A 43423-nucleotide genomic window follows, 5' to 3' on the forward strand; every position below is an offset into this window, starting at 1 on the left:
CGGCCGACCGGGCGGGGGCCGGGATGCCGGATGCCGGATGCCGGATGCCGGATGCCGGGGGCCGGGGGCCGGGCTCAGCCGACCACCCGGGCCACCCAGGCCGCCGGGTCGTGGATCTCATCCTTGGTCGGGAGGGTGTTCGGCGAGGTCCAGACCCGGTTGAAGCCGTCCATCCCGGCCCGGTCCACCACGCCGCGGACGAACACCGCGCCGTCCTGGTACTGGCGCAGCTTGGCGTCCATCCCGAGCAGCCGGCGCAGCACCAGGTCGAGCCGCCCGGCGCCGCGGTCCCGGCGCTGCTGGAACTTCTCCCGGATCTCGGCCACCGACGGCACCACGGCCGGGCCGACCCCGTCCATCACCACATCGGCGTGGCCCTCCAGCAGCGACATCACCGCGGTGAGCCGGGAGAGGATCTCGCGCTGTGCGGGGGACTGGACGGCCTCCAGCAGGGTGCCGGGCCCGGAGCCGTCACCACGGCCTCCGAGGCCCGGTACGGCACCGCCGAACGCCTCCCTGGCCCGCTCCAGCAGCGCGCCCGGGTCGACGTCGGCCTGTGCCAGGAAGGCCTGCACCTCGGACTGGATGTGGTCGCGCAGCCAGGGCACCGCGGTGAACTGGGTGCGGTGGGTCTCCTCGTGCAGGCAGACCCAGAGCCGGAAGTCGTGCGGGTCGACGTCCAGCTCGCGCTCGACGTGCACGATGTTCGGCGCGACCAGCAGCAGCCGCCCGGGCCCCGGCAGGTCCGGCCCACGGCGCGGCTTGTCGAACAGGCCGGCCGGGCTGTCCGGCGGCGCCGGCAGCTCGGCCGGGGCGAAGGTCTCGTACTGGCCGAGCACCTTGGTGGACAGGAACGCCAGCACCGCGCCGACCTCGACGCCGGTGGCCTTCTCCCCCAGCGAGCCGATCACCGCGGTGCCGGCGCCGTCGCCCCGGCGGGCCTGCAGCTTGTCCACCAGCGGCTGGACGATGGTGCGGAAGCCCGCCACGTTGGCCCGCACCCAGCCCGGCCGGTCGACCACCAGCACGGGGGTGGCCGGGGCGTCCGCCAGCACGCTGGAGTTCATCCGGGTGAACGCCCGGACGTGCTCCTCGGCCTCCAGCGCATGCCGGCGCAGCTCGGCGACGACGGTCCTGGCCTCCTCGCGGGAGACCGCCGGGCCCGGACGGACCAGCCGGGTCGCCGTCGCGACCGCGAGATCCCAGTCGACCATGTCTGCCCTGCCGCTCGCGCTCGTCATGCCCTCACGGTACGTGCTGTGGCGCGCCCCGGGGAGGGAGCGGGCACCGGGACACCCCAGGGCCGGTCCCGCGACCTCCCCGCGGGCGCGGGCGGCGGAGCGGAGCGGGGACGGGGCGTCAGTGGCAGCCGCACCCGGCGAGCTTGGCGACGATCCGGTCGACGGCGGCCCGGGCCTGGTCCGCCCCGGCCGGCGTCCTGGTCATCATCGCGAACACCAGGACCCGCCCGTCGGCGTCCACCACGGTGCCGGCCAGCGTGTTGACGAAGTCCAGGGTGCCGGTCTTGGCCCGGACGATGCCGGACGCCTCGGCCGCGCCCGACCTGGGCCCGAACCGGCTGAGCAGGGTGCCGGTGAAGCCCGCGATCGGCAGGCCGGTGAGGACGGGGCGCAGCTCCGGGTGGTCGGGGGCGGCGGCCAGCGAGAGCAGCTTGACCAGGGTGGCCGGCGGGATCAGGTTGGCCTTGCTCAGCCCGCTGCCGTCGTTGAGCTGGAGGCCGGCGGTGGACACCCCGAGCTTGGCCAGCGCCTGGGTGACGGCCCCGGCGGCGCCGGGGAAGCTGGCGGGCTGCTGGGCGGCGATGGCGACCTGCCGGGCCACGCCCTCGGCGATGGTGTTGTCGGAGTGGGTGAGCAGCCGTTCGATCAGCCGGGCCAGGGTGGGCGAGGCGACGTCGCCGAGCGGCTTGGCGTCGGCGGCCGCGGTGGCCTGGGCGGGGCGGCCCTGGACCGTGATGCCCTGTGCCTTGAGCTGGGCCACGAAGGCGTCCGCCGCCTGGGCGGCCGGGTCGGTGACCCGGGCGGGCGCCTCGGACAGCGACCTCGGCTCGACCTTTCCCTCGTCCACCATCAGCGGGCTGACCGGCGCGACGTTGTAGTCGTCGTTCTCCATGTGCCGGAGCTGGCCGGTGTAGAGCGAGGTGTCGTAGCCGAGCTTCACCGAGGTGACGCCGGCCGCCTTCAGCGCGGCGGCGGCCTGCGCGGCCAGGTCGGTCAGCGAGGCGGGGGCGTTGTCCGGGTCGACCGGCAGGCCGCCGATCTGCACCTGGTCCGCGGGAAGCGCGGTGAGGGTCGGGTCGCCGCCGCCGACCAGGGTGATCTCGTCCGGCTTGGCGCCGGTGACCACCCGGGTGTGGATCCGGTGGTCCGCCGGGAGCAGCGACAGCGCCGCGACCGAGGTGGCGAGCTTGGTCGTGGAGGCGGGGGTGGCCGGGGTGTTCTCGCCGGAGCCGTACAGGAACGTGCCGGTGGCGGCGTCGCTGATGGCGAAGTTCAGGGTGCCGAGCGACTTGTCCTGCAGCAGCGGCGCGAGGGCCTGCTGCAGGCCCTGGGTGGTGGGCAGGGTGTCGGCGGAGTCGGCCACCGGGGCCAGCACGGCGCTGCCCGGCGGCGCCTCGGCCGACGGCTTGGCGCTGGCGGCGGCCGCCGGGGGCGACGGTGCGGCGAGCGCCCGCTGCGTGCCCGCCGTCAGGCCCGAGGTGGCGAGCGCCGCCCCCAGCACACCCGCGACGGCCGCCCTGCGCCCTCGCCCCACCCCAGCACCAGCGTTCACCGACAGGCCCCTTTCCTGAGCACACCTTGACGTAGGAGACACTTGGATTCTGTCAGTACCTACCTTGGAGGAACCGTTGGAGTTCGACGTCCTGATCGAGATCCCGAAGGGCTCGCGGAACAAGTACGAGGTCGATCATGAGACCGGCCGCCTCCGCCTGGACCGCATGCTCTTCACCTCGACCCGCTACCCGGCCGACTACGGCTACGTCGAGGGCACCCTGGGCGAGGACGGCGACCCGCTGGACGCGCTGGTCATCCTGGACGAGCCGACCTTCCCCGGCTGCCTGATCAAGTGCCGCGCCATCGGCATGTTCCACATGACCGACGAGGCCGGCGGCGACGACAAGCTGCTCTGCGTCCCGGCGACGGACCCGCGCTGGGAGCACCTGCGCGACATCCACCACGTGTCGGAGTTCGACCGCCTGGAGATCCAGCACTTCTTCGAGGTCTACAAGGACCTGGAGCCCGGCAAGTCGGTCGAGGGTGCCAACTGGGTCGGCCGCGTCGAGGCCGAGGCCGAGATCGTCGCCTCGGTCCAGCGGCTGAAGGACCAGGGCGGTCACTGAACCGCCGTCCCCTCGGCCCGCCGAGGTGGCCCGGAAGGCCGGGGTGAGCTGCGCGCTCGCCCCGGCCTTCCGCGTTGTCCGGCGCCTTCCGCGCTGTCCGGCACCTTCCCGGCGTTTACCGACAGGGTGTCGGCAAGATGTTGACTTAGGTAACCCTAACCAGAACAATCGGGGGGACTGTCGACCCGGATCCCGGAGGCCACCGCATGTCCAGCTCCGAGCAGCCCGTCCCGTTCTCCACCGTGCTGCGCACCGCGAGCAGCGAGGAGCACGCGGCCGCCGAGACCTCGTCGTTCATGGCCCATCTGCTGGGCGGCCGGCTCGGCGTCGAGGCGTACGCCGAGCTGTCGGGCCAGCTCTGGTTCGTCTACCGGGCGCTGGAGGGCCGGGCCGCCGCGCTCGCCGGGGACCCGGTGGTCGGGCCGCTGATCGACCCGGCGCTGATGCGCACGGCCGCGCTGGAGCGCGACCTGGCCCACCTGCTCGGCCCCGGCTGGCGGGCCGGTCTCACCCCGCTGCCCGCCACCGCCGCGTACGCGGCCCGGCTGGAGGAGCTCGCCGAACAGTGGCCGGGCGGCTACCTCGCCCACCACTACACCCGCTACCTGGGCGACCTGTCGGGCGGTCAGATCATCCGCGGTGCCGCCGAGCGGACCTGGGGCTTCGAGCGCAGGGGCGCCGGAGTGGAGTTCTACGTCTTCGCCGAGGTCGCCAACCCGGCCGCGTACAAGCGGGAGTACCGGGAGAAGCTGGACGCGGCGGGCCTCGCGATGGACGAGGTCGAGCGCCGCCGGGTGGTGGAGGAGTGCAAGCGGGCGTTCACCCTGAACGGCGCGCTCTTCGCCGACCTGGGTTCGCGATACCCGCTGAGCGCCTGACGGCCCGCCGCAGCGGCCGATCCACCGGCGGGGTGCCTGCCGGGGGATCGGCCGCTGCGGCGTCGGGTCGACCGGCCGGGCCGGCCGGTGGCAGGTCAGCCGGCGTCGGCTCGGCCGGCGTCGCCGGTGCGGCGGCGGCGCAGCAGGACGGTGGTGCCACCGCCGAGCAGCAGCAGCCCGGTCGCGGTCGCCACCAGCGGGACGACAAGGTGCTCGGCATCCTGCCGTTCGCCGTGGTGGGCCTCGCCGTCGCGCCCCCGTACGCCCGCTCCCTGGACCTGCTGGCGCTCGGCGACAAGCCCGCCCGCCACCTCGGGGTGGACGTGGAACGGATGCGGCTCACCCTGATCACCGTGGTCGCGCTGCTCACCGCGGCGGCCGTCTCGGTCAGCGGGGTGATCGGCTTCGTCGGCCTGATCGTGCCGCACCTGCTGCGGATGGCCGCCGGTCCCGGCCACCGCTTCCTGCTGCCCGCGAGCATCCTCGGCGGTGCGCTGGTCCTGGTGGCGGGCGACCTCGCCGCCCGCACCCTCGCCCGACCCGCCGAGCTCCCGCTCGGGGCGCTGACCGCGCTGATCGGCAGCCCGTTCTTCTTCTGGCTGCTGCGCCGCACCAGGAGCCGCCAGGGAGGGTGGGCATGAGGGGCCCGGGCCTGCGGAGAGGACGGACGCCGCGGGTTCCCGGACGGCCGGCCCCGGGGACCGAGGTGCTGCGCGCGACCGGCCTGCGGCTCGCGCTCGGCGACCGGGAGCTGCTGGCCGGGGTGGACCTGACGGTCCGGGCGGGCGAGGTGCTGGCGCTGCTCGGGCCGAACGGCGCCGGCAAGTCCACCCTGCTCGCGGTGGTGGCCGGCGACCTCGCGCCGACCGGCGGCGAGCTACTGCTGGGCGGCCGTCCGCTGGCCGGCCTCACCGTCGCCGAACTGGCCCTGCACCGGGCCCTGCTGCCGCAGTCGGCCGAGCTGTCGTTCCCGTTCCCGGCCGGCGAGGTGGTCCGGATGGGCCGCGCGCCCTGGGCCGCGACCCCGGCCGCGGCCCAGGACGAGGAGGTGGTGGCCGAGGTGCTGGCGCTGACCGGGACCGCCTGCTTCGCCGAGCGCCCGTTCACGGCCCTGTCCGGCGGCGAGCGGGCCCGGGTGGCGCTGGCCCGGGTGCTCGCCCAGCGGGCCGCGCTGCTGCTGCTGGACGAGCCGACCGCCGCCCTCGACCTGCGCCACCAGGAGCTGGTGCTGCGCCTCGCCCGGCAGCGGGCCGCGGCCGGGGACGCGGTGGTGGTGGTGCTGCACGACCTGTCGCTGGCCGCGGCCTACGCCGACCGGGTGATGCTCCTGTCGGCCGGCCGGGCGGTGGCCGACGGCCCGGTGCGCGAGGTGCTGACCGGGCCGCTGCTGAGCGAGGTGTACGGCCACCCGGTGGAGGTGCTGGCGCACCCGCGCACCGGGGCGCCACTGGTGCTGCCGGACCGCGAGCGGGCCGACCGGCAGCAGGCCGCCCGGGAGCGGGCCGACCGGGAGCGGGCCGGGCGCTGAGCCGCCCCGCTCAGCCCTCGCCGTCGAGCCGGAACCCGACCTTCAGCCCGACCTGGTAGTGCTCGATCCGGCCGTCCGCGATGTGCCCGCGCACTTGGACCACCTCGAACCAGTCCAGGTTGCGCAGCGTCTGCGACGCCCGGTCGATCGCGTTCCTGATCGCCTGGTCGACGCCCTCGCCCGAGGAGCCGACGATCTCGGTGACGCGGTAGATGTGGTCCGACATGGCACTCTCCTGAGCTGTCCGGTACGGCGCGGTTGACGGCCCCCCGGTCCACCGTGCCGCACCGGCCCGGGCGGCGCGCGCCAAAGCCGCCCGCCCGGGCGTCGGCCCCCGCGCGGGCGTCAGAAGGCCGCGCGGACCTCGCCGACCACCTGGCCGCCGCCGTGCAGCGGCTGGGCTCCGATCCGGGTCAGCACCTCGTGCTCGATGCCGAGCCGGCGCAGCGCGGCGGCCAGCACCGGGCCGCGGGCCCGCTCCCCGCCGTCCTCGATCTTGAAGGCGAGCGCCCGGCCGTCCGCCAGCGCGACCGCCTGGACGGCCTCGGCGCCCATCTTGGACAGCGTCCCGGGGATGGCCCGCATGAGCCAGGTGTCGGCGCGGCGGGTCCCGGCCACGTACTGCGGGTGGGCCCGCATCGCGTCGGCGACCCGGCGGCCGGGGGTGCCGGGCGCGGCCAGCAGCAGCGAGCGGTAGCCGCGGGCCAGACCGGTCAGCGAGACGGCGTGCAGCGGGGCGCCGCAGCCGTCGGTGCCGACGTGGGCGGGCTGCTCGCCGGTGGCCTCGGTGAGTGCCTGGAGGGCTAGCAGCTGGACCGGGTGGCCGGGGTCGAGGTAGCTCGCGGTGTCCCAGCCGTTGGCGGCGCAGGCGGCCAGCCAGCCGGCGTGCTTGCCGGAGCAGTCCATCAGGATCGGGCTGCGCGAGCCGCCTCGGCGCAGCAGTTCCTCGGCCTCGGTCTCGTCCAGCGGGAGGTCGGCCGGGGTGCGCAGGTCGGCCTCGGTCAGGCCGGCGCCGGCGAGTATTCGCCGTACCGCGTCGAGGTGGAACGTTTCCGCGGAGTGGCTGGAGGCGGCGAGCGCCAGTAGTTCGCCCTCGATCGCGAGCCCGGCCCGCAGGGTGGCCACCGCCTGGAACGGCTTGGCGGTCGAGCGGGGGAAGACCGGCGCGTCCGGGGTGCCGAGGGAGTACTCGACCGAGCCGTCGGCGGCCAGGACGACCAGCGAACCTCGGTGGCGGCCCTCGGTGAAGCCGGAGCGGACGACCTCGGCGAGAGCGGGCAGGGCGGCGGACTGCGGCATGGGGTTGACTCCAGTTCCAGGGGCACAGGGTGAGGGTGGCCCGGCCGCCGACCCGCTCCCCGGCCCCCGTCGGGCGGCCTCACCCCCCGGTGAGCAGGTCGTCGACCCGTGCTTCCCCCTCACGGTACCTGCGGGTGATCTCGGCGCTGCAGTCGTCCGCCGTCCGCTGCAGCGCCAGGCGGCGGCCGGAGACCCCGCGCTCGTACTCGGCCAGCCGCTCGACGGCCACCAGCAGGTCGCCGGTGGGGTGCGCGGCGAGGTCGGCGAGCTGGACGTCGCCCATCAGCTCGTCCGCCTCGGTGGCGACCTGCTCGCCGCGCGGGGGGCCGAGGGTGAGGTGCCGGGCCGGGCGGCGGACGGAGGAGGGCGCGTCGGCCAGGATGGCCGGCAGCCGGTCCAGCAGCGGGCCGGCGTCGAAGGCGACCATCGCGGCGTCGTCGAGCGGGACCTGCCGGCGGTTCAGCTCGGCCCGCAGGATGTCCATCCGGCCGTGCAGCAGCCGGCGCAGGTACGAGAGTCCGGCCTCCTGCTCCTGGGCGTCGCGCCGCAGGGTGCGCAGCTCGTCCAGCCCCAGCTCCCCCAGGCTCACCGGGCCGAGCCCGTCCGCCTGCTCCTGGGCCGTACCGCTCGCGTCCATCATCCAACCACCTGCCGTGATCCGATCCCGCCCTGACTCCGGTACGGGGGCCGTACTGGAGCACGTCCGGCCGGCCCCGGGGGTTCCCCGGGTACGCCGCTTCCACCCGCCCGGGCGACACCGGCCCGGCGGACGGTGCACGAACCGCTCACGGCACCGGCGGGCCGGTGCACCGCGCGGCGCCGTCCGACAGCGTGCCACCCTGGGCCGGGCATGTGCACGCCTGAGCACCCGAACGGCCCCGTGGCGAACGGGGGTGGCTGATACGACCGGAGCAATCCGCAGGCAGGCCCGCGCCGTATGGGGCGCACAGCGCGCCACCCCGGCGCGCACCGAAGTTCCGCGCGCCTGGGGCAGAATGGCGGGCATGCGAGCAGTGGTACAGCGGGTGGCCGAGGCCGCCGTGACGGTGGACGGCGAACCGGTCGGCGCGATCGAAGGGCCCGGGCTGTGCGTCCTGGTCGGGGTGACCCACCAGGACACCCCGGCCCAGGCGGCCCAACTGGCCCGCAAGCTCTGGTCGCTGCGGCTGTTCGGCGGCGAGGACGGCGTCGAGCGGTCCTGCTCCGACTTCGGCGGACCGCTGCTGGTGATCAGTCAGTTCACGCTGTACGGCGACGCCCGCAAGGGGCGCCGCCCCACCTGGAACGCGGCCGCGCCCGGCCCCCTCGCCGAACCGCTGGTCGACGCCGTGGTGGCCGAACTGCGGGCGCTCGGCGCCGAGGTGGCGACCGGCCGGTTCGGCGCGGACATGAAGGTCTCGCTGGTCAACGACGGCCCGTTCACCGTGCTGCTGGAGGTCTGAGCCGCCGGAGGTCCGAGCCGCCGGAGGTCCGAACCCGCCCCCGCGCGGTCAGGCGGGGACGATCACGTCCTGGGTGGCCGGCACGGTACCGGCCAGCAGCACGGCGTCCACCGGGACGTTGCGCTTCACCAGGGCGAGCGCGATCGGCCCGAGCTCGTGGTGGCGGACCGCCGTGGTGACGAAGCCGAGCGGGCGGCCCTCGCCGCCGTCCGCGGCCAGCCGTACCTCGGTGCCGTGCGCGGGCAGCTTCTCCTCGGTGCCGTCCAGGTGCAGGAAGACCAGGCGGCGCGGCGGGCGCCCGAGGTTGTGCACCCGGGCGACCGTCTCCTGGCCGCGGTAGCAGCCCTTCTGCAGGTGCACCGCGCTGCCCAGCCAGTCCACCTCGTGCGGGATGGTGCGGTGGTCGGTCTCGAAGCCGAGCCGGGGCCGGTGCCCCTCGACCCGCAGCGCCTCGTACGCCCAGACCCCGGCCGCCGGGCCGTAGCCCGCGGTGAGCCGGGCCAGCTCGGCGCGCGGCAGGAAGAGGTCCCGCCCGTACGGGAGCTCACGCACCGCGGCGGCGCCCTCGGCGGAGGCCGTGGAGCCGGCCGGCAGGTGCACCAGCGCGTAGTCGGCGCTCGCGTCGGCGATCTCCACCCGGTAGAAGAACTTCATGCTCTCCAGGTAGCCGATCAGGGCCGGCGCGGTACCCGGCTCCACGTGCACCCAGGTGGTCGTCCCGTCGTCCACCAGGTACAGCGCGTGCTCGACGTGGCCGTTGGGCGAGAGCACCAGCGCCTCGGTGGCCAGCTGCGGCGGCAGGTCGCTGACGTGCTGGGTGAGCAGCAGGTGCAGCCAGGCCAGCCGGTCGGCACCGGTCACCGTGATCACGCCGCGGTGCGAGAGGTCGACGAAACCGCGGCCCTCGGCGAGCGCGCGCTGCTCGCGGAAGATGTCGCCGTAGTGGGCCGCGACGCCCTCGTCGGCCCCCTCGGCGGGGACGGCACCGGGCAGGGCAAGCAGCGGGCTCTTCATACCCGCCAGCTTACGTCCGCCGGTCGGCCGGGCGGTGCCGGGGCGCCCGCCGCGGCCGGCTCAACCCGCCTGCTGCTGCTCCCGCTTCGCGGTGCAGTCGGCGCAGCGGCCGAAGATGGCGAAGTGCTTGAGGTCGGTGTCGAAGCCGTGCTCGGCGCGCAGGCTCTCGATCAGCGGCGCGGCGATCGCGGTGTCGGTCTCGGTGATCCTGTCGCAGTCCCGGCAGACCAGGTGCAGGTGGGTGTGGCGGCCGGCCAGGTGGTACGTCGGGGCGCCGTGGCCGAGGTGCGCGTGCGAGACCAGGCCGAGCTCCTCCAGCAGCTCCAGGGTCCGGTACACGGTGGAGATGTTGACGCCGCTGGCGGTCTTGCGGACCTGGGAGAGGATCTCGTCCGGGGTCGCGTGGTCGAGGGCGTCCACCGCCTCCAGCACCAGTTGGCGCTGCGGCGTCAGGCGGTACCCGCGCTCGCGCAGGTCGGCCTTCCAGTCGGTGGGGGTGTCGGTGTTGGCCACGGTGTCGTCCTGCCGGTCGAGGTCGTGAGACAAGTGTAGGGACCGACCACGTGGTCGGTCCCTCATCTTGCGGCCCCGCGTCCCGGGCCCGGCGGAACTCAGCGGAAGAAGGCGATGCCGTCGTCCGGAAGGTCCGCGATGTCCTGGATCAGCTTGGCCGGGTTGAGCACCTTCTTCAGCTGCGCCGACATGTAGGGCCGCAGCGGCACCTCGGGGGCGGCCTTCTCGCCGACCCAGAGCAGTTCCTCGCCGACCAGGCCGAACAGGCGCTTGCCACCGCTGTACGGCGCCGAGCCCTCGATCCGGGCGACCGCGTCGGTGGCCAGGTCGATCTGGGGCTTGCCGTCGTGCAGCTTGCCGTACCAGATCTCCACGGTGCCGTCGTCGCGGACCGAGGAGACCTCGATCTCGCGCTCGCCGCTGCTGCCGTGCTGGTTGGTGGTGACCCGCCAGAAGGCGTGCTCGTTCTCCAGCGGGCTGACCTTCTCACCTTCGTCGTTCAGCACCCAGGTGCGGGAGCGGAACTCCAGGAAGGCGCGGCCGTCGTGCCGGAAGACGACCTCCTGGCCGAAGTTGCACTTCTCGCTGCCGGGGAAGTCGAAGACGCCCGCGCCCTCCCAGGTACCCAGGAGGAAGGCCAGCGGGACGACGTCCTTGTGGAGGTCGGAAGGGATCTCGATCATGGTCCTGGACTCTGTCGTCGGGATGGGTTCGCCATCAACCGTACGGCAGTCGGGGTCAGCGCTGGCCCTGGTAGAGCTTCATCACGGAGAAGATCGCGAACCAGGTGATCAGCACTGCCATCAGAGCCAGCAGGCAGTCGAAGAAGATTTCGAGACCGGACACGGGGTGCTCCCATTGACGGCGTTGGCATACAGGGCGGACGCGGCCGAGTCTATCCGGCGGTGATCCCGCGCTCACGGTGAGCCCCACCACGTCCGGCTAGGGTGTCGCCATGTCGAAGAAGCTGGTCATCAAGGTCACCGCCGGGGCCGACGCGCCGGAGCGCTGCTCGCAGGCGTTCACGGTGGCCGCGGTCGCGGTCGCCAGCGGGGTCGAGGTCTCGCTCTGGCTAACCGGGGAGTCCTCCTGGTTCGCCCTGCCGGGCCGGGCCGCGGAGTTCGAGCTGCCGCACGCGGCGCCGCTGCCCGACCTGCTGGAGTCGGTGCTGGCGGCCGGCACCGTGACGCTGTGCACCCAGTGCGCGGCGCGCCGCGGGATCGAGGAGAAGGACACCGTCGAGGGGGTCAGGATCGCGGGCGCGCAGGTCTTCCTGAGCGAGATCATGGCCGACGGGGTGCAGGCGCTGGTCTACTGACCCGGCTCCCGGTTCAGGGCCGCCGCTCGTGGTCGGGGTGGTCCCGGTCGTGGCCGGGGTCGTCCCACTTCGGGTCGTCCCAGCGCGGGTCGTTCCACCAGTCGTCCTCCGGGTCGCGCCGGTTGGCGAGGATCGCCGCGAGCGGCGGGATCACCATCGCCACCACGCACATCCCGATCGCGGCCGGCACCGACCAGAACCGCACCGCGCCCCAGGCCAGCACGAACAGGGCGAGGCACACCCCCATCATCACGAAGTAGCGCACGTGGCGCCGGTGTGCCCGCACCCTTCCAGGGTATGACCGAGGACCCCCGCCGGGGCAGGGGTCCTCGGGCCGTTCGGCAGTCGTCTCAGACCGCGATCACGATCTCGGTGGGCTCGCCCTGGGAGGCGACCACCACCCGGTCGACGGTCGCGCCGGGGACCAGGGCGCGCAGCGTCCAGGTGCCGGGGCGGGCGAAGAACCGGAACTGTCCGGACGCCGAGGTCGGCACCTCCGCCGTGAAATCGCCGTTCTGGTCGAGCAGGCGCACGTAACCGTGCACCGGCTCCTCGTCGCGGGTCACCGAACCCTGGATGATCGTCTCGCTGGCCACGTCAACTCCTGCCAGGTCGGGGCCGCCGGCCTTCGCACCGCACATGTCTGTCTTCCCTCTCTTACCGGTCGAGCCGGGGCTCAGTTGTCGCCGAGCGCGATCGGCACGCCGACCAGGCTTCCGTACTCGGTCCAGGAGCCGTCGTAGTTCTTGACGTTCTCCTGGCCCAGCAGCTCGTGCAGCACGAACCAGGTGAGCGCGGAGCGCTCGCCGATCCGGCAGTACGCGATGGTGTCCTTGGCCAGGTCGACGCCCTCGGCGGTGTAGAGCGCCTTGAGCTCCTCGTCCGACTTGAAGGTGCCGTCGTCGTTGGCGTTCTTCGCCCACGGGATGTTGCGCGCGGTCGGCACGTGGCCGGGGCGCTGCGACTGCTCCTGCGGCAGGTGGGCCGGGGCGAGCAGACGGCCGGAGAACTCGTCGGGCGAACGGACGTCGACCAGGTTCAGGCTGCCGATCGCGTTCACGACGTCGTCGCGGAAGGCGCGGATCGAGGAGTCCACCGGCTGGGCCGTGTACTGGGTGGCGGCCCGCTCGGGCTGCTCGACGACCAGCTCGCGGGAGTCCAGCTCCCACTTCTTGCGGCCGCCGTCCAGCAGGCGGACGTCGCCGTGACCGTAGAGCTTGAAGTACCAGTAGGCGTACGAGGCGAACCAGTTGTTGTTGCCGCCGTAGAGCACCACGGTGTCGTCGTTGGCGATGCCCTTGGCGCTGAGCAGCGCCTCGAAGCCCGCCTGGTCGATGAAGTCGCGGCGGACCGGGTCCTGGAGGTCCTTCTTCCAGTCGATCCGGACGGCGTTGCGGATGTGGTTCTTGTCGTACGCCGAGGTGTCCTCGTCGACCTCGACGACGACGACCTTCGGGTCGTCCAGGCGGGCCTGGACCCAGTCGGCGTCTACCAGGACGTCGCTGCGGCTCATGGTGGTTTCTCCATCCGGGGGCGGTTGGCGGAAGAGGCTGTTCAGGGGGTGCCCGGCCGATCCCGTCCGGGCATCTGTCCGAATGCTGGGACAGGGCGGAGTGCGGGAGGCCTGGGCCGGTGGTGCGGGAACGAGGTGCGCGAACGCCGCCCACTATCGCGGGTCGGGTCGTCGCAGCGGTTCGGGCGAGCCGGAGATACCGGTCAGAACTGCCCGGTCAGCGCATTCGACACAGGCAGGTGGACACGCGGCACAGGTCTACCGCCCGCCGCTTCGTGAGATCCGCCTGTCGCTTCATGTCGACGATGCTAGGGACCTCCCGGGCCTGCTGTCATCAGTGTGTCGAATGCTGAGATCAGAATGACCGCATCATGGGATTAGACCCCGCACCGCCGACACGCGGCCCGGCCGGGCCGCCCTCCCGGCCCTCCGGACGCCCGCACGGCACCGCCCGGCAGGCCGGCGCTGGACAGCGCGTCTCGCGGAGCGGGACGGCGGGCAGCCGCCGGGAGGCCGGGACGGGACGCGACGCGCGGTGGGCCGGTCAGCCGATCAGGCGGACGTCGGTGCCGCGGAAGTCCAGCAGCAGACCGTCCGGCTCCGGGGTCACTCCGGCCAGGCCCAGCCCGGCCGGCAGCCGGCTCAGGGTGAAGCTGCGCGGGGCCAGCAGGTCCTTCACCCGGCCGTTCAACGCCGCGGCCACGCCGGTCAGTTGGAAACCGTCGGCGATCACCGTGTTGCCCTCGCTGTGCACCTTGCCCTCGCCGATCGAGAAGCCCGCCACCGAGGCCTTCACCTTGCCCGGCCCGCCGTACGACAGATCGAGGCGGTCCGCCCCCTGCACCAGCTTGGCCGCGTCCGGGTACGAGATCAGTCCGCTGCCGGTCGCGCTGCGCACCGTGGCGCTGTGGTACGAGTCGCCGACCGAGACGCCGGAGAGCGAGGCCCGGAACGAGCGCACCGCCACCTGCTGGCGGCCGTCGCTGACCTGTACGTCGTCGGCGGCGAGCTTGACGCCGTCGAACTCCCCGGACACCGCCTGGGTGAGGAAGGGGAACCCCTCGATCGTCACCTCGGGCCGGCTGCTCAGCCGGCCGCTGCTCACCAGCTGGTCGGCGGCCTCGTCCTCGGCCACCCCGACCGCCGTCCGGTCCGCCCCGACCAGCAGGCCGGCCAGCACACCGAGTCCGATCGTCAGCTTCAGCCAGCCCCGCATCTCACTCCCCCGTGGGTCGTTGGCGCCGTCCGGCGCGGTACCGCATCCTCGCAGCCGTCCACCCGTCCGTCCGCAGATACGACGATCACCCCGGGTGCGGTGGTTCCTGGAGAAGGTGCGGGCCGGCGGACCGGCCGCCGGCGCGGGCCGCTCAGCCGCCCGCGAAGGGCGGCAGCACCTCGACCGAGCCGCCGTCCCGCAGCCGCACCTCGGCGTGGTCCCGGGTGCCCACCGGGTCCCCGTCCACCAGGTACGAGCAGACGCCGAGCAGGCGCAGCAGCCCCGGCCGGTCCGCGTGCCGGGCACGGGCCTGGTCCAGCGCCTCGGCGAGGGTGGCGGCCAGGTAGGACTCCTCGGCGGCCCCGGCCTCGGCCTTGGCCGCGGCCCAGTAGCGGAGGGTGCCGCTCACCCGTACGGGTGAGTCGGGCGCGGTGTGTCCGGTGCCCTGCGCAGCGGTCCGGGCCTCGGTGGTCGCGGTCATGGCAACCCCTTCCAGTGGTCCTCGCCCGGTGCGGCGGCCGGCTCCTGTGCCGGGCCACCCACGCCAAAGGTGTACACGTACCGTGCGGCCGGTGCGGCTCCCATGATGACCCCACCCCCCGCCCCGGCGGCAACACCCCAGGTCGACACCGGTCGCCGCGGGGCGGCGCGGAGCCCGTCCGGCACCGGCGCCTGGTGGCGCAGCTCACGCCCACGGGCCCCCGGAACCGGGCGCCGCGGCGCGTTTCGGCCTCCCGCGCCGGGGTGTGGTCGGCTATTCTCGTGGCGTGAGGGATCCGGGCAGAGTCGCCCCCGGGTCCTTTTGTGCTTTCAGGACGCCAGTACGGACGTCCTTGCGAACGGCGCCCCACCCGCGCCGGTACGCGAGGACCGCCCCGCGGGGCGGCACAACGGAGTGCCGCCGGCCTGCCGGGGTGTCGCAATCGGCGCCGGGCCCCCGCCCGGCGCGGGCACAGACCGGAAGGTTCGCGGATGGGCAGGGCAACTGCGGGGCACCAGGGGTTGCGGGACCCCCGGCACACGTCCCGCACCGCCGTGCGCGCCGACGAATCCGCCGGATCTCGCCCTGCCGACGTTCCCCCACCCTGCTCAGCAGCTGCGCCGGACCGCCACGGCACCCGCCGCACTGCGACCGCGACGACCCGGAAAGGGGACTACCGGGTATGAGTTCTCTCCTCCTGCTCACCAACGCCCTCCAGCCGTCCGCCGAGGTACTCCCGGCCCTGGGCCTGCTGCTGCACAACGTCCGGGTGGCACCGGCCGAGGGCTCCGCCCTGGTCGACACCCCCAGCGCCGACGTCATCCTGGTCGACGGCCGGCGCGACCTGCCGCAGATCCGCAGCCTGTGCCAGCTGCTGCGCTCGACCGGCATCGGCTGCCCGCTCATCCTGGTGGTCACCGAGGGCGGCCTGGCCGCCGTCACCGCCGAGTGGGGCATCGACGACGTGCTGCTGGACACCGCCGGCCCGGCCGAGGTCGAGGCGCGGCTGCGGCTCGCCACCGGCCGCCTCCAGGTGGTCTCCGACGACAGCCCGATGGAGATCCGCAACGGCGACCTGTCGGTCGACGAGGCCACCTACTCGGCGAAGCTCAAGGGCCGGGTGCTGGACCTCACCTTCAAGGAGTTCGAGCTGCTGAAGTACCTCGCCCAGCACCCCGGCCGGGTCTTCACCCGGGCGCAGCTGCTGCAGGAGGTCTGGGGCTACGACTACTTCGGCGGCACCCGCACGGTGGACGTCCACGTCCGGCGGCTGCGGGCCAAGCTCGGGGTCGAGCACGAGCAGTTGATCGGCACCGTGCGCAACGTCGGCTACCGCTTCGTGGTGCCGGACAAGGCGGACAAGGGCGAGCGCCCCGGGAGCGAGCTCCCGCACGCCCCCGCCGCCCAGCAGGCCTGAGCGGTCGGCCGACGGGGACGGGCCCCGTCGGCCGCCCGGGATGTCCGGATCTGTACCGATCGCGGCCGACCGGCCACGGAGCGCCGTGACGCAACTCATGGCGCCGCCGCGCGACCCGCGTAGACTCCCTGCGTGGCCAAGGTGACGCGCGACGATGTAGCCCGACTGGCTGGGACCTCGACCGCGGTCGTCAGCTACGTGATCAACAACGGTCCGCGCCCGGTCGCGCCCGCGACCCGGGAGAAGGTGCTGGCTGCCATCGAGCAGCTCGGGTACCGGCCCAACAGCGTGGCCCAGGCGATGGCCTCCCGGCGGACCAACCTGATCGGCATGGTGGTGCCGGACGCCCGGCAGCCCTTCTTCGCCGAGATGGCGCACGCCGTGGAACGGGCCGCCTCCGAGCGCGGCAAGCTGGTCCTGATCGGCAACTCCGACTACGTGGACGACCGCGAGGTCCACTACGTCCGCGCCTTCCTCGGGATGCGGGTGTCCGGCCTGATCCTGGTCAGCCAGGGCCCCTCGCAGCGGGCCGCGGAGGAGTTCGCCGCGATGGAGGGGGCGAAGGTGGTGCTGCTGCACCGCCGGCCGGAGGCGATCGACGACGTCGCGGTGGTCACCGACGACGTGGGCGGCGCCGAGGCGGCCGTCCGCCACCTGCTGGAGGACCACGGGCACCCGTACGTGGTCTGCTTCGGCGGACCGGTGGAGTCCCCCGCCCCCGGCGACCCCGTGATCGACCACGTCGAGGGCTGGCAGCGCGCCATGGAGGCGCACGAGCTCGAGGTCGAGCCGAACCTGGTCGACGCGCCGTTCCACCGCTACGGCGCGTACGAGGTCGCGGTGAAGCTGCTGCGCTCCCCCGGCCGTCCGACGGCGATCTTCTGCTCCACCGACGACCAGGCGATCGGCGTCCTGCGGGCGGCCCGCGAGGTCGGCCTGCGGGTGCCCGAGGACCTCGCCGTGGCCGGCTTCGACGACATCCCGGAAGCGGCGCTCGCCGACCCGCCGCTGACCACCGTGGCCTCGGACCGGGACGCCATGGCACGGGCCGCCGTGGACCTCGTGCTGGACGACTCGCTGATGGTCCCGGGCTCCGGCACCGAGCGGGTCCGCAAGTTCCAGTCCCGGCTGGTGATCCGCCGTTCCTGCGGCTGCGGGGCCCCCGACCAGCGGTGATGCCCGAAGCCGGGCCGGCGCGCCGAAAGCGCCGCTGACCTGGCTTTATGAGAACCGAACAGGCTTCTCGGAAGCCTCTGACCGCACTCTCACCGGATTCTCATGCTCCGGGCGGACGTTGTGTCCATGAACGAGCAGCAGCGCAGCAACCCCGAGCAGCACCACGACGGCCCGTCCGCCCCCCGGACCGGCCACCCCGGGTACGGCCAGGACCCGTACCGCCACGACGTGCCCGGGCACGACGCGTACGAGGGCCGGGGCTGGGCCCCGCCGCAGCCGGCCGAGCCCCCCACCGCGCACGTGCTGGAGGGCACCGTGCTGCGGGACGACGGACCCGGCGGGCACGACGGACCCGGCGGGCAACAGCCCTGGGGCGGCCCGGCGCAGCCGCTGCCCGCGGGGGCCGAGGCCGGGGCCGGCGGGACGGGCGGCACCACGGGTGGCGCCCACCGGGGCGGCCGGGCCCGGCGCGGCATGCTGAAGAGCCGGCTGGCGCTCGTGGCCGCCGTCGCCACCGTCGCCGCCCTGATCGGCGGAGTGACCGGCGGAGTGCTCGCCGAGGCCCACGGGGACGGTGCGAGCGCCGCCTCCACCCTGGTCAGCCCGGTCTCGGCGAAGTCCGACGGCACCGCGAACGTCGCCGCCGTCGCCGCCGCCGTCTCGCCGAGCGTCGTCCAGATCACCGTGAACACCACCTCCGGCACCGCGACCGGCACCGGCGTCGTGCTCACCGCCGGCGGCCAGATCCTCACCAACTACCACGTGATCTCCGGTGCGGTCGACGAGAACGGCCGGATCACCGTCACGTTCAAGGACGGGAGGACCGCCACCGCCACGGTCACCGGAACCGACAAGTCACTGGACGTCGCGGTGATCGACGCCGCCGGCGTGAGCGGCCTGACCCCCGCCGCGCTCGGCGACTCCACCGACGTCCAGGTCGGCGACTCGGTGGTCGCCATCGGCAACCCCGAGGGCCTGACCGGCACCGTCACCTCCGGCATCATCAGCGCCAAGGACCGCAAGGTCTCCGTCCAGGTCGACGAGGGCTCCACCCGGGGCAACGGCGGCTTCGGCTTCCCCAACCTGCCCGGAATGACCGGCAGCCGGTCCGGCTCCACCGGCGACACCGCCACCTACCAGGCCCTGCAGACCGATGCCGCGCTCAACCCCGGCAACTCCGGCGGCCCGCTGCTCAACGCCAACGGCCAGGTCATCGGCCTCAATTCGGCGATGTACTCGTCCGCCGGCGCCGGCTCCACCGCCGACTCCTCGAGCGCGGGCAGCGTCGGCCTCGGCTTCGCCATCCCGATCAACGACATCAAGCAGGTCCTCCCGCAGCTGCAGGCCGGCCAGAACCTGTAGCCACCGGTAGCCCCGGCTCCACCGCAGGACAGCCTCCACCGCAGGACAATGGCCACACCGTACGGACTCAGAAAGGGCCCGAGCCGATGAATCCCCCCGCCGACGACCGCACCCCTGCCGAGGCCGCGGGCCCCACCGCCCGCGTCCTGGTGGTCGACGACGAGCCCGCCCTGCGGGACGCCCTGGAGAGCAGCCTCGCCTTCGAGGGCTACGAGGTGGCCACCGCCACCGACGGCTTCGAGGCCCTGGAGGCGGTCGAGCGCCAGCGGCCCGACCTGGTCCTGCTGGACATCATGATGCCGAGGATGGACGGACTGACCACCGTCCGCCGGATGCGCTCGCGCGGCGACGCCGTCCCCGTACTGATGCTCACCGCCCGCGACGCCGTCGGAGACCGGGTCACCGGCCTCGACGTCGGCGCCGACGACTACCTGGCCAAGCCGTTCGAACTGGACGAGCTGCTCGCCCGGGTCCGCGCCCTGCTCCGGCGCTCCGCGCTGGCCAGCGAGGCCGCGGCCCGGGCCTCGGTGGAGACCGACGCCAGCGAGGTGCTCGCCTTCGCCGACCTGCGGATGAACCTGGCCACCCGGGAGGTCACCCGGGAGGGCCGCCCGATCGAGCTGACCCGCACCGAGTTCATGCTGCTGGAGATGTTCCTGTCGCACCCGCGCCAGGTGCTGACCCGCGAACAGATCCTCAAGGCGGTCTGGGGCTTCGACTTCGAGCCGTCCTCCAACTCGCTCGACGTGTACGTGATGTACCTGCGCCGCAAGACCGAGCAGGGCGGCATGCCCCGGGTCATCCAGACCGTGCGCGGGGTCGGCTACGCCCTGCGCAGCGCCACCGGCGCGGCGGCGTGAGCGACGCCGTCCCGCCGAAGCCCGCACACCCGCCGAAGCGACCCGGGCGGGGGCTGCACCCCGTCCGGTGGTACCGCAGCCGCTCGCTGCGCAGCCGGCTGTCCATGCTGACCGCCGCCGCGGTGGCGATCGCGATCGCGCTCTCCGCCCTGGCCTGCTGGTTCCTGGTCAGGGACCGGCTGTACGAACAGGTCCACAGCAACCTGACGGAGGCGGACTCGCTGTTCTCCGGGCCGGCCCGGCGGGAGAACTCCTTCACGTGTGACTCCACACCGGCCGGGGCCCTGGCGGCGGCACGGCACTCCCCGGACGGCGTCCCGCTGCGACCACTGAAGTGGGACGTCGAGCTGATCTCCACCGACGGCTCCACCTGCTTCCAGCAGGGCGACGCGCACGCCATCCGCGCGGATCCTGGTGACCTCTCGGCACTCGGCGGTCACACCGCCAGCTTCCGGGACGGCGAGTACGCCGACGGGACGCCCGCGATGGTGCGGGTCGTCCCGGTCGATGTGCTCTTGCCCAACCAGACCATCAAGCAGTACGTCGCGCTGGTCGCCCAGCCGATCGAGACCGTGCAGGACTCGCTGAACAACCTCGCTCTGATCCTGATCGGCGTGGTCGGCGTCGGCACGGTCGGCGCCGGGTTCATCGGCCGCCTGGTCGCCCGGTCCGCGCTGCGGCCGGTGGACCAACTCACCGACGTGGTCGAGCACATCGCCCGTACCGAGGAGGTCGGCACCACCATCCCGGTGCACGGCAGCGACGAGATCGCCCGGCTGGCCACCTCGTTCAACTCCATGTCCACCGCGCTCGCCAACTCCCGCGACCGCCAGACCCGCCTGATCGCCGACGCGGGCCACGAACTGCGCACCCCCCTCACCTCCCTGCGCACCAACGTCGACCTGCTGATCCGCAGCGACGACACCGGCCGGGCGCTGCCGCCCGCCACCCGGGCCAAGATGCTGGGCAACATGAAGGCGCAGATGCAGGAGCTGACGCTGCTGATCGGCGACCTGCTCCAGCTCTCCCGCCCGGACACCCCCAAGCCCGGGCAGAACGTGACCGTGCTCGCCCTGCACGAGATCGCTGAACGGGCCGTGGAGCGGGCCCGGCTGCGCGGCCCGGGCCTGGCCTTCGAGCTGGCCATCGAGCCCTGGTACGTGCGCGGCGACGGGCCGGCGCTGGAGCGGGCGGTGATCAACCTGCTGGACAACGCCGTGAAGTACAGCCCGCCCGGCGGCTCCGTCGACGTGGTGCTGCGGGCCGGGAAGCTGACGGTCCGCGACCACGGGCCGGGGATCGAGCCGGAGGAACTCCCGTACGTCTTCGACCGCTTCTGGCGCTCGCCGTCCTCCCGGCAGCTGCCGGGTTCGGGGCTCGGGCTGTCGATCGTGGCGCAGGCGGTCCGGGACAGCGGCGGCGAGGTCTCGCTCGGCCCGGCCGCGGACGGCGGCCCGGGCGCGCAGGCCACCATCCGCCTGCCGGGTCAGCCGGAGCCGCCGCAGTAGCCCGGACACGGCGAGGGCGGGACACCCGGGGGTGTCCCGCCCTGCGTCCGTGCACAACCGTCAGTCGTTGTCCGTGCCGGTGCCGATGATCTTGATCCGGTCCTGCGCCGGGACCTTCAGCGGGGCGTCGGCCTTGCTGTTGGCGCCCAGGTAGGCGGCGAACAGGTCGAGGTCCGAGACGCCGACCAGCTTGTCGGTTCCGGCCGCGAAGGCCGGGAAGCCGTCGCCGCCGCCGGCCAGGAACTCGTTGGCCGCGACGCGGTACGAGGCGGCCGGGTCGATCGCGGTGCCGTTCAGCTTGACCGTGTCGACCAGGACGCGGGCGGCGCCGGTCTTGGTCATGTCCAGCGTGTAGGTGAAGCCCGCCGAGTTCTGCAGGATCTTCGGCGCGGCCTCGTTGACGCCGCTGACCTGCTGCTGGAGCAGCTGGACGAGCTGGGCCCCGGTCAGCGTCTTGACCTGCATCATGTTGGTGAACGGCTGGACGGTGAACGCCTCGCCGTAGGTCACCACGCCGTCGCCCTCGCTGCCCGAGGCCTTGTAGACCAGGTCGGAGCGGATACCGCCGGGGTTCATGAAGGCGATCTGAGCACCGCCCTTGTCCTTGGGGGCGAGCCCGGCGAGCTGGGCGTCGGCGATCACGTCACCGAGCGGCTTCTCCAGGTCGGCGGAGCCGCGGCCGTTGATGTCCGCGCCGATCCAGCCGAGCGGGCGGTTGGCGATCGGGGCGGCCAGCTTGTTGTAGTAGTCGATCAGCTTGGTCATGTCCGCGGCCTTGGGCACGTCGCGGCGGACGATGTGGTTGGCGGCGGTGACCGACGGGCGCACGATAGCGCCGGAGCGCTTGTCGAGCTTGAGGTCGATCTCGGTGTAGAGCCGGCCGAAGGAGGCGGCGCTGGTCACCGAGCGCGGCACGCCGTTGGGGTCCGGGATGCTGCACGCGTACGCGTTGTGGGTGTGGCCGGTGACGATGGCGCCGACGGCCGGGTCGATCTTCTTGGCGATGTCCACGATCGGGCCGGAGACACCGGCGCCGCCCGCGCCGCAGTCGAAGTCGTAGACCGGGCTGGCCGGGTAGCCGCCCTCGTGGATCAGCGCCACGATCGAGTCGACGCCCCGGCGCTTGAGCTCGGCGGCGTACTTGTTGATCGTGGTGACCTCGTTGGCGAACTTCAGGCCCTTGACGCCCTCGGCGGTCACGATGTTGGGCGTGCCCTCGAGCGTCACCCCGATGAAGCCGACCTTGACGCCGTTCACGTTGGTCACCCAGTACGGGTCCAGGATCGGCTTGCCGGTCTTCTCGTTGGTGACGTTGGCGGCCAGGTACTCGAAGTCGGCGCCCTTGAACTTGCGGCCCTTGACGTAGCAGCCGTCGGTCGGGTGGCAGCCGCCGTTCTGGAGGCGCAGCAGCTCCTTGGAGCCCTCGTCGAACTCGTGGTTGCCCACGCTGGTGACGTCGAGGCCGAGCTTGTTCATCGCCTCGATGGTCGGCTCGTCGTGGAACAGGCCCGACATCAGCGGGCTGGCGCCGACGATGTCACCGGCCGCCACGGTCAGCGAGTTCGGGTGGCCCTTGCGGGCCTCGCGCAGCGCCGTCGCCAGGTACTCGATGCCGCCGGCGGGGGTGGAGACGATCTGCTTGGTGACCGGGTCGATCTCCTTGACGGTGCCGGAGGACCCCGCCGGGGGCTCCAGGTTGCCGTGGAAGTCGTTGATGGCCAGCAGCTGGAGGTCGACGACCTTCGGCTGGTGGTGACCGTGGCCGTAGCCGTGCGCCTCGGCCACGCCGGGCACGAGGACGGAGCCGAAGAGGCCGGCGGCTGCGGCGGCGGCGTAGGCCGCCTTGCGGTATCGACCGGTGAGACCGGTGCTGGGCATGAGGGATCCCCTGGACCGTCGGGGCCCCGGTGTGGGCCGGGGCCGGGCTGGCAGGTGCCGATTGACCAGTGAAGCCTAGGGTCAACGCGCGTAGCTGTCAGGACCCTGCAAGTAACAAGAGGGTTTCCTGCGAACGGCACGAAGACGAGCAACCGGCACCCTCCCGGCGGCGCCTGACCCCCCGTCCGGCGCCTGACACCCCGCCCGACGCCTGGGACCCGTCCGCCCCGGACGCCCGGCGCCCGGGCTCGGCCCGGGTCAGCGCCGGGGCTCGGCCGCCAGGTGCTGCTCGGCGCGCTCGCGCTCGGCGACCGCGTCCTCGGTCATCGCCCGGTCGGTGTACACCAGCGGGCGCTCGGCCTCGGTGATGATGTGCTTGACCACCTGGACGTTGCCGTTGACGTCCCACACCGCGATGCCCGGCGACAGGGTCGGAATGATCTCCACCGCCCAGCGCGGCAGACCCAGCACCCGGCCGGTGGCCCTGGCCTCCTCGGCCTTCTGCATGTAGATGGTCCGCGTCGAGGCCATCTTCAGGATCGCCGAGGCCTCCTTGGCCGCCGCCCCGTCCACCACGTCCGACAGGTGGTGCACCACCGCGACGAAGGACAGGCCGAGCCGGCGCCCGAACTTCAGCAGGCGCTGGAACAGCTGCGCCACGAACGGGCTGTTGATGATGTGCCAGGCCTCCTCCACCAGGAAGATCCGCTTCACCCGGTCCGGCCGCAGCCAGGTGTGCTCCAGCCAGACCCCGACGATCGCCATCAGGATCGGCATCGCGATCGAGTTGCGGTCGATGTGCGAGAGGTCGAAGACGATCAGCGGCGCGTCCAGGTCGATGCCGTCCGTGGTCGGCCCGTCGAACATGCCGCGCAGGTCACCGTCGACCAGCCGGTCCAGCACCAGCGCCACGTCCAGCCCCCAGGACTGCACGTCGTCGACCGCGACCCCGAGCGACTCCACCGAGGACAGCTCGGGGCTGCGCAGGGTGTCGATGATGTCGGTCAGCACCGGCTGGCGCTGCGTCACCGAGGCGATCACGTGCGCGTGCGCGGCCTTCAGCGCGAAGCCCGCCCGCTCGTCCAGCCCGTGCCCCATCGCCACCTCGATGATGGTGCGCAGCAGCGAGAGCTGGCCGGTGGTGGTGATCGACGGGTCCAGCGGGTTGAGCCGCACCCCGCCGTCCCGGGCCGACATCGGGTCGAGCCGGATGGACTTTATGCCCAGCGCGTTGGCGATCAGGTTCCACTCGCCGACCCCGTCCTCGCCCTGCGCGTCCAGCACCACCACCTGCCGGTCCCGGAACCGCAGCTGGCGCAGCACGTACGTCTTCTCCAGCGCGGACTTGCCGTTGCCGGACTCGCCGAGCACCAGCCAGTGCGGCGCGGGCAGCTGCTGGCCGTACAGCTGGAACGGGTCGTAGACGTACCCCTTGCCGCTGTACACCTCGCGGCCGATGATCACGCCGGAGTCGCCCAGCCCCGGCGCGGCGGTCGGCAGGTACACCGCCTGGGCCTGGCCGGTCGAGGTGCGGACGGGCAGCCGGGTGGTCTCCACCTTGCCGAACATCAGGCTGGTGAAGGCCTCGGTGAGGTTGCCGATCGCCATGACGGTGCCTCCTGCGGGGTCAGCGGCGGATGCCGGTGGCGAACGGGAGGGTGTTGACGAAGGCCCGGTGGTGCTCCCGGTCGCACCACTCCAGCTTCAGGTAGCTCTTGCCCGCCGAGGCCCGGATGGTCCGCTTGTCGCGGGCCAGCGCCTCGGGGCTGCGGGCCGACACCGTCAGGTACCCGACCAGGTTGACGCCGGCCGCGCCGGAGGCGAGGTCGTCACCGCGCTGGTCGACCCGGCCGGTGTGGGCCAGGTCGCGCGGGTCGACGGTGCGGTTCATCTTGGCGGCGCGGTTGGCCTCGGCCTCGTCGTTGGTCTTCTCGGTCAGCATCCGCTCGATCGCCACATCGGTCGGCTCCAGGTCCATGGTGACCGCCACGGTGCGGATCACGTCCGGGGTGTGCACCAGCAGCGGCGCGAGGAAGTTGACGCCGACCGGGGTCAGCGGCCACTCCTTGATCCAGGCGGTGGCGTGGCACCACGGCTCCCGGGTCACCGACTCCCGGGTCTTGGCCTGCAGCAGCTGCGGGTGGGTCGCGTCCAGCTCGGCCGGCCAGGCGTTGCGCCGGCTCATCGCCTGCAGGTGGTCGATCGGGTGGTCCGGGTCGTACATGGAGTGCACCAGCGAGGCCAGCCGGGCCTGGCCGAGCGGCTGCCGGACCCGGATGTCCGCCTCCGCCAGCCGGGCGCAGATGTCGGTCAGCTCACGGGCCATCACGGCGGCGAGCCCGTCGTCGTCCTTGGTCCGCCGGCCGGTCGCGTCCCGGCCCATCGCGTGCGCCTCCGCGGCCAGGTCCCGGGTGTAGTGCATGCAGGCCACCAGGTACGCCCGGTGCTGCTCCGAGGAGGTCGACACCATCGACTGCAGCTGGTCGTACGACTCCTTCAGCCAGCGCGGGGCCTCCTGCGCGCCGCGCCGCTCCACGTCCTTGGCGTGCGCGTCCGGGTCGGCGGGCAGCGTCCGGGCCAGGATCTGCAGCCGGGTGACGAAGCCGTCCCCGTTGGCCACGTGCTTGAGCAGCGTGCCGAACCGGTCGACCAGCGCCTCCTGGTCCTCCGAGTCGCGCAGGCCGACGCCCGGCCCCTCGATCTCGATCGCCGCGGTCACCGTCCGGCGCTCCAGGTGCATCAGCACCGCGACCTCGTCCGGCCCGAACGGCGCGCTCAGCCAGCGCAGCCGGCCCACCCCGGGCGGCGGCCCGACCTCGATCTCCCGGCCGTCCAGCCGGGTCCCCGCGTCGATCACGTCCGACTTCCACACCGCCCGGCCGCTGCGCAGGGTCCGCCGGTAGCTGCGGTTGATCTCCGCCCACTTGTAGAAGGTGCGGCGCCGGTACGGCACGTAGACCGCCATGATGGCGAGCAGCGGGAAGCCCACCAGGCCCGCGATCCGCAGCGGCAGGACCGGCATCAGCAGGCCCCACATCATGCCGATGAAGGCCCCGAAGATCACCAGCACGATCTCGCCGGTCTCCCGGTTGCGCCCGATCGGCGCGTTGGGCCGGGACTTGCCGATCAGATACGTGCGGCGCTGGTGGACGTACGGCTGGGCGTACTGGGCTCCGTACTGGCCGAGCGGTTCGCTGCTCACCGACCCGTCACCCTCCCTTCGCTGCGTTGCTGTCACGGTTCATGGGCGGGGACTGCGGCGGGGGCGCGGCGGCTGCCGGGGTGCGGCCGGCGTGCGCGGCGATGCCGGGGGCGACCGAGCCGCCGCCGGCGCCGGAGGAGGCGTTCGCGGTCTGCGGGCCGCCCCGGGAGCCGTGCGTGGAGATGCCCTGCTTCACCAGGTTGGCCGGGCCGCTGATCATCGCCGAGCCGGCCGAGACGGCGCCGGCCCGGGCGTTGCGCAGCTGGAGCATCTCGTCGCCGAGGCCCGGGACGAAACGGTAGACGGCGGCGCTGGCGAAGATCGACAGGAACAGGATGGCCAGCCCGGACAGCACCCGGGCGAAGTCGTCGTCCGCCCCGGCGCCGGTGGCGACCGCGCCGGCCAGCCCCAGGATGATCACGATGATCGGCTTCGCCAGGTCGACCGCCAGCATCAGCCCGGCCCAGCGGCGGACGTGCTTCCACAGTTGCTTGTCGACCAGCCCGGCGTACACCGCGGTGCCCAGCAGCGCGCCGACGTACAGCATCGCGGCGCGGATCAGCAGCTCGATCCAGAGCACCGCGGCGGCCAGCACGGCCACCAGCGAGACGATGATCAGGATGAGCGGGCCGCCGCCCATCGTGCCCTTCTCCAGGGTGTCGGCGAAGCCGCCCAGATAGGTCCCGGTGTCCGACTTGGTGCCGGCCGCGATCGCGGCGGTCAGCCCGTCGGTCACGCTGACCAGGGTGAACAGAATCAGCGGGGTGAAGGCGGAGGCCACCACCGTCAGCCACAGGAAGCCGATCGCCTCGGCGAAGGCCTGGCCGAGCGGCGCGCCGCGGACCGCCCGCTTGGTGACGGCCAGCAGCCACAGCACCAGCGTGATGATGGTCGAGCCGGCGAAGACCACGGCGTACTGCTGCAGGAAGGCGGCGTTGGTGAAGTCGACCTGGGTGGTGCCGTCGATCGCGCCGGACAGCTTGCGGACCACCCAGGCGGCGGCCTGGGCGCAGCCCTTGGCGAGCGACCCGAGCGGGTCGGTCGCACCGGCGACCGCGCCGGTCCCGGGTACCGTCACCGCGCCCGCCGGCGCGCAGAGCTGGTCCGCGCCGGCCACCGGCAGGTCGACCGAACAGGAACGGCTGGGCGAGGGCGTCGGGCTCGGGGTGGGGTCGGCGAACGCCCGCTGCGCGGCCACCAGGGCCGCCAGCTGGAGCATCGCCATCGCACCGCCGAGCGCGCCGGCGCGCCGGACGAAGGGGGCGGGCGGACCGTCAGCGGGCATAGCGGAAGCCTCCGAACTGCTGGACGGCATTGGTGATGTCCTCGGCGGTGGCCGCCTGCTGATCCCCCGGGACGGGAGCCGGTCCGGCGGCGCGGGAGAAGTCGGTGAGCTTCCAGTCGCTGCCGCTCCAGCGCATGGTGACGGTCAGGGTGTACCAGTTCTCCGTCACCGGCTTGATCGAGTTGGCCCCCGCGAGGCCGACCAGCCCCGTGCACCAGACCTCGACCTTGGTCGCGGTGTCCGCGGAGTTGGTGGTCCTGGTGCCGACCGGGACGCTGCGGCTGACTAAGGTCAGGCCCTTGGGGGCCTTGCCCTGGGCGTCCAGGCCGAAGCCGGCCACGGTCTCCGGGCCGAAGGCCTTGTCGAGCCGCTCCTGGAGCTGCGGGGTGACGCTGGGGTCGGTGACGGTGGCGACCAGCGCATGCCGGCTGTCGGCCCGGAACATCTCCGCGCCGCCCAGCGCGACCGCGTAGTTGGCGGCGGCCGACTGCGCGCCCTGGTCGGTGTGCGGGAAGCCGCTGGCGACCCCGCCCGAGGTGGTGGTGACCGGCTCCCGGCCGGTGGCCGCGGTGTTGGCGGGGGCGGGCCCGCCCTTGCCGTCGGAGTCCGCGCCGGCCCCGTCGGCCGAGGTCTGGGAGCGGCCCGTCCCGGGGTCGGGCTTGCCGCGGTTGGCGACCGAGATCGCAAGGACCAGGAGGGTGACCACCACCAGGACGGCCAGCAGGGTCCGCAGCGGGCGCGGCTGACGGCCGCTCATCTGGTGGGAGGACTGTTCGGCGACCGGTAGCCGCGTGCGGGTGTGCGGCTGGTCGTCGGACAACGGCACGGCGGCCCTCCTGGTGCGGGGAGCCCGGGTGGGGCTCCGGTGGTGAAATACGACAGCCCCAGCAGACGCAGCAGGGCCGCTCCGCCGGGACGACTATCTGACCGTCAGATGGCCATGCCGTAGACAATGGTGAACAGGGTGCCGAGGGATCCGATGATGAACACGCCGGTCAGCCCGGCGATGATCAGCCCCTTGCCCTGTTCGGCGCTGAAGGTGTCCCTCATGGCGGTGGCGCCGATCCGCTGCTTGGCCGCACCCCAGACCGCCAGGCCCAGGCAGGCCAGGATGGCCACGGCCATGATGACCTCCACCATCACCCGGGCCTCCGAGCCCAGGCTGGAGAACGGCCCCCAGTCCGGCGCGATCCCGCCGATGATGGTGTCGATATTGGCTTTCTTCGGCGGATCCTCCGCCAGGTACCCGATCACCTTGCTGTCCACGCTGCTCAGGTTCATTTCCATCTCACCGCCCGATCAGGCAAATTCAAGGCCCCGAACCAGGGTCGAGCGAAGGGGCCGGTCCTATTCTTGGCCAGATCTGATGTCGACTTGGCTACTTCTCGCGGATTGGTCGTGCGGGATGGGACACGTACGACAGGATGTCCACCGTACGAAGGATACGGCTCACTGTGAGTGTTCGCGATGATTGCGCTGAGCAACGCCTTCCTGGACACTGCTGACTGACGCTTCGTCGGGATGGTGCTGATGGTACTCCGCAAGGCACGCGCCGCCGCTGCCGCTGCGGCAGTTGTGACGGTCGGATTCGTCGGTCTGGTCACCGTGGGAACGTTCGCCGCGAGCGGCACGCCCCAGCAGGGCGGGAACAACCTCGCGCTCTCCAGCGGCACGGTGCCCGCGGCCTACCAGCCGCTGATCCAGAAATGGGGCACCCTCTGCCCCGAGATCTCCCCCCCGATGCTGGCCGCCCAGCTCTACCAGGAGAGCGGTTTCGACCCGGGCGCCCGCAGTCCCGCCAAGGCCTACGGGATGGCCCAGTTCCTGGAAGGCACCTGGGCGACCTACGGGACGGACGGGAACGGCGACGGCAGGCGGGACATCTGGGACGCCTCCGACGCCATCGCCTCCGCCGCCACTTACGACTGCGCCCTCGCCAAGGACGTCTCCAAGGTCCCCGGCGACCGCCAGGCCAATATGCTCGCCGCCTACAACGCGGGCCCGTACGCGGTGATAAACGCCGGCGGCATCCCCGCGTACAAGGAGACCCAGGGCTACGTCCGCAGCATCCAGGCGCTGGCCCGCAGCTTCACCGCGCCCACCACCGGGAGCGCGGTCGGCCTCTCCCGGCAGGCGGCCGGCGCGATCTACTTCGCCCAGACCAAACTCGGCACCCCGTACCTGTGGGGCGGCGAGGGACTGCCCTCGCAGAACGGCCGGTTCGACTGCTCCGGCCTCACCCAGTCCGCGTTCGAGAGCGTGGGCATCAAGCTGCCGCGGGTGGCCAACGACCAGTGGTACGCCGGCGAGCACCCCTCCCGGGACCAACTCCGGCCGGGCGACCTGGTCTTCTTCGCCAACGACCTGACCGACCCGCGCTCCATCCACCACGTCGGCATCTACGTCGGCGGCGGCTACATGATCGACGCACCGCACACCGGCGCGCTGGTCCGCTACGACACCATCGACCAGCGGGACTACATCGGCGCGACCCGGGTCACGCCGGACGGCGCGGAGGCGCTCCCGGTCCGCGGCGCCGACGGCAGCATCACCGGCGGCGGCGGCCCGAGCGGCGGCAACCAGTCCACCGGCGGCACCGGCCCGGCCGCCGCGGCCGCCCCGGCCGCCTCCGCCCCTCCCGCCGCAAGGGCGACCCCCACCGCACCCGCCACACCCGTCACCGGTCAACCACCGGCAAAGGTCTGACCCGCCGAATCCTCTTCGTGTGCGCGTCAAGTGGACGGTGAGTCAAGTTTCCATAACAGGGCCGGTGCCCGGAAACCTGGACACCGCCTCCGGCGTTCTTGCACGGTGGGCCGGACGTGGCCCACCGTGACGAGGGAGGGAGGTGTGGCGTGTCGACGCTGCTCGCCGACACGGTCGATCCCGATCTCGACCTGCTGCGCGTGGTCAACGGCCTGGCGGTCGCCTCGCCGGACTGGCTGACCGGACTGGTCTCCTGGGTCGGCGAGTACGGCATCCTGCTCGGCCTCGCGGCCGTCCTGCTGACCGCCTGGCTGCAGGCCCGCCGGTCGCCGGGCGCCCCGGTCGCCGTGGCCGGACTGCTCTGGGCGCCGCTCTCGGTCGCCCTGGCCGAGCTGGCCAACCTCCCCATCTCGGCGATCGTCGACCGGCCGCGCCCGTTCGTCGACCACCCCGAACTGGACGTCCTGGTCGAGGGCAAGGAGGGCACGCTGTCCTTCGTCAGCGACCACTCGGCGATGTCCATGGGCATCGCGGTGGCACTGATGCTGGTCAACCGCCGGCTCGGGCTGGTGGCGGGGGTGCTGGCCCTGCTGCAGGGCTTCTGCCGGATGTACATGGGCGTCCACTACCCGACCGATGTGATCGGCGGCTACGCGCTGGCCACCGCCGTGGTGCTGCTGCTGGCGCCGATCGCGATGGCCGTGCTGGTCCCGCTCTGCCATGCGGTGGCCCGGACGGCGGCCGCGCCGCTGATAGTCGCCGGTCCCCGCCCCGAGCGTCCCTCGCGGGGCCGCTCCGCCCGCGGCCGCCGCCGGTCGGCGTCCCGTCGGTCCCGGCCCGCCGCCGCCCGGGAGAGCACGGCGGACCACACCCCCGAACGCGACCTGGCGGCCTGAGGCCCCGGAGGCACGAGGCCTGCCACGGCGTCAGCTCCGCTGCCCGGCCGGATGATCGGCGGGGTGATCCCCCGGGTGGTCCCCCAGGTACTCGCTCAGGTGCTCGCTCAGGTGCTCGGCGGCGTCGCGTCTGGCCCGGTCCCGGGAGCGCCGGGCGGGGGCGAACCAGCCACAGCTGCAGCTCGCGAAGGCGAAGGACCCGCGCTCGTCGACCGAGACCCGGTGCTCGGCGGCCGGTACCGGCCCGGACGGGTCGAGCACCGGCCCGGACGGATCGGGCACCCGCTCGGACGGATCGGGTGGCGCGCCGGACGGGGCCGGCAGCTCGCTGTACACGTGCCTCACGGTAACCCGATCCGCACCCAGCGCGCGACGACTTCCGCGCGCCCCCTTTGGCGTAACCCCTGAGCCGTCGGCTCGTTTCCCGGTGAAGCGCTCCGCCCACCCGGGGTGGTGGCTTGCCGGGCACCGTGCCCGAGGGGGTTGTGTCGAGAGTGAAGAAGCCGATCAAGAGCCGCCGGTCCGTGCCGCCCGTCCGGGCCGCCGCCGCGGTCGCGGTGCTGGCGGCCGCACTGGCCGCCTGCGGTGGTGCCACGCACCCGCAGGGCAGCTCAGCGGACCAGCTGTCCGCCGATCCGCTGACCGCCGTCCGCAGCGCCGCCGACATCACCGGCCGCACCGGCTCCGTCCACCTGACCACCGAGCTGGTCACCGAGTCCGCGGACAAGAAGGCCGTCTTCACCGGCGTCGGCGGGTACGACTACGTGAAGCGGATCGGCCGGATGGAGATCACCGTCCCGCCCGGGGCCGCGACCACCGGCACGATCGTCGAGGTGGTCCTGCCCGGCACGGTCTACCTGCAGAACAGCGGCGCCAAGATCCCGGCCGGCAAGTTCGTCAAGCTGGACGTCCGCCAGCTGCCCGACGGGAACCTGGTCAGCAGCGGCGCCACCGATCCCGCCGTGGCCGCCGGCGCACTGCGCGGTGTCCAGCGGGCCGACCTGGTGGGCACCGAGACGGTCGGCGGCGTGGAGCTGCAGCACTACAAGGGCACCCTCGACCTCGCCAAGGCCGCGGACGCGACCGGCGGGCGGGGTGCCGACTCGCTGCGGATGGGCGCCCAGACCTTCACCGTCAAGGAGGTCCCGTACGAGGCCTGGCTGGACGCGCAGGGCCGGCTGCACAAGGTGGTCGAGACCTTCGACTTCACCGGGGTCGCCGGGTCGAAGGCGGCGAAGGACCAGGTCAAGGTGGTCTCGACGGTCTCGCTCGGGGACTTCGGCAAGCCCGTCGAGGCGGCCGAGCCCGCCGCGGGCGACATCTACGCGATGCAGGGATCCGAGTCGCCGTCCGCGAAGTAGTCCGCGGTGCCGCACCCGCCCCGGCGGCGTCCCACCCGTTTCGGCGGCAGAGATGACCCGTCCGTGCCATGTGGGCGGGCGCCGAGCTGCCTACGCTGGACAGCCGGGGCTGCCATGGGGACCGGCAGGCGGCGCTGAAGGGGTGGTGGTGCAGGTGGCGTCCGCGGACGGCCGGGCAGGCGGCCACGACGAGACCGCGCTCGACGAGATCGAGCTGGCCGGGGAGCTGATGATCGCCGCGTCCACCAGTGCGGAGGACCGGCTGGCCACCGAGCAGATCGACGAGGTGCTGCTCGACCGCGCCCCCGAGCCGCGCCCGGGCGGACCGGGCGGCTGACCCCGGCCGGCCCGCGGCCGGGCGGCCGGGAGCACGCGGCCGCTCAGGACCGCAGCAGCCGGGCGACGGCCGCGGTGGCCTCCGCCACCTTGGCGTCCAGCTCCGCCCCGCCCTCCTCGGCCGCGGCGGCGACGCAGTGCCGCAGGTGCTCCTCCAGCAGCGACAGCGCGAAGGACTGCAGCGCCTTGGTGCCGGCCGAGACCTGGGTCAGGATGTCGATGCAGTAGACGTCCTCGTCGACCATCCGCTGCAGGCCCCGGATCTGCCCCTCGATCCGGCGCAGCCGCTTGAGGTGTTCGCTCTTCTGGGAGCTGTAGCCGTGCGGGCCGTGCCCGCCGGACGCGGTTGCCGGGTGTCCGCCGACGCCCGCCCCACCGTCCTCGTGGTCGTGGTCCGCCGGGCCGGGGACACCGTCGCCGTGCGCCGGTCCGTCCTCGGTGCGCGTCGGGATCGTGGTCATCCGGCTCGCCTTCCGTCCTCGCTGCTCGGCCGTGCGGCTGCCCGCCCCGTGCCTGAGCTCCCAGTGTCCAACACCACGGGCCTGGACGGTGTTCCGCCGTCCGGGCGGGCGGTTCCCGGACCGGTGCTGCAGGGCAGGGGCAAACCGGCCGAGTTTGAGCCACACTGAGGCGTCACGTCAACCCCCGTTTGCACAGTTCTGACACCTTGCGCCTAGCATCGTTCAGTCCCGCCCCCGCACATCGGAGATTTCCGTGCGTTTTAGCCTGACCCCGAAGGAGACGAGCTTCTACGACATGTTCGCCGCGGCCGCGGAGAACCTGGTCGTGGGATCGAAGCTCCTGCTGGAACTGTTGGGAGCCGACGTGTCGGCCCGCGCGGACATCGTCGAGCGCATGCGCGCCGCCGAGCACGCGGGCGACGACACCACCCATGCCGTGTTCCACCAGCTGAACTCCTCGTTCATCACGCCCTTCGACCGCGAGGACATCTACAGCCTCGCCTCCTCGCTGGACGACATCATGGACTTCATGGAGGAGGCCGTCGACCTGGTCGTCCTGTACGACATCGAGACCCTGCCCAAGGGTGTCGAGCAGCAGATCGAGGTGCTGGCCCGGGCGGCCGAGCTGACCGCCGGCGCGATGCCGCACCTGCGGTCGATGGAGAACCTCACCGAGTACTGGATCGAGGTCAACCGGCTGGAGAACCAGGCGGACCAGATCCACCGCAAGCTGCTCGCCCACCTGTTCAGCGGCCAGTACGACGCGATCGAGGTGCTCAAGCTGAAGCAGGTCGTCGACGTCCTGGAGGAGGCGGCCGACGCGTTCGAGCACGTGGCCAACACGGTGGAGACCATCGCGGTCAAGGAGTCCTGACCGGCGTGGACACCGCAGCACTCATCGCCGTCCTCGGCGTTGCCTTCTTCTTCACGTACACCAACGGCTTCCACGACTCCGCGAACGCCATCGCGACCTCGGTCTCCACCCGGGCGCTGACCCCCAAGGTCGCGCTGGCGATGGCGGCCGTGATGAACCTGGCCGGTGCCTTCCTCGGCAGCGGCGTGGCACACACCGTCTCCAGCGGCATCATCGAGACGCCGACCGGCCGGCAGGGGATGGGCATCCTGTTCGCCGCCCTGGTCGGCGCCATCGCCTGGAACCTCACCACCTGGTACTTCGGCCTGCCCTCCTCGTCCTCGCACGCGCTGTTCGGCGGCATGGTCGGCGCGGCGCTGGCCGGCGGCACCGAGGTGATCTGGTCCGGCGTGCTGGACAAGATCGTCATTCCGATGTTCGTCTCGCCGGTGGTCGGCCTGATCTGCGGCTACCTGGTGATGCTGGCGATCCTGTGGATCTTCCGCAGGGCCAACCCGCACCGGGCCAAGCGCAACTTCCGGGTCGCCCAGACCGCCTCGGCCGCCGCCATGGCCCTGGCGCACGGCCTCCAGGACGCCCAGAAGACCATGGGCATCGTGGTGATGGCGCTGACCATCTCGGGCCACCAGTCGACCGGTGACATCCCGATCTGGGTCAAGGTCTCCTGTGCCACCGCCCTGTCGCTGGGCACCTACGCGGGTGGCTGGCGGATCATGCGGACCCTCGGCCGGAAGATCATCGAGCTGGACCCGCCGCAGGGTTTCGCGGCCGAGGCCACCGCGTCCACGATCATGTACGTCACCTCGTTCGTCTACAAGGCGCCGATCTCCACCACCCATGTGATCACCTCCGCGATCATGGGTGTGGGCGCCACCAAGCGGCTGCGCGCGGTCCGCTGGGGGGTCGCCAAGAACATCGTGCTCGGCTGGTTCATCACCATGCCGGCCGCCGCGCTGGTGGCCGCGCTGATCTACGCGGTCGTGCACGGGGTCTTCGCCTGACCCCACCACCGGCAGGAAACAGGAAAGCGGAAGGGCCCGCCCCCACGTCTCGGGGGCGGGCCCTTCTCAGTGCTCCGCGGCGGCACCGCCATGCAGCGCCGCGGAGCAGTCACTCGCCGCCGGTCCCGGGCGCCGGGTGGCGCCAGGTTCCGGGACGGGGGCTCGCGGCCGGTCCGATCAGCCGAAGCGGCCCGAGATGTAGTCCTCGGTGGCCTGGACCGACGGGTTGGAGAAGATCCGCTGGGTGTCGTCCAGCTCGATCAGCTTGCCCGGCTGGCCGACACCGGCCAGGTTGAAGAAGGCGGTGCGGTCACTGACGCGGGCCGCCTGCTGCATGTTGTGGGTCACGATGACGATCGTGTACTGGGTCTTCAGCTCGCCGATCAGGTCCTCGATGGCGAGGGTGGAGATCGGGTCGAGGGCCGAGCAGGGCTCGTCCATCAGCAGGACCTGCGGCTCGACCGCGATGGCGCGGGCGATGCACAGCCGCTGCTGCTGGCCGCCGGAGAGGCCGGCGCCCGGCTTGTTGAGTCGGTCCTTGACCTCGTTCCAGAGGTTGGCGCCCTTGAGCGACTTCTCGACCACGCCGTCCAGCACGGACTTCTTCTTGACGCCCGCCAGCTTGAGACCGGCCACCACGTTGTCGTAGATGGACATGGTCGGGAACGGGTTCGGCCGCTGGAACACCATGCCGACCGAGCGCCGCACGGCGACCGGGTCGACGTTGGAGCCGTACAGGTTCTCGTCGTCGAGCATCACCTTGCCCTCGACCCGGGCACCGGGGATGACCTCGTGCATCCGGTTCAGGGTCCGCAGGAAGGTCGACTTGCCGCAGCCGGAGGGGCCGATGAAGGCCGTCACCGAGCGGGGCTCGACGGTCATCGAGATGTCCTCGATGGCCTTGGTGGTGCCGTAGAACGCGGACAGTCCGCTGACGTCGATGCGCTTTGCCATGATCTTTCGTCTTCTCTCGTCGTCTCGTACGTCAGTCGGTGTCAGTGCCCGGCCTTGGGCGAACGCCAGCGGGCGATGCCGCGCGCGACGAGGTTGAGCCCCATCACGAAGGCGATCAGCACCAGCGCGGCACCCCAGGCGCGGTCGTAGCCGTACTCGTTGTTGACCACGGTGTACTGCTGCCAGATGTACAGCGGCAGGGACTGCTGCGGGTCACTGAACGGGTTGTTGTTGATGACGTCACTGCCGAACACCAGCATCAGGACCGGCGCCGTCTCGCCCGTGATGCGGGCGACGGCCAGCATCACGCCGGTGGTGATGCCACCGATGGCGGTCGGGATGACGATCCGGACGATGGTCTTCCACTTCGGCACACCGAGTGCGTACGAGGCTTCGCGCAGCTCGTTCGGGACGAGCTTGAGCATCTCCTCGGCGGAGCGGACGACGACCGGGATCATCAGGATCGCCAGCGCCAGGCTGCCGGAGAAGCCCGAGTAGCCCTGCTTGAACATGGTCCAGATCGAGAAGATGAACAGACCGGCGACGATCGACGGGACACCCGTCATGACGTCGACGAAGAAGGTGACCGCCTTGGCCAGCCGGCCCCGGCCGTACTCGACCAGGTAGACGGCGGTCAGCAGGCCGATCGGGGCGGCGATCAGGGTCGCCAGGAGCACCTGCTCCAGGGTGCCGATGATGGCGTGGTAGATACCGCCGTCGGCCGTGGTGGAGGCCACCACGCCCTTCATCGAGTGGGTCAGGAAGTCGCCGTTGATGGCGCCGATGCCCTGCTGGACGGTGTAGAAGGTCAGCGCGCCGAGCGGCACGACCGCCAGGATGAAGGCCACCCACACCACCGAGGTGGCGAAGCGGTCCTTGGCCTGCCGACGGCCCTCGACCTTGGCCGCGAGGCCGTAGCTGATGGTCAGGAAGAGCAGGGCGGCGATCAGGCCCCACTGGATGTGGCTGGCCAGACCGGCGCCCGCGCCGATGGCGCAGCCGAGGGCGATGGCGAGCACGGCCACCCCGGCGGGCGCCCAGCGGGGCAGCCGGGCGGTGGTCAGGTCGCGGCGCAGCAGCGGAGCCGGCGCGGTAGTCGTTGCGGCGCTCATGCGTTGGCCCCCGAGTACTCCTTGCGGCGGGCGATGATCATGCGGGCCGCACCGTTCACCAGCAGGGTGATCACGAACAGGACGAGGCCGGAGGCCATCAGGGCGTCACGCCCGAACGGCTGGGACTCGTTGAACTTCAGGGCGATGTTCTGGGCGAAGGTGCCGCCGCCCGGGTCGAGCAGGTGCAGCGACAGCTGGCTGTTGCTGGAGAGCACGATGGCGACCGCGATGGTCTCGCCGAGCGCGCGGCCGAGGCCGAGCATCGAGGCGGAGATGATGCCGGGGCGGCCGAAGGGCAGCACCGCGGTGCGGATCATCTCCCAGCGGGTGGCACCGAGGGCGAGGGCCGCCTCCTCGTGCATCCGCGGGACCTGCCGGAAGACCTCGCGGGTGACCGCGGTGATGATCGGCAGAACCATGATCGCCAGCAGGATGCCGACCGTGAACAGGTTGCGCGCCGGGGCGCCGTTCTTGGTCTGGTCGAAGATGTACGTCCAGCCGAGGTACTCGTTCAGCCAGCTGGTCAGACCGTCCATGTGCGGCACCAGGAAGAGCACGCCCCACAGGCCGTAGACGATGCTGGGGACGGCCGCGAGCAGGTCCACCAGGTAGGCGAACGGCTGCGCGATCCGGCGCGGCGCGTAGTGCGAGATGAACAGCGCGATGCCGACCGCCACCGGAACCGCGATCAGCATCGCGATCAGTGCGCTGACCAGCGTGCCGAAGGCCAGGACCGCGATGCCGAAGACCGGCTTCACGCCGTCCGGGGTCCACTCGAAGGTGGTGAGGAAGTTGCCCTCGTTCTTGCCCAGGGCGAGCGCGGAGCGGTAGGCCAGGAAGCCCGCGATGGCGGCCATGATGACCAGCAGCAGGATGCCTGCACCACGGGAGAAGTTGAAGAAAACCTTGTCGCCGAAGCGGCTGTCGCGCCTGCTCCGGCCGGCCCTGCCCTGGGACGTGGCAGGGGGTGATGAAGTCATGGTCGTTTTACTCCGGTCTGGCGGCGCTGCCCCGGCGAGGGGCGGCACCAATGGCGGCGGTGCCCCGGACGTGTGTGGCGGTGGATCGGAACCCGGATACCCGGCGGGGCGGCCCCGCCCCCTCCTGCGGGGGCCGCCCTGCCGGTGTCACCCGAGGGGTCAGGCCAGGGTCGGGATGACGGCCTGGACCTTGGTGGACAGCTCCTTCGGCAGCGGCACGTAACCGGCCTGGCCGATGGCCTGCTGGCCGGTGTCGCTGATGGTGTAGGTCAGGAAGGACTTCAGCAGGTCGAGGCTGTCGGCCTTGTTGCCCTTGTCGCAGGCGATCTCGTAGGTGACCAGGACGATCGGGTAGGCACCCTCGTCCTTGGTCGCGTAGTCGAGGGTCAGCGCCAGGTCGCTGCCGGTGCCCGCGATCTTCGCCTTGGCGAAGGTGGTGGCGCCGTTGGCGGCGGTGGCCTCGACCGGCTTGCTGGCGCCGGTGCTGATGGCGGCGCTGTTCAGCTTGTTGGTCTGGGCGAAGGAGAGCTCGACGTAGCTGATCGAGTTCTTGACCTGCTTGACCTGCGCGGAGACACCGGCGCTACCGTTGGCGGACTGGCCGCCCTTGCCGGCCCAGGTCTTCGCGGCCGGGTAGGCCCACGCGCCGCCGCCGGCCTTGGCCAGGTACTTGGTCAGGTTCTCGGTGGTGCCCGAGTCGTCCGAGCGGTGGATCGCCTGGATCTCGGCGTCCGGCAGCTTCGCACCCGGGTTCAGGGCGGCGATGGCCGGGTCGTTCCACTTGGTGATCTGCGAGTCGAAGATCTTCGCGATGGTCGGGCCGTCGAGGACGAGCTTGTCGACACCGTCGACGTTGAAGACGACCGAGATCAGACCGCCGACCATCGGCAGGTTGACGCCCTGGCCACCGGTGCAGACCGCCTTCGAGGCGTCGACCTCGGCCGGCTTGAGCGCCGAGTCGGAGCCGGCGAAGGCCACCTTGCCCTGGTTGAACTGCTGGATGCCGGCGCCCGAGCCGACCGCACCGTAGGTGATCGTGGTGCCGGAGCAGGCGCTGCCGTAGGCGGCCTTCCAGACATCGACGGCGTTGCCCTGCGCGGTGGAGCCGGCGCCGAGCAGCTGGCCGCCCTTGGCACAGGCGATCGCGGCGGCGGGGGCGGCCGAACCGGAGGAGGAGCCGCCGGCGGCGGTCTTGGTGTTGTCGTCGGTACCGCACGCGGCGAGCGACAGCGAGCTGACGAGCGCCACGGCACCGATGGCGAGGGCCTTGGAGCGGCCGTTCCGCTGGAGCTTCACAGGGTGTCCCTTTCTGAGGCATCGCCCGCGTCAGAACCGACCCCGTCGGGGCAGGCAGCGCGGGTTTTGCTGTGGTCCGGGGCCTGTTCGGCCCTCCGGTAGTCCCGAAGTTAAGCCGGGCAGGTGACGCATCAGGCGGTCGCAAATGAACGGGGAGTGAACCTCGGACGGATGGCAGGAAACTGCGGCCGGTAGTAACGGTTGCGTCACGAGCAGGGCGCAGCGAGATCACCCGGACAGCGCAAGATCAACGCCGCCGCCACCGGGCGTGACCGGAGCCTCGCGCTCAGAGCCTGCGGACGTCCTCGCCGAGCGCCTCCAGCAGCGCGTCCACCAGCACCCGGTCCCGGACGTGCGTCAGCCGCTCCCTCGCCTTGCGCGGCGACAGCCACTCCAACCGGTCCACCTCACGGTTGGGGGCGAAGGCCCCCGCGGTCGCCACCGCCGCCCAGTACCGCACCTCCTTGGGCCGCCCGCCGACCCGGTAGTGCTGGGCGGGCAGCTCGGTGCCGAGCCGGCACTCGAAACCGGTCTCCTCGCGCACCTCGCGCAGCACCGCCGCCCGCCAGCCCTCACCCGGCTCCAGCTTGCCCTTCGGCAGGCTCCAGTCGTCGTACTTGGGCCGGTGCACCAGCGCCAGGCGCGGCTTCTTGCGCCGCCGCCCGTTCTTGGCCACCGGCCCCGGCACCCAAAGCACCGCCCCGGCCGCCAGGATCGTCGACCTCTCCGGCCCCACCCGTCGCGGCACCGGCCGGGCACCCCCGCTCCGGGGTCCGGCGTACTGGTCGCGGGCCGCGCCGTGCGCGGCGTTCAGGCGGTTGCCCATTCATGCCATCCGTGGTGCCGGGAGGCCCTCTCCACCGCCGAGGCCGGCCGACAGGCCCGGCCACCGGCGGCCGAAGGCGTACCTGGCCGCCTCCACCTCCAGTCGTTGATCAGCATGCACCACCCCGAGCACGTAGGCCGTCGCCGGGGTGATCCTCGGCGTACGCGCCGCGGTCGAGGCCGTCACCGCCGCGTCCGCGGCCTCCCGGTGCCGGTCCAGCACCCCGTTCAGCTCGTCCAGCTCGGGCAGCGCGCTGCCGCACACCTCCAACGCGTACCTGGCCCGCTTCACCAGGATCCGCACCCGGTGCCACGGCGCGTCGTCGGCCGCCAGCGCGGCGTCCGCGTCCAGCACCGGCCCCCGGGCCTCGGGCACGGTGGCCAGCCGGTGCAGCCCGTCCCCGCCGTACGGGGTCGCCGCCCGGCTCAGCGGCAGCCGCTCCACACCCGCCAGCAGCGCCGACAGCGCCCCCGCCGCCTGCCCGGGCAGCTCGGTGGCGGGCCGGCCCGCCACCGCACCCGCCAGCGGCACGTCGCCGGCCAGCAGGGTCATCCGGTCCGCCAGCGCGTGCAGCCGCGCGGAGCGCAGCTCCTGCAGCAGCGCGGTGTGCGCCCTGGTCCTGGCCAGCGTCAGCTGCCGCTCCAGCAGCGCCCTCGCCTTGGGCGCGCCCGCGTGCCCGGCCAGCATCCCCGGCGCCTGGGCGTCGGTGTCCCCCAGCGAGTCCACGGCCGCCAGCAGCCGGGCCGCCCGGCGCTGGTGCGCCGGCTCCTGCCCCAGCAGGTCGAGCAGCCAGCGCAGCTCCGCCCTGGTGTCCTGCGCCCACTGCGGCTCGAAGGCGTCGCCGAAGGTGTGCAGCGCTCCGCCGACCCGCCGGACCGCCCCCAGCAGGTCGCCCGCGGCCGCCGCCGACGCCGGAAGCGCGCCGGGTCTCGACGCGGCCTCGCCGACCGTCTGCGGCAGAGCACGCAGGAACACCCCCGCCTGGGCGGTGAGGTAGCCGGCAAGAACCTCCCCGACGGTCGCCGCGGAGTTCACGGCTGCCGTGGTCGGCGCTTCGGTCATGGCACTGCTCTCCCCGATGTGGTCCCGGGCCCACGCCGTGGCGATGGACCCGGGGCTGGTGTCCGGTGCTCCCACGCTGCCCCGGCCGAAGCCGTCAGCGCGTCCCCGACGAACTGCGGTTGCGGCGGCGCGAGTCGATCAACAGGTCCTGGACGTGCCGCAGCGGCCGCCCGTCCGCGTCCAGCGCGCGCCGGGTCCAGCTGCCGTCCGCGCCCAGGTGCCAGGACTGCGTCTCGTCCGACATCCCGAGGTCCAGCAGGCCGGACAGCTCCGCCCGGTGCGCCTGGTCGGCCACCCGCACCAGGGCCTCGATCCGGCGGTCCAGGTTGCGGTGCATCATGTCGGCGCTGCCGAACCACACCTCCGGATCGCCCCCGTTGCCGAACACGAAGACCCGCGAGTGCTCCAGGAACCGGCCCAGGATGCTGCGGACCCGGATGTTCTCGCTCAGCCCGGCCACGCCCGGCCGGATCGCGCAGATGCCGCGCACCCACACGTCCACCGGCACCCCGGCCTGCGAGGCCCGGTAGAGCGCGTCGATCAGCTGCTCGTCGACGATCGAGTTGACCTTGACCTTCACGTACGCCGGGCGCCCGGCCCGGTGGTGCGCGATCTCCGCGTTGATCCGCGAGACCAGCCCGTCCCGCAGCCCGCGCGGCGCGGTCAGCAGACGGCGGTAGGACTCGCGGCGCGAGTAGCCGGACAGCCGGTTGAACAGGTCCGACAGGTCCGCCCCGACCTGCTGGTCGGCGGTCAGCAGCCCCAGGTCCTCGTACAGCCGGGCGGTCTTGGGGTGGTAGTTGCCGGTGCCGACGTGCGAGTACCGGCGGAGCGTGTCGCCCTCCTGCCGGACCACCAGGGACAGCTTGCAGTGCGTCTTCAGGCCGATCAGCCCGTAGACCACGTGGCAGCCGGCCTCCTCCAGCTTGCGGGCCCACTTGATGTTGGCCTGCTCGTCGAACCGCGCCTTGATCTCGACCAGCACCAGCACCTGCTTGCCGGACTCCGCGGCGTCGGTCAGCGCGTCGACGATCGGCGAGTCACCGGAGGTCCGGTACAGCGTCTGCTTGATCGCCAGCACGTGCGGGTCCGCCGCGGCCTGCTCCAGGAAGGCCTGAACCGAGGTGGAGAAGCTGTCGTACGGGTGGTGCAGCAGCACGTCCCGCTCGCGCATCGCGGCGAAGATGTCCGGCTGCGAGGCGGACTCCACGTCGGTCAGCCCGCGCGCCGTGCCCGCCACGAACTTCGGGTACTTCAGCTCCGGCCGCTCCAGGTCCGCGAAGCCGAACAGCCCGGTCAGGTCGAGCGGGCCGGGCAACGGGAAGACCTCCGCCTCGGTGATGTTCAGCTCCCGGATCAGCAGGTCCAGGATGTACGGGTCGATCGACTCCTCGACCTCCAGGCGCACCGGCGGGCCGAAGCGGCGCCGCATCAGCTCCTTCTCCAGCGCCTTGAGGATGTTCTCGGTGTCGTCCTCCTCCACCTCCAGGTCCTCGTTGCGAGTGACCCTGAAGGCGTGGTGCGCCAGCACCTCCATCCCCGGGAAGAGCTCCTCCAGGTGCGCGCCCATCACGTCCTCGAGCGGCACGTACCGCTGCGGGGACGCCTCCAGGAAGCGCGGCAGCGACTGCGGCACCTTCACCCGGGCGAAGTGCTTGTGCCCGGAGACCGGGTTGCGCACCACCACCGCGAGGTTCAGGCTCAGCCCCGATATGTACGGGAACGGGTGGGCCGGGTCCACCGCCAGCGGGGTGAGCACGGGGAAGATCTGCTGCCGGAACAGGGCGTGCAGCCGGGACTGGTCCTTGTCCGCCAGCTCCGGCCAGCGGACCAACTCGATGCCCTCGGCGGCCAGGTCCGGCAGCACCTCCTGCTGGAAGGTGGCCGCGTGACGGGCCATCAGCTCCCGGGAGCGGCGCCAGATCAGGTCGAGCACCTCGCGCGGCTGCAGCCCGGACGCGGACTTCTGCGCGACCCCGGTGGCGATCCGGCGCTTCAGCCCGGCCACCCGGACCATGAAGAACTCGTCCAGGTTGGACGCGAAGATCGCCAGGAACTTGGCCCGCTCCAGCAGCGGGATGTTCGGGTCCTCCGCGAGTTCGAGCACCCGCTCGTTGAACGCCAGCCAGCTGCGCTCGCGGTCCAGGAAGCGGCCCTCGGGCAGCTCCTCGACCCCGGACTCGGCCGACGGGCCCGCGGACGCACCGGCGGCGCCGGCGACGGGCTGCTGCCCGTCCTCGGCCGCCAGGCCCAGCGCGAGGCCTGCGGGAAGGGCCGCGGCGGGCGTCGGCGGCGCGGCGGGCGTCC

45 protein-coding genes and 1 pseudogene are annotated in these 43423 nt (G+C 72.6%); 17 read left to right on the plus strand and 29 right to left on the minus strand.

The window, feature by feature from the left end:
• Positions 1–74: 74 nt before the first annotated feature.
• Positions 75–1241: a zinc-dependent metalloprotease gene (locus AA75_RS21365; RefSeq protein WP_082526706.1), complete on the minus strand. Its 1167-nt coding sequence runs from the start codon at positions 1239–1241 to the stop codon at positions 75–77.
• A 118-nt stretch (positions 1242–1359) separates the two neighbouring features.
• Positions 1360–2793 carry a D-alanyl-D-alanine carboxypeptidase/D-alanyl-D-alanine-endopeptidase gene (gene dacB, locus AA75_RS21370; RefSeq protein WP_158515544.1) on the minus strand — a complete coding sequence of 478 codons (1434 nt, stop codon included), beginning with the start codon at positions 2791–2793 and terminating at the stop codon, positions 1360–1362.
• Positions 2794–2869: 76 nt separating this feature from the next.
• Between dacB and AA75_RS21375 the strand changes: the two genes are divergently transcribed.
• The 4 genes and pseudogenes from AA75_RS21375 to AA75_RS21390 all read left to right on the plus strand — a co-directional run bounded on the left by AA75_RS21375 (position 2870) and on the right by AA75_RS21390 (position 5767).
• Positions 2870–3361, plus strand: coding sequence for an inorganic diphosphatase (locus tag AA75_RS21375; RefSeq protein ID WP_033821764.1), 492 nt, complete (start codon positions 2870–2872; stop codon positions 3359–3361).
• Positions 3362–3567: 206 nt separating this feature from the next.
• Positions 3568–4239, plus strand: a complete 672-nt coding sequence (locus tag AA75_RS21380) for a heme oxygenase (biliverdin-producing) (protein ID WP_033821765.1) — start codon at positions 3568–3570, stop codon at positions 4237–4239.
• A gap of 206 nt (positions 4240–4445) precedes the next feature.
• A pseudogene (locus tag AA75_RS21385) lies at positions 4446–4880 on the plus strand (FecCD family ABC transporter permease); the annotation flags it as partial.
• Entirely contained in the window at positions 4877–5767 is an 891-nt protein-coding gene (locus AA75_RS21390; RefSeq protein WP_051812968.1) for a heme ABC transporter ATP-binding protein, read from the plus strand. The pseudogene AA75_RS21385 and the gene AA75_RS21390, both read left to right, overlap by 4 nt.
• Before the next feature lie 10 nt (positions 5768–5777).
• On the opposite strand, the gene AA75_RS21395 is transcribed toward AA75_RS21390, so the two are convergent.
• From AA75_RS21395 to AA75_RS21405, 3 genes are all read right to left on the minus strand, one after another.
• Positions 5778–5993, minus strand: a complete 216-nt coding sequence (locus tag AA75_RS21395; RefSeq protein ID WP_033821766.1) for a dodecin — start codon at positions 5991–5993, stop codon at positions 5778–5780.
• 119 nt (positions 5994–6112) lie between these two features.
• On the minus strand, positions 6113–7066 hold the full coding sequence (locus AA75_RS21400) for an asparaginase (protein ID WP_033821767.1): 954 nt from the start codon (positions 7064–7066) through the stop codon (positions 6113–6115).
• Positions 7067–7145: 79 nt separating this feature from the next.
• Entirely contained in the window at positions 7146–7706 is a 561-nt protein-coding gene (locus AA75_RS21405) for an ABC transporter substrate-binding protein (RefSeq protein ID WP_233289125.1), read from the minus strand.
• Between the two features lie 364 nt (positions 7707–8070).
• On the opposite strand from AA75_RS21405, the gene dtd reads away from it, so the two are divergent.
• Entirely contained in the window at positions 8071–8508 is a 438-nt protein-coding gene (gene dtd, locus AA75_RS21410; protein ID WP_033821768.1) for a D-aminoacyl-tRNA deacylase, read from the plus strand.
• Positions 8509–8556: 48 nt separating this feature from the next.
• Here the strand turns inward: dtd and AA75_RS21415 are convergent, their stop codons facing one another.
• The 3 genes from AA75_RS21415 to AA75_RS21425 all read right to left on the minus strand — a co-directional run bounded on the left by AA75_RS21415 (position 8557) and on the right by AA75_RS21425 (position 10718).
• Positions 8557–9522 (minus strand): folate-binding protein YgfZ, encoded by a 966-nt coding sequence (locus tag AA75_RS21415; protein WP_033821769.1) that lies wholly within the window; start codon positions 9520–9522, stop codon positions 8557–8559.
• 60 nt (positions 9523–9582) lie between these two features.
• Positions 9583–10068 carry a Fur family transcriptional regulator gene (locus AA75_RS21420; protein WP_233289126.1) on the minus strand — a complete coding sequence of 162 codons (486 nt, stop codon included), beginning with the start codon at positions 10066–10068 and terminating at the stop codon, positions 9583–9585.
• Positions 10069–10133: 65 nt separating this feature from the next.
• Complete coding sequence (locus AA75_RS21425; RefSeq protein WP_033821770.1) at positions 10134–10718, minus strand: FABP family protein; 585 nt, start codon at positions 10716–10718, stop codon at positions 10134–10136.
• 272 nt (positions 10719–10990) lie between these two features.
• Here AA75_RS21425 and AA75_RS21430 point away from each other — a divergent pair, with 272 nt between their 5' ends.
• The gene (locus AA75_RS21430) at positions 10991–11353 is read left to right on the plus strand and encodes a DsrE family protein (RefSeq protein ID WP_033821771.1); all 363 of its coding nucleotides are present in this window, start codon (positions 10991–10993) and stop codon (positions 11351–11353) included.
• Positions 11354–11366: 13 nt separating this feature from the next.
• On the opposite strand, the gene AA75_RS21435 is transcribed toward AA75_RS21430, so the two are convergent.
• The 6 genes from AA75_RS21435 to AA75_RS21455 all read right to left on the minus strand — a co-directional run bounded on the left by AA75_RS21435 (position 11367) and on the right by AA75_RS21455 (position 14563).
• Positions 11367–11639, minus strand: a complete 273-nt coding sequence (locus AA75_RS21435) for a DUF3099 domain-containing protein (protein WP_033821772.1) — start codon at positions 11637–11639, stop codon at positions 11367–11369.
• Between the two features lie 64 nt (positions 11640–11703).
• Positions 11704–11994: a DUF1416 domain-containing protein gene (locus AA75_RS21440; protein ID WP_033821773.1), complete on the minus strand. Its 291-nt coding sequence runs from the start codon at positions 11992–11994 to the stop codon at positions 11704–11706.
• A 35-nt stretch (positions 11995–12029) separates the two neighbouring features.
• Entirely contained in the window at positions 12030–12866 is an 837-nt protein-coding gene (locus AA75_RS21445; RefSeq protein ID WP_033821774.1) for a sulfurtransferase, read from the minus strand.
• Between the two features lie 217 nt (positions 12867–13083).
• Complete coding sequence (locus AA75_RS54040) at positions 13084–13164, minus strand: putative leader peptide (protein WP_350637490.1); 81 nt, start codon at positions 13162–13164, stop codon at positions 13084–13086.
• A gap of 246 nt (positions 13165–13410) precedes the next feature.
• Positions 13411–14082, minus strand: a complete 672-nt coding sequence (locus AA75_RS21450; RefSeq protein ID WP_033821775.1) for a DUF2993 domain-containing protein — start codon at positions 14080–14082, stop codon at positions 13411–13413.
• Between the two features lie 151 nt (positions 14083–14233).
• Complete coding sequence (locus AA75_RS21455; protein ID WP_082526709.1) at positions 14234–14563, minus strand: MoaD/ThiS family protein; 330 nt, start codon at positions 14561–14563, stop codon at positions 14234–14236.
• A gap of 682 nt (positions 14564–15245) precedes the next feature.
• Between AA75_RS21455 and AA75_RS21460 the strand changes: the two genes are divergently transcribed.
• The 5 genes from AA75_RS21460 (at position 15246) to AA75_RS21480 (ending at position 20886) form a co-directional block, all read left to right on the plus strand.
• Positions 15246–15980: a response regulator transcription factor gene (locus AA75_RS21460; RefSeq protein ID WP_033821776.1), complete on the plus strand. Its 735-nt coding sequence runs from the start codon at positions 15246–15248 to the stop codon at positions 15978–15980.
• A 132-nt stretch (positions 15981–16112) separates the two neighbouring features.
• On the plus strand, positions 16113–17156 hold the full coding sequence (locus AA75_RS21465; protein ID WP_033821777.1) for a LacI family DNA-binding transcriptional regulator: 1044 nt from the start codon (positions 16113–16115) through the stop codon (positions 17154–17156).
• 126 nt (positions 17157–17282) lie between these two features.
• The gene (locus AA75_RS21470; RefSeq protein WP_082526712.1) at positions 17283–18518 is read left to right on the plus strand and encodes a S1C family serine protease; all 1236 of its coding nucleotides are present in this window, start codon (positions 17283–17285) and stop codon (positions 18516–18518) included.
• 86 nt (positions 18519–18604) lie between these two features.
• Positions 18605–19378, plus strand: coding sequence for a response regulator transcription factor (locus AA75_RS21475; protein ID WP_033821778.1), 774 nt, complete (start codon positions 18605–18607; stop codon positions 19376–19378).
• Complete coding sequence (locus tag AA75_RS21480; RefSeq protein ID WP_359890118.1) at positions 19375–20886, plus strand: HAMP domain-containing sensor histidine kinase; 1512 nt, start codon at positions 19375–19377, stop codon at positions 20884–20886. Before AA75_RS21475 ends, AA75_RS21480 begins: the two co-directional genes overlap by 4 nt.
• A 60-nt stretch (positions 20887–20946) precedes the next feature.
• Here the strand turns inward: AA75_RS21480 and AA75_RS21485 are convergent, their stop codons facing one another.
• The 6 genes from AA75_RS21485 to AA75_RS21510 form a co-directional block, all read right to left on the minus strand.
• Positions 20947–22764 (minus strand): bifunctional UDP-sugar hydrolase/5'-nucleotidase, encoded by a 1818-nt coding sequence (locus AA75_RS21485; RefSeq protein WP_033821779.1) that lies wholly within the window; start codon positions 22762–22764, stop codon positions 20947–20949.
• Between the two features lie 258 nt (positions 22765–23022).
• Positions 23023–24372 (minus strand): ATP-binding protein, encoded by a 1350-nt coding sequence (locus AA75_RS21490; RefSeq protein ID WP_033821780.1) that lies wholly within the window; start codon positions 24370–24372, stop codon positions 23023–23025.
• A 19-nt stretch (positions 24373–24391) separates the two neighbouring features.
• On the minus strand, positions 24392–25966 hold the full coding sequence (locus AA75_RS21495; protein ID WP_033821781.1) for an SCO6880 family protein: 1575 nt from the start codon (positions 25964–25966) through the stop codon (positions 24392–24394).
• A gap of 7 nt (positions 25967–25973) precedes the next feature.
• The gene (locus AA75_RS21500) at positions 25974–27251 is read right to left on the minus strand and encodes a hypothetical protein (protein ID WP_033821782.1); all 1278 of its coding nucleotides are present in this window, start codon (positions 27249–27251) and stop codon (positions 25974–25976) included.
• On the minus strand, positions 27241–28077 hold the full coding sequence (locus AA75_RS21505) for a hypothetical protein (RefSeq protein ID WP_033821783.1): 837 nt from the start codon (positions 28075–28077) through the stop codon (positions 27241–27243). The genes AA75_RS21500 and AA75_RS21505 overlap by 11 nt, the downstream gene beginning before the upstream one ends.
• A 104-nt stretch (positions 28078–28181) precedes the next feature.
• Complete coding sequence (locus AA75_RS21510) at positions 28182–28532, minus strand: hypothetical protein (protein ID WP_051812970.1); 351 nt, start codon at positions 28530–28532, stop codon at positions 28182–28184.
• 249 nt (positions 28533–28781) lie between these two features.
• Between AA75_RS21510 and AA75_RS21515 the strand changes: the two genes are divergently transcribed.
• Together AA75_RS21515 and AA75_RS21520 are read left to right on the plus strand one after the other, a co-directional pair.
• Positions 28782–29957, plus strand: coding sequence for a bifunctional lytic transglycosylase/C40 family peptidase (locus AA75_RS21515; protein WP_082526715.1), 1176 nt, complete (start codon positions 28782–28784; stop codon positions 29955–29957).
• 149 nt (positions 29958–30106) lie between these two features.
• Positions 30107–30853, plus strand: a complete 747-nt coding sequence (locus AA75_RS21520) for a phosphatase PAP2 family protein (protein ID WP_033821784.1) — start codon at positions 30107–30109, stop codon at positions 30851–30853.
• Between the two features lie 30 nt (positions 30854–30883).
• On the opposite strand, the gene AA75_RS21525 is transcribed toward AA75_RS21520, so the two are convergent.
• Positions 30884–31114, minus strand: a complete 231-nt coding sequence (locus AA75_RS21525) for a hypothetical protein (protein ID WP_233289127.1) — start codon at positions 31112–31114, stop codon at positions 30884–30886.
• A 233-nt stretch (positions 31115–31347) separates the two neighbouring features.
• Here AA75_RS21525 and AA75_RS21530 point away from each other — a divergent pair, with 233 nt between their 5' ends.
• Both AA75_RS21530 and AA75_RS21535 read left to right on the plus strand, forming a co-directional pair.
• Positions 31348–32214 carry a hypothetical protein gene (locus AA75_RS21530; RefSeq protein WP_051812972.1) on the plus strand — a complete coding sequence of 289 codons (867 nt, stop codon included), beginning with the start codon at positions 31348–31350 and terminating at the stop codon, positions 32212–32214.
• A 148-nt stretch (positions 32215–32362) separates the two neighbouring features.
• A complete protein-coding gene (locus tag AA75_RS21535; protein ID WP_082526716.1) occupies positions 32363–32551 on the plus strand; it encodes a hypothetical protein in 189 nt (62 codons plus the stop codon).
• A gap of 43 nt (positions 32552–32594) precedes the next feature.
• Here the strand turns inward: AA75_RS21535 and AA75_RS21540 are convergent, their stop codons facing one another.
• Positions 32595–33011: a metal-sensitive transcriptional regulator gene (locus AA75_RS21540; protein WP_082526710.1), complete on the minus strand. Its 417-nt coding sequence runs from the start codon at positions 33009–33011 to the stop codon at positions 32595–32597.
• Positions 33012–33264: 253 nt separating this feature from the next.
• Between AA75_RS21540 and AA75_RS21545 the strand changes: the two genes are divergently transcribed.
• Positions 33265–33885: a DUF47 domain-containing protein gene (locus tag AA75_RS21545; protein ID WP_033821786.1), complete on the plus strand. Its 621-nt coding sequence runs from the start codon at positions 33265–33267 to the stop codon at positions 33883–33885.
• A gap of 5 nt (positions 33886–33890) precedes the next feature.
• The gene (locus AA75_RS21550; protein ID WP_033821787.1) at positions 33891–34886 is read left to right on the plus strand and encodes an inorganic phosphate transporter; all 996 of its coding nucleotides are present in this window, start codon (positions 33891–33893) and stop codon (positions 34884–34886) included.
• 177 nt (positions 34887–35063) lie between these two features.
• Here the strand turns inward: AA75_RS21550 and pstB are convergent, their stop codons facing one another.
• From pstB to AA75_RS21585, 7 genes are all read right to left on the minus strand, one after another.
• Positions 35064–35840: a phosphate ABC transporter ATP-binding protein PstB gene (gene pstB / locus AA75_RS21555; RefSeq protein ID WP_033821788.1), complete on the minus strand. Its 777-nt coding sequence runs from the start codon at positions 35838–35840 to the stop codon at positions 35064–35066.
• Between the two features lie 41 nt (positions 35841–35881).
• Positions 35882–36952: a phosphate ABC transporter permease PstA gene (pstA, locus tag AA75_RS21560; RefSeq protein WP_033821789.1), complete on the minus strand. Its 1071-nt coding sequence runs from the start codon at positions 36950–36952 to the stop codon at positions 35882–35884.
• The gene (pstC, locus tag AA75_RS21565) at positions 36949–37932 is read right to left on the minus strand and encodes a phosphate ABC transporter permease subunit PstC (RefSeq protein WP_033821790.1); all 984 of its coding nucleotides are present in this window, start codon (positions 37930–37932) and stop codon (positions 36949–36951) included. The genes pstA and pstC overlap by 4 nt, the downstream gene beginning before the upstream one ends.
• A gap of 159 nt (positions 37933–38091) precedes the next feature.
• A complete protein-coding gene (gene pstS, locus AA75_RS21570; RefSeq protein WP_033821791.1) occupies positions 38092–39228 on the minus strand; it encodes a phosphate ABC transporter substrate-binding protein PstS in 1137 nt (378 codons plus the stop codon).
• Positions 39229–39514: 286 nt separating this feature from the next.
• Complete coding sequence (locus tag AA75_RS21575; protein ID WP_082526711.1) at positions 39515–40054, minus strand: NUDIX hydrolase; 540 nt, start codon at positions 40052–40054, stop codon at positions 39515–39517.
• Positions 40055–41116 carry a CHAD domain-containing protein gene (locus AA75_RS21580; protein ID WP_051812975.1) on the minus strand — a complete coding sequence of 354 codons (1062 nt, stop codon included), beginning with the start codon at positions 41114–41116 and terminating at the stop codon, positions 40055–40057.
• A gap of 94 nt (positions 41117–41210) precedes the next feature.
• A partial coding sequence (locus tag AA75_RS21585; protein WP_051812977.1) for an RNA degradosome polyphosphate kinase occupies positions 41211–43423 on the minus strand: 2213 nt, incomplete at its 5' end.

Source organism: Kitasatospora sp. MBT63 (genome assembly GCF_000710465.2).
In the GTDB taxonomy this organism is placed as follows: Bacteria; Actinomycetota; Actinomycetes; order Streptomycetales; family Streptomycetaceae; genus Kitasatospora.

What these genes read in the sequence shown, in the direction of transcription:
- AA75_RS21475 (WP_033821778.1), top strand. Translation starts at nt 18,605, where the DNA reads ATGAATCCCCCCGCCGACGACCGCACCCCTGCCGAGGCCGCGGGCCCC.
- AA75_RS21575 (WP_082526711.1), bottom strand. Translation starts at nt 40,054, where the DNA reads ATGGGCAACCGCCTGAACGCCGCGCACGGCGCGGCCCGCGACCAGTAC.
- AA75_RS21490 (WP_033821780.1), bottom strand. Translation starts at nt 24,372, where the DNA reads ATGGCGATCGGCAACCTCACCGAGGCCTTCACCAGCCTGATGTTCGGC.
- pstA (WP_033821789.1), bottom strand. Translation starts at nt 36,952, where the DNA reads ATGAGCGCCGCAACGACTACCGCGCCGGCTCCGCTGCTGCGCCGCGAC.
- AA75_RS21580 (WP_051812975.1), bottom strand. Translation starts at nt 41,116, where the DNA reads ATGACCGAAGCGCCGACCACGGCAGCCGTGAACTCCGCGGCGACCGTC.
- AA75_RS21415 (WP_033821769.1), bottom strand. Translation starts at nt 9,522, where the DNA reads ATGAAGAGCCCGCTGCTTGCCCTGCCCGGTGCCGTCCCCGCCGAGGGG.
- AA75_RS21515 (WP_082526715.1), top strand. Translation starts at nt 28,782, where the DNA reads ATGGTACTCCGCAAGGCACGCGCCGCCGCTGCCGCTGCGGCAGTTGTG.
- pstB (WP_033821788.1), bottom strand. Translation starts at nt 35,840, where the DNA reads ATGGCAAAGCGCATCGACGTCAGCGGACTGTCCGCGTTCTACGGCACC.
- AA75_RS21430 (WP_033821771.1), top strand. Translation starts at nt 10,991, where the DNA reads ATGTCGAAGAAGCTGGTCATCAAGGTCACCGCCGGGGCCGACGCGCCG.
- AA75_RS21425 (WP_033821770.1), bottom strand. Translation starts at nt 10,718, where the DNA reads ATGATCGAGATCCCTTCCGACCTCCACAAGGACGTCGTCCCGCTGGCC.
- AA75_RS21510 (WP_051812970.1), bottom strand. Translation starts at nt 28,532, where the DNA reads ATGAACCTGAGCAGCGTGGACAGCAAGGTGATCGGGTACCTGGCGGAG.
- AA75_RS21540 (WP_082526710.1), bottom strand. Translation starts at nt 33,011, where the DNA reads ATGACCACGATCCCGACGCGCACCGAGGACGGACCGGCGCACGGCGAC.
- dtd (WP_033821768.1), top strand. Translation starts at nt 8,071, where the DNA reads ATGCGAGCAGTGGTACAGCGGGTGGCCGAGGCCGCCGTGACGGTGGAC.
- pstC (WP_033821790.1), bottom strand. Translation starts at nt 37,932, where the DNA reads ATGACTTCATCACCCCCTGCCACGTCCCAGGGCAGGGCCGGCCGGAGC.
- AA75_RS21395 (WP_033821766.1), bottom strand. Translation starts at nt 5,993, where the DNA reads ATGTCGGACCACATCTACCGCGTCACCGAGATCGTCGGCTCCTCGGGC.
- AA75_RS21470 (WP_082526712.1), top strand. Translation starts at nt 17,283, where the DNA reads ATGAACGAGCAGCAGCGCAGCAACCCCGAGCAGCACCACGACGGCCCG.
- AA75_RS21380 (WP_033821765.1), top strand. Translation starts at nt 3,568, where the DNA reads ATGTCCAGCTCCGAGCAGCCCGTCCCGTTCTCCACCGTGCTGCGCACC.
- AA75_RS21460 (WP_033821776.1), top strand. Translation starts at nt 15,246, where the DNA reads ATGAGTTCTCTCCTCCTGCTCACCAACGCCCTCCAGCCGTCCGCCGAG.
- AA75_RS21455 (WP_082526709.1), bottom strand. Translation starts at nt 14,563, where the DNA reads ATGACCGCGACCACCGAGGCCCGGACCGCTGCGCAGGGCACCGGACAC.
- AA75_RS21440 (WP_033821773.1), bottom strand. Translation starts at nt 11,994, where the DNA reads ATGTGCGGTGCGAAGGCCGGCGGCCCCGACCTGGCAGGAGTTGACGTG.
- AA75_RS21390 (WP_051812968.1), top strand. Translation starts at nt 4,877, where the DNA reads ATGAGGGGCCCGGGCCTGCGGAGAGGACGGACGCCGCGGGTTCCCGGA.
- AA75_RS21365 (WP_082526706.1), bottom strand. Translation starts at nt 1,241, where the DNA reads ATGACGAGCGCGAGCGGCAGGGCAGACATGGTCGACTGGGATCTCGCG.
- AA75_RS21500 (WP_033821782.1), bottom strand. Translation starts at nt 27,251, where the DNA reads ATGCCCGCTGACGGTCCGCCCGCCCCCTTCGTCCGGCGCGCCGGCGCG.
- AA75_RS21485 (WP_033821779.1), bottom strand. Translation starts at nt 22,764, where the DNA reads ATGCCCAGCACCGGTCTCACCGGTCGATACCGCAAGGCGGCCTACGCC.
- AA75_RS21445 (WP_033821774.1), bottom strand. Translation starts at nt 12,866, where the DNA reads ATGAGCCGCAGCGACGTCCTGGTAGACGCCGACTGGGTCCAGGCCCGC.
- AA75_RS54040 (WP_350637490.1), bottom strand. Translation starts at nt 13,164, where the DNA reads ATGAAGCGACAGGCGGATCTCACGAAGCGGCGGGCGGTAGACCTGTGC.
- AA75_RS21400 (WP_033821767.1), bottom strand. Translation starts at nt 7,066, where the DNA reads ATGCCGCAGTCCGCCGCCCTGCCCGCTCTCGCCGAGGTCGTCCGCTCC.
- AA75_RS21405 (WP_233289125.1), bottom strand. Translation starts at nt 7,706, where the DNA reads ATGATGGACGCGAGCGGTACGGCCCAGGAGCAGGCGGACGGGCTCGGC.
- AA75_RS21450 (WP_033821775.1), bottom strand. Translation starts at nt 14,082, where the DNA reads ATGCGGGGCTGGCTGAAGCTGACGATCGGACTCGGTGTGCTGGCCGGC.